Origin of the sequence: Kibdelosporangium aridum, from assembly GCF_900176515.1 — a bacterium.
Classification (GTDB): Bacteria; Actinomycetota; Actinomycetes; order Mycobacteriales; family Pseudonocardiaceae; genus Kibdelosporangium; species Kibdelosporangium aridum.
Window position 1 is genome coordinate 173,014 of record NZ_FWXV01000008.1, and the last position, 57,671, is coordinate 230,684.

The 57,671-nt window shown below is 66.4% G+C and carries 39 protein-coding genes (2 of these 39 only partly in view); 20 read left to right on the forward strand and 19 right to left on the reverse strand.

The window, feature by feature from the left end:
- A protein-coding gene (locus B9C43_RS36765; protein WP_084431411.1) for a hypothetical protein crosses the window boundary here: on the reverse strand, positions 1-1,164 show its 5' portion. Its footprint begins 36 nt before the window's first position; the window shows 1,164 of its 1,200 coding nt (coding positions 1-1,164); the start codon lies at positions 1,162-1,164; the stop codon falls past the left edge of the window.
- Between the two features lie 133 nt (positions 1,165-1,297).
- Here B9C43_RS36765 and B9C43_RS36770 point away from each other — a divergent pair, with 133 nt between their 5' ends.
- Complete coding sequence (locus B9C43_RS36770; protein ID WP_160096935.1) at positions 1,298-5,002, forward strand: nSTAND1 domain-containing NTPase; 3,705 nt, start codon at positions 1,298-1,300, stop codon at positions 5,000-5,002.
- Positions 5,003-5,014: 12 nt separating this feature from the next.
- On the opposite strand, the gene B9C43_RS36775 is transcribed toward B9C43_RS36770, so the two are convergent.
- Positions 5,015-6,271 (reverse strand): cation:proton antiporter domain-containing protein, encoded by a 1,257-nt coding sequence (locus B9C43_RS36775; RefSeq protein ID WP_084431415.1) that lies wholly within the window; start codon positions 6,269-6,271, stop codon positions 5,015-5,017.
- Between the two features lie 126 nt (positions 6,272-6,397).
- A complete protein-coding gene (locus B9C43_RS36780; RefSeq protein ID WP_084431417.1) occupies positions 6,398-6,727 on the reverse strand; it encodes a hypothetical protein in 330 nt (109 codons plus the stop codon).
- Between the two features lie 205 nt (positions 6,728-6,932).
- Here B9C43_RS36780 and B9C43_RS36785 point away from each other — a divergent pair, with 205 nt between their 5' ends.
- Both B9C43_RS36785 and B9C43_RS36790 read left to right on the forward strand, forming a co-directional pair.
- Positions 6,933-7,583, forward strand: coding sequence for a response regulator (locus B9C43_RS36785; protein WP_200825863.1), 651 nt, complete (start codon positions 6,933-6,935; stop codon positions 7,581-7,583).
- Positions 7,583-8,671 (forward strand): sensor histidine kinase, encoded by a 1,089-nt coding sequence (locus tag B9C43_RS36790; protein WP_084431421.1) that lies wholly within the window; start codon positions 7,583-7,585, stop codon positions 8,669-8,671. The genes B9C43_RS36785 and B9C43_RS36790 overlap by 1 nt, the downstream gene beginning before the upstream one ends.
- 7 nt (positions 8,672-8,678) lie before the next feature.
- On the opposite strand, the gene B9C43_RS36795 is transcribed toward B9C43_RS36790, so the two are convergent.
- Entirely contained in the window at positions 8,679-9,788 is a 1,110-nt protein-coding gene (locus B9C43_RS36795) for a sensor histidine kinase (RefSeq protein WP_235039067.1), read from the reverse strand.
- Positions 9,789-10,036: 248 nt separating this feature from the next.
- Here B9C43_RS36795 and B9C43_RS36800 point away from each other — a divergent pair, with 248 nt between their 5' ends.
- The gene (locus B9C43_RS36800; protein ID WP_160096937.1) at positions 10,037-11,530 is read left to right on the forward strand and encodes an MFS transporter; all 1,494 of its coding nucleotides are present in this window, start codon (positions 10,037-10,039) and stop codon (positions 11,528-11,530) included.
- Positions 11,531-11,594: 64 nt separating this feature from the next.
- Complete coding sequence (locus B9C43_RS36805) at positions 11,595-12,158, forward strand: DJ-1/PfpI family protein (protein WP_084431425.1); 564 nt, start codon at positions 11,595-11,597, stop codon at positions 12,156-12,158.
- Between the two features lie 105 nt (positions 12,159-12,263).
- Here B9C43_RS36805 and B9C43_RS36810 read toward each other — a convergent pair whose 3' ends face one another.
- Complete coding sequence (locus B9C43_RS36810) at positions 12,264-13,331, reverse strand: LacI family DNA-binding transcriptional regulator (protein ID WP_033388980.1); 1,068 nt, start codon at positions 13,329-13,331, stop codon at positions 12,264-12,266.
- Positions 13,332-13,599: 268 nt separating this feature from the next.
- On the opposite strand from B9C43_RS36810, the gene B9C43_RS36815 reads away from it, so the two are divergent.
- From B9C43_RS36815 to B9C43_RS36830, 4 genes are read left to right on the forward strand one after another with little or no spacing between them, the layout of a single operon-like run.
- Positions 13,600-14,829, forward strand: a complete 1,230-nt coding sequence (locus tag B9C43_RS36815) for an ABC transporter substrate-binding protein (protein WP_200825864.1) — start codon at positions 13,600-13,602, stop codon at positions 14,827-14,829.
- Complete coding sequence (locus B9C43_RS36820; RefSeq protein WP_084431427.1) at positions 14,829-15,776, forward strand: carbohydrate ABC transporter permease; 948 nt, start codon at positions 14,829-14,831, stop codon at positions 15,774-15,776. Before B9C43_RS36815 ends, B9C43_RS36820 begins: the two co-directional genes overlap by 1 nt.
- On the forward strand, positions 15,773-16,597 hold the full coding sequence (locus B9C43_RS36825) for a carbohydrate ABC transporter permease (RefSeq protein WP_033388979.1): 825 nt from the start codon (positions 15,773-15,775) through the stop codon (positions 16,595-16,597). Before B9C43_RS36820 ends, B9C43_RS36825 begins: the two co-directional genes overlap by 4 nt.
- 9 nt (positions 16,598-16,606) lie before the next feature.
- Positions 16,607-17,755 (forward strand): glycoside hydrolase family 68 protein, encoded by a 1,149-nt coding sequence (locus B9C43_RS36830; protein WP_084431429.1) that lies wholly within the window; start codon positions 16,607-16,609, stop codon positions 17,753-17,755.
- 5 nt (positions 17,756-17,760) lie between these two features.
- On the opposite strand, the gene B9C43_RS36835 is transcribed toward B9C43_RS36830, so the two are convergent.
- Positions 17,761-18,528, reverse strand: coding sequence for a FadR/GntR family transcriptional regulator (locus B9C43_RS36835; RefSeq protein ID WP_235039068.1), 768 nt, complete (start codon positions 18,526-18,528; stop codon positions 17,761-17,763).
- Between the two features lie 287 nt (positions 18,529-18,815).
- Here B9C43_RS36835 and B9C43_RS36840 point away from each other — a divergent pair, with 287 nt between their 5' ends.
- The 6 genes from B9C43_RS36840 (at position 18,816) to B9C43_RS36865 (ending at position 30,037) form a co-directional block, all read left to right on the forward strand.
- Complete coding sequence (locus B9C43_RS36840; protein WP_084431431.1) at positions 18,816-20,165, forward strand: ABC transporter substrate-binding protein; 1,350 nt, start codon at positions 18,816-18,818, stop codon at positions 20,163-20,165.
- A 264-nt stretch (positions 20,166-20,429) separates the two neighbouring features.
- Positions 20,430-21,302: a carbohydrate ABC transporter permease gene (locus B9C43_RS36845; RefSeq protein WP_033388977.1), complete on the forward strand. Its 873-nt coding sequence runs from the start codon at positions 20,430-20,432 to the stop codon at positions 21,300-21,302.
- Positions 21,292-22,203 (forward strand): carbohydrate ABC transporter permease, encoded by a 912-nt coding sequence (locus B9C43_RS36850; protein WP_051896869.1) that lies wholly within the window; start codon positions 21,292-21,294, stop codon positions 22,201-22,203. Before B9C43_RS36845 ends, B9C43_RS36850 begins: the two co-directional genes overlap by 11 nt.
- Positions 22,204-22,234: 31 nt before the next feature.
- Positions 22,235-24,142: a DUF8034 domain-containing protein gene (locus B9C43_RS36855; RefSeq protein WP_084431433.1), complete on the forward strand. Its 1,908-nt coding sequence runs from the start codon at positions 22,235-22,237 to the stop codon at positions 24,140-24,142.
- A 30-nt stretch (positions 24,143-24,172) separates the two neighbouring features.
- Complete coding sequence (locus tag B9C43_RS36860; protein WP_084431435.1) at positions 24,173-26,539, forward strand: ricin-type beta-trefoil lectin domain protein; 2,367 nt, start codon at positions 24,173-24,175, stop codon at positions 26,537-26,539.
- A 39-nt stretch (positions 26,540-26,578) separates the two neighbouring features.
- Positions 26,579-30,037: a ThuA domain-containing protein gene (locus tag B9C43_RS36865; RefSeq protein ID WP_084431437.1), complete on the forward strand. Its 3,459-nt coding sequence runs from the start codon at positions 26,579-26,581 to the stop codon at positions 30,035-30,037.
- A 72-nt stretch (positions 30,038-30,109) separates the two neighbouring features.
- Here the strand turns inward: B9C43_RS36865 and B9C43_RS36870 are convergent, their stop codons facing one another.
- Positions 30,110-30,739 (reverse strand): TetR/AcrR family transcriptional regulator, encoded by a 630-nt coding sequence (locus B9C43_RS36870; protein WP_084431439.1) that lies wholly within the window; start codon positions 30,737-30,739, stop codon positions 30,110-30,112.
- A gap of 76 nt (positions 30,740-30,815) precedes the next feature.
- Between B9C43_RS36870 and B9C43_RS36875 the strand changes: the two genes are divergently transcribed.
- From B9C43_RS36875 to B9C43_RS36890, 4 genes are read left to right on the forward strand one after another with little or no spacing between them, the layout of a single operon-like run.
- On the forward strand, positions 30,816-32,018 hold the full coding sequence (locus tag B9C43_RS36875) for an MFS transporter (RefSeq protein ID WP_084431441.1): 1,203 nt from the start codon (positions 30,816-30,818) through the stop codon (positions 32,016-32,018).
- Complete coding sequence (locus B9C43_RS36880; protein WP_084431443.1) at positions 32,015-35,095, forward strand: DHA2 family efflux MFS transporter permease subunit; 3,081 nt, start codon at positions 32,015-32,017, stop codon at positions 35,093-35,095. Before B9C43_RS36875 ends, B9C43_RS36880 begins: the two co-directional genes overlap by 4 nt.
- Positions 35,092-36,819: an ABC transporter ATP-binding protein gene (locus B9C43_RS36885; protein WP_084431445.1), complete on the forward strand. Its 1,728-nt coding sequence runs from the start codon at positions 35,092-35,094 to the stop codon at positions 36,817-36,819. The genes B9C43_RS36880 and B9C43_RS36885 overlap by 4 nt, the downstream gene beginning before the upstream one ends.
- Positions 36,820-36,857: 38 nt before the next feature.
- Positions 36,858-38,120: a cytochrome P450 gene (locus B9C43_RS36890; RefSeq protein ID WP_084431447.1), complete on the forward strand. Its 1,263-nt coding sequence runs from the start codon at positions 36,858-36,860 to the stop codon at positions 38,118-38,120.
- A 38-nt stretch (positions 38,121-38,158) separates the two neighbouring features.
- Here B9C43_RS36890 and B9C43_RS36895 read toward each other — a convergent pair whose 3' ends face one another.
- The 12 genes from B9C43_RS36895 to B9C43_RS36945 all read right to left on the reverse strand — a co-directional run bounded on the left by B9C43_RS36895 (position 38,159) and on the right by B9C43_RS36945 (position 56,748).
- Entirely contained in the window at positions 38,159-39,454 is a 1,296-nt protein-coding gene (locus B9C43_RS36895; protein WP_084431449.1) for a ricin-type beta-trefoil lectin domain protein, read from the reverse strand.
- Between the two features lie 9 nt (positions 39,455-39,463).
- Positions 39,464-40,324 carry a ricin-type beta-trefoil lectin domain protein gene (locus tag B9C43_RS36900; protein ID WP_327224141.1) on the reverse strand — a complete coding sequence of 287 codons (861 nt, stop codon included), beginning with the start codon at positions 40,322-40,324 and terminating at the stop codon, positions 39,464-39,466.
- Positions 40,321-40,764 (reverse strand): alpha/beta hydrolase family protein, encoded by a 444-nt coding sequence (locus B9C43_RS59965; RefSeq protein ID WP_327224142.1) that lies wholly within the window; start codon positions 40,762-40,764, stop codon positions 40,321-40,323. The genes B9C43_RS36900 and B9C43_RS59965 overlap by 4 nt, the downstream gene beginning before the upstream one ends.
- Before the next feature lie 20 nt (positions 40,765-40,784).
- Positions 40,785-42,488 (reverse strand): ThuA domain-containing protein, encoded by a 1,704-nt coding sequence (locus B9C43_RS36905; protein ID WP_084431451.1) that lies wholly within the window; start codon positions 42,486-42,488, stop codon positions 40,785-40,787.
- A gap of 25 nt (positions 42,489-42,513) precedes the next feature.
- Positions 42,514-45,336 (reverse strand): PQQ-dependent sugar dehydrogenase, encoded by a 2,823-nt coding sequence (locus B9C43_RS36910; RefSeq protein WP_084431452.1) that lies wholly within the window; start codon positions 45,334-45,336, stop codon positions 42,514-42,516.
- Between the two features lie 33 nt (positions 45,337-45,369).
- Complete coding sequence (locus B9C43_RS36915; protein ID WP_084431454.1) at positions 45,370-47,343, reverse strand: alpha-L-fucosidase; 1,974 nt, start codon at positions 47,341-47,343, stop codon at positions 45,370-45,372.
- Positions 47,344-47,359: 16 nt separating this feature from the next.
- Positions 47,360-49,009, reverse strand: a complete 1,650-nt coding sequence (locus B9C43_RS36920) for a glycoside hydrolase family 27 protein (RefSeq protein ID WP_084431906.1) — start codon at positions 49,007-49,009, stop codon at positions 47,360-47,362.
- 104 nt (positions 49,010-49,113) lie between these two features.
- Positions 49,114-50,640, reverse strand: a complete 1,527-nt coding sequence (locus B9C43_RS36925; protein WP_084431456.1) for a non-reducing end alpha-L-arabinofuranosidase family hydrolase — start codon at positions 50,638-50,640, stop codon at positions 49,114-49,116.
- Positions 50,641-50,668: 28 nt separating this feature from the next.
- Complete coding sequence (locus tag B9C43_RS36930) at positions 50,669-52,129, reverse strand: arabinofuranosidase catalytic domain-containing protein (RefSeq protein ID WP_200825892.1); 1,461 nt, start codon at positions 52,127-52,129, stop codon at positions 50,669-50,671.
- Between the two features lie 17 nt (positions 52,130-52,146).
- Complete coding sequence (locus B9C43_RS36935; RefSeq protein WP_084431458.1) at positions 52,147-53,595, reverse strand: glycoside hydrolase family 10 protein; 1,449 nt, start codon at positions 53,593-53,595, stop codon at positions 52,147-52,149.
- A 94-nt stretch (positions 53,596-53,689) separates the two neighbouring features.
- Entirely contained in the window at positions 53,690-55,513 is a 1,824-nt protein-coding gene (locus B9C43_RS36940) for an RICIN domain-containing protein (RefSeq protein WP_084431460.1), read from the reverse strand.
- A gap of 224 nt (positions 55,514-55,737) precedes the next feature.
- Positions 55,738-56,748, reverse strand: a complete 1,011-nt coding sequence (locus tag B9C43_RS36945) for a LacI family DNA-binding transcriptional regulator (protein ID WP_033388943.1) — start codon at positions 56,746-56,748, stop codon at positions 55,738-55,740.
- Positions 56,749-56,874: 126 nt separating this feature from the next.
- Here B9C43_RS36945 and B9C43_RS36950 point away from each other — a divergent pair, with 126 nt between their 5' ends.
- Positions 56,875-57,671 carry the 5' portion of a sugar ABC transporter substrate-binding protein gene (locus B9C43_RS36950; protein WP_084431463.1) on the forward strand. Its footprint extends 433 nt past the window's final position, so 797 of the gene's 1,230 nt are visible here — the first part of the coding sequence; it begins with the start codon at positions 56,875-56,877; its stop codon lies off the right edge, out of view.

Here is a 57,671-nt window from a genome sequence, read left to right on the forward strand (position 1 = left end):
CAAGGTGCCGACGCCATTCGTCAGATAGGGCGCGATGTCCAGGGGAGCCGAGCTGGACCAGTCGGTGCCTGCGCTGGCGACGTCCTGGGCCCAGACCTCGTGATCGGACACGAGCGCCTGCTTGACGTGATACTCGAGCGGGCTGTTCATATCGCGGTCGTCGGTGTGCCAGAACACCATCCGGCATGACGTCGAACCAGGATTCAGCCGGACCGCCGTATTGGCTTCGGCAAACCATCCTTGCTGAGTCGGTTGGTCACCCCGCACTGTCAGCACGAGCGCTCCCCGGCCGGAGCCGCGGGATATCGGGAAGTCCCCGTTCTGCGGGATGCCGGGTGTCAGCGGCAACGCGTACTGGATGACACCTGCGATTTTGCCGTCCAACGCGTACCGCATTCCGATCGTCGTCACTTTGCGGACGTATTCGACATCCGGGGTGATGACCGTGTTGGACAACGTGTGTGCGTAGACCATCAGGATCAGCTTGCGGTTTTTCAGTGCCAGCAGCGCCGAGACATCGTTGAGCTGGCCGTACAGGCTGCTCGTCCACAGGGTGTTGCGGTGCGGGTCGTCGCGGAACGGCAGGATCAGGCTGTCCATGACGGCCGCGTAGTTGTCGACAAAGGTCTGGTTGATCCGGCTGAAGTACGCCACCGGGTAGAACTCCAGCGCCGGGTGGACCGCGCGCGCCGCTGCCCGGATTTCGCCGGTGTATGCCGGTGTGAAGAACGACAGGTTGCTGGTGAAGTCGTCCATCGCCCACGCCTTCAGCACGGGATATTGCTTCGCCAGGGCAGCGATTGCCCGGCCCCAGGCCGCGTAGTCCTTCTTGTACGGCAGATAGCCCTCGCACGTCGTGCCGCCGGGGCATTCCGACGGCGGGACCAGGTAGACCCAGACGTTGATCCCGGCCGGCTGGGCGACCGGCAGGAACGCGTGCAGGTCGTCCCAGCTGGTGTTCTTGAGGATCAAGAACGCGTACGTGTCGGCGTTCATCGCCTTCAACCGGTTGACCGTGGCGGTCGCGTCGACGTGGCCATCAGGCCGCAGGACCGGGTTGGCGTAGCTCGCGCGCAGCCCCTGAGGTGGCGCTGCGGCGGTCGGAACGGTGAACGTCGTGAACAGAGTGAGAACCAATGCGATGACGCCCATCGCTGTGCGCATACGTGTTTCCCCCTATGGAGTCACCCAGATGGAGCTCACCGGGAATGCCGCAGGCCAGTAGAGAGGGATGGGGGGTGGCCGGCAAGCGTCGCCGGAATGCCCGTACAAGTCCGCACAAGGTTGGGGAGCCAGGGTGGGCGACGAAGCAGGCCGGGGGATGCGCGACGAGTTCGCACGCGAGTTGGACGCGTTGCGGCGCCGGGCGGGACTGACGATTCGGCAAGTGGCGAAGGAGGTCGACGCGCCCTACGGCACTGTCGGCGGTTATTTCAGCGGACGGCATTCGCCGAGCACGTCGCAGCTGGCCTTGTTCACGAAGGTTCTCGAGGTCTGCGGTGTCCGCGATCCCGATGAGATCCGGCGGTGGGTTGACGCGTTGGAACGCGTGCGGCGTCCGCTTGGGCGTCGGCCGGCGAGCAAGGTCGTGCCGTATCGCGGGCTGGAGAGTTTCCAGGTCGAGCACGGTGAGTGGTTCTTTGGCCGGGAGGCGCTCACCGAGACGTTGATGCGGCGAGTTGCCGAACGGCCAGGTCTGTTGATGGTGGTCGGGGCGTCCGGTTCCGGGAAGTCCTCGTTGTTGCGCGCAGGCCTCGGATCGGCGTTTCAGCAGCGGATGCGGTTGACGACCCCGGGCGCCCGCCCGCTGGAGCGGCTCGCCGACCTGGCTGGCGCCGAAGTTGCCGTGGTGGACCAGTTCGAGGAGGTTTTCACGCTCTGCTCGGACGAGGCCGAACGCGATGCCTTCGTCGCAGCGCTCGGTGCCTTGACTGTGCCGGTTGTGGTGGGGATGCGGGCCGATTTCTACGCGTCGGCTCTCCGGCACGACCTCCTCGCGTCGGCGCTGCAGCACGCGCACCTGGTTGTGCGGCCGATGAACGAAGCTGAGCTGCAACGGGCCATTGTCGAGCCAGCTCGTAAGGCGAACGTCGAACTGGAGGACGGGCTCGTCGAACTGATGCTGCACGAGCTCGGGCCGACCACCCATCGAGACGGAGCCGCACACGACCCAGGCGCGTTGCCACTGCTGTCGCACGCGTTGCTGGCGACATGGGAACGCGGTCGTCGCGGGACGATGACCGTGGCCGACTACCGTTCCAGCGGTGGTATTGCCGGGGCAGTGGCGCAGACGGCTGAGTCTGTCTACGGAGAACTGTCGCCCGCTGAGCGGGAGGCGGCTCGCCGGGTGTTCCTGCGGCTGGTGCACGTGGGTGAGGACACCGTCGACACCCGCCGCCGGGTTCGCCGGGCGGAGCTGCTGGAGCACGAGGTGCTCGACCGGTTCGTCGAACACCGGCTGATCACAGTGGACGCTGACATGGCCGAGATCAGCCACGAGGCGCTGATCCCGGCATGGCCGCGGCTGCGGCAGTGGATCGATGCCGACCGCGCGGGCCTGCGCCTGCACCGCCAGCTCACCGAATCGGCGCAGGCATGGCACGAAGGCGACCGGGACCCGGACACGCTCTACCGCGGCGCCCGGCTCGCGGCGGTTCGGGACTGGAGCCAGGACCACGAGGCCGCGCTCAATCCGCTGGAACGGGAATTCCTGAACAGTAGCGTCGCGCAGGAACTAGCCGAGCAGACCAGGTCGCGCCGCCGCGCACGCCGCCTGCACCAACTGCTCGCTGTCCTCGCCGTTCTGACGTTGCTGACCGGCACGATGACCGTTGTGGCGCTGGAGCAGCGGTCGAGGGCCAACGAGGAAAGGGACCGGGCGATCTCCCGCCAGATCGCCATCACCGCCAACCGGCTGCGTGACGGCGACCCGGCACTCGCCGCACAGCTGTCCTTGGCCGCGTACCGGATCGCGCCGACCACAGACGCCCGGTCCAGCCTGATCGCCTCGTCCGGGGCGCCAATGGTGACCAGGATGGTCCGCCCCGGTGGAACTCGCCAGGTCATCGCGGTGAGCAAGGACGGCAAGCTGTTCGCGTCGGCCGGAGCGTCCGACGTGGCCGACTCCGACACCACCGTTCTGTTGTGGGACTTGAGCAATCCGCAGAACCCCCGCCGGGTCGGTGAACCGCTGACCGGGCACACGAAAGCGGTGTACGCGGTGGCGTTCAGCCCGGATGGCCGCACTCTGGCCACCGGAGGCAGCGACAACACCATCCGGCTGTGGAACGTCACCGATCCGGCGCACCCCACTCCGCTCGGCGAGCCGCTCACCGGCCCGGAAAAACGCGTGTTGAGCATCGAGTTCAGTCCTGATGGGACAGTTCTGGCGGTCGGCAGCGCCGACAAGACTGTGCGGCTGTGGAACGTTGCAGCGACTCCAGCGACGCCTGTCGGGCAACCGATCATCGGCTCGGCTGGCGACGTGCAGGTGGTCTCGTTCCGCCCGGACGGGCTTGTTCTCGCCGCCGCTGACACCGCAGGCGCGGCGCATCTCTGGGACATCAGCGATCCGCGACAGCCCTTGGCGAAAAGCGCGCCACTGAAGATTCCAAGCAGGGTCAACGTGGTCGCCTTCACCCCGGACGGCGCGACACTCGCCGTGGGCAGCAACGACCGCATGGTGCGCTTCTGGACCGTTCCTGACTCGGGACCTCCCGTACCCATCGGTGAGCCGTTGAATGCCGCCCTCAACTCGATCTACGCCATGGCGTTCAGTTCCGACGGCAATCTCATCGCCGTGGGCAACGCCTCCAGCACCACACAACTGTGGGACTGGAAAGCCCGGCGCATGATCACCTCATTGCCTCACCCCGAACCTGTGACGGGAGTGGCGTGGCGGCACGACGATCGCTTGCTCGTCACCAACAGCGTCGACGGCATCGCCCGCGTCTGGACCGTCCCAGGACCGTCGGTTCCGGCCACCGAACGCCGGATCACCACCATCGCCTACCACCCCGGCGGGCAACTGGTGGCGTCCGCGGGCAGCGACGTGCAACTCGCGTACGTACCTGAACGCAATCGGCCAAGCACCATCGGGCCTGCCTTGCTCCCGCAGGCAGACCAGATCGGTGGCACGGTCGCGATCAGCCCGGACGGCCGGACTCTCGCCGCCGACACCCGCGAAAACAAGGCCGTGGTCCTGTGGGACATCAGCGATCCTCGCCAGCCGGTCCGGCTCGGCTCGCCCTTGACCGGGCCCACGCTGGCGATCGGGAGTCTCGCGATCAGCCCTGACTCCCGCCTGCTGGCCGCGGCCAGCGAAGACGGCCACGCACACCTGTGGGACATAGCCGATCCGCGTCGGCCCGTCCCGGTGGCCAAGCTCAACGTCGAACGGACGAACCTGGTACTCGCGGTCGCCTTCAGCCCGGACGGCCAGACGCTCGCGGCTGCCACGGCCAACGGCAAAGTCGGGTTCTGGAACCTCAAGGATTCTCGCAACCCCGTCATGATCGGCCAGCCGCTGGCCGCCGCGCGCGACATCATCTATGCGATCGCGTTCACCTCCGACGGACGGATCTTCGCCACCGGCAGTTCCGACGGCGTCGTGCGCCTCTGGGACATCACCGACCGCGAGCGGTCCGCACCGGCAGGCCCGGAGATCACCGGACTGGACGGCCACATCCAGACGCTGGCATTCAGTCCCGGCAACACGATTCTGGCCGGCGGCAATCGCGGGCAGATCCAGATCTGGGACGTCACCGATCCCGCCAAACCGTACACTGTGGCCAGTCTGGACCGGTCCCGGCAAACGACATGGAGCCTGGCCTTCAGCCCGGACGGCCGCACATTGGCCGCCGCCAACGGAGACCTCAGGTTCTGGGACATCGACCCGGAACGCGTCGCCAGCCAGATCTGCTCGACCACAGGCGACATCATCACCGAAGCCGAGTGGCAGAAGCACCTGCCCGATGTCGCCTACCAGCCAGCCTGCCGATGACCCGTGGCGGGATCAGCTTCCCTTTTGGGGCACGAGGAGCGTCATCGGCTTGGCACCCATGCCGTGCAGCACCACGCTTCCCAGGACGCACGTCACCGTGATGACCAGGATCGTGTCGGCAGCGGTTCCTTCCGGCAGCCGGTTGAAGGCCAGGAGACCGAACACGATCGACGTCGTGCCGCGTGGTCCCAACGCCCCGACCAGAAGGCGCTCACGCCCCGACATCCTGGACCCGACGAGGGACAGTGCCACGGGCACCATGCGGATCACCGTGAGCACCGCAAGGCAGAAGAGCGCCACCTGCCACGAAATTCCGAGTGAGTACACAAGGACAGCCGCGATTCCGACGACGAACCACATGGTCATGGTCAGCAGCGTGGTGACGTCCTCCAACAGGATGAAGTCCTTGTTCACAGCGTCTGCCCTGATTTCCGCGCGGTCAGCTCGGCCGTCGTGGACTCTGCGTGCCTTGCGCAGCCGGTGCACGTAGCGGAAGGCGACGCCTGCGACGAACGACGCGACGAACCCATTGCCGTCGATGGCGACGGTCGCCGTGAAGGTCAGCAACGGTGCCAACAGCACCGCGACACGCCCGGACTGACCGGTCAGCCATCCCGCCTGGTGTGCACGATCCATCAACCACCCGAGCAAGGTGCCGAGCACGACACCGACGACGATGGCCTTGACAGCGAAGGGAACCACCGTCGCCAGTGCGTCGAGCGGAGTCCGTTGCTGGGTTTGGTCACCAGCCAGGATCAACGCGAAGAGGAACAAGGGGGAGATGATGCCGTCGTTGTAGCCGCTTTCCACGTTCAGCACGCTGCGTACTCGCATCGACAGCGACCGATCGCGCACCAGCCGCTCCGCGGGAGCGAAGTCGGTCGGCACGGTGACACCCGCGATCAGCAGCAGCACCGCCCACGGCAGGCCGGGGAACAACAGCCAGCCCAGGAGCGCGGCCAGCCCGAGGCTCACCGGCAGGGCGATGAGCAGCACCCTGGCCGCCAGGCCGGGGTAACCACCCCACAACCGTCCTCCGCGCAACTCGGTGGCGTCGACGAACAGCAGCACCGCGAGGATGATCTCCGCCGCGTGCTGCACCGCTTCGGTGTTCAGTACAGGCGCGATGGAGTTCTCGTTGAGCAGGCCGACCACGACACCGGCCAGCACCATCACGACCGGCGCGCCGAGGTTCCACCGGTCCAGCCGGGCCGCTGCCAGCGACCGGACAACCATGGCGACCGCGGCGGCGAGCAGCAACGAGTTCATGGGCTCATCCTCGCGCAAACAGTCCTAAAAGGAGAAACTGACCCGACGTCACGAGTCAGCGAACAACTGGCCGGCCGTCTACTGGGGAGTGTGTGGACGCACGTCGCAAGCCAGATCCACACCGGACTATCGGTCTGTCCACATGCGCGTCTCGGCGGCGGTGTACATCGCGCCGCAGTTGCCTGTGATGGTGCGAACGCTGGCCAGCGCGCGGTCGAACCGCATCTGCTCGGGCATGGCCAGCAATTCGTCCGCATCGTCGCCGGCTGCCCATGTCACCACGGTCTGCCCAGCGCCTTCTGCCGACGATCCGATCCAGATCAGCGGCGGGTTGCACGTGAAGTCCCAGAGTTGCCGTGGACCGTGGTACACGGCCGTGGCGAACGTCATGACGACTCCCACCACGGGAACTCCGACCGCCAGTGGTGGGACGCAATCGAGCAAGTCGTCAGTCATGGCCACCAGAGTCGTGCCCGCGAGGGCGGCAGGCCATCCGTGTGATGTCCACATGGCCCCCGCCGGTCGGCGGGGTACGCGCCAGCCAGTCGGCCGGAACGTGTCCGCCCGCGGTCGTCCGTCCCCGTTGACGTGCGCCGACAGCGTGCCGGATGGGCCTATCCTCGGCTATACCGGGACAAGGGTGGCCAGCGAGGAGTCGAGCGTGATCCGGGTAGTGGTGGTGGACGACGAAGCGCTGGTCCGCTCGGGGTTCGAGCTGATCCTGCGAGCCGCGGGAGACATCGACGTGGTCGCCACCGCGACCGGTGCCCAGGCGGTCCGCGAGATCACCGCGTGCAAGCCTGACGTCGTGCTGCTGGACATCCGGATGCCGGACGTCGACGGGCTCACCATCCTGCGTCAGGTGCGGGCGATGTCCGATCCGCCCGTTGTGGCCATGCTGACCACGTTCGACTCCGACGAGTACATCGCGGCCGCGCTCCGGTCCGGTGCGGCCGGGTTCCTGCTCAAGGACACCGACCCGGAACAGCTCGCCCAGTTGGTCCGTACCCTGGCCAGCGGCGGAGTGGTGTTGTCGCCGAAGGTCACCCGCGCGGTCGTGGACGGCTATCTGGACGCAGGCGCCGGTTCGGCGGCCGCTGACCGCGTCGCGCAGCTGACCGACCGGGAACGGGATGTGCTCATGCTCATCGCCGAGGGACTGTCCAATGCCGACATCGGCGCGCGGGTGCACCTCAGTGTGGGCACGATCAAGGACCACGTCAGCGCCATTCTCACCAAGCTCAGGGTGGGCAGCCGGGTACAGGCCGCGCTGCTCGCGCAACGGGCCGGGCTGCTGCGGCACAGCGACTGATGGCCAGGCGGGACCGGGTGATCGACGCGGCACTTGTCGGTGCGGCCGCGCTGGATGTGTGGCTGACCACGGAGGTCTTCGCCGCAGAAGACCTTGACCTGCTGACGATCGCGTTCGAAGTGCTCGCAGTGCTCGGTCTGACCGTCCGGCGGCGTCTGCCTTATGTGTCCTTCCTGGTGGCCTTGCCTTCGTGGTTTTTGTCGGCGGCTATGGTCGCCATGTTGATCGCGCTCTACACCGTCGCCAGGAACACTCGTGACCGGCGGGTACTGGCGGCCTGCGCTGTCGCGGTTTTTCTCGGCTACGACTTTCCCTGGTCGCCGTACGATTTGTCGGCGGTCCCGGATAAGGCGTTGCTGCGCAACGTCGTCTACGCTGCGATGACCGCGGCCGCACCGGTGTTCCTCGGCCAGCTCATGGCGCGTATGAGGGAGATTGAGGATGCACGCTGCCACGAACGCCGTCTTGTCGCCGAGACAACCCTTGCCAGGGAACGTGCCCAGCTGGCGCGGGAGATGCACGACGTGGTGTCCCACCAGGTCAGCCTGATCGCCGTGCGAGCCGGTGCGCTGCAGGTCAGCACGACTGATCCGGACACAAAGGACGCCGCAAGCACCATCCGCAGGCTCAGCACCGACACCCTCGACGAACTGCGCCACATGGTGACCCTGCTGCGAGCCTCCGGCAGCCTCGCCACCGAACTCACCCCGCAACCCACTCTGGCCGAACTCGAGCGGCTCATCGCGCACAGTGGTATCGAGGTCCGGCTCGATGGCAGCGTCCCCACCGGGATCGGCGCGCACGCCCAGCGGGCGATCTATCGCACGGTGCAGGAAGCGTTGACCAACGTCCGCAAACACGCGCCCGGCGCGGTAGCCGCCGTCCACATTGAACAAGACAACAATGATCTGACCGTCACGATCACCAACACGCGGCCCACCCGGCCGACTGTGTCGTTGCCCAGCGCGCGGCACGGCCTGCTCGGAATACGAGAACGCGCCGAACTGCTCGGCGGCACAGTGGAAGCAGCTCCCACGATCGACGGTGGATTCCGGGTCCGGCTGGCCCTGTCGACCGACCGCCAGTGACCATCCTCTATGGACTGCCAGTCGTGGGCAGGCGCAGTCGCACGTGGAATCCACCGTCGGGTGTCGGTCCGCTGGTGAGGGTGCCGTTCAGCAGTTCGGCCCGCTCATGCAGACCGATCAGGCCGTGCTGCGCACTCGGGAGCGACAGCGTGGGCCGGGTCGGCGGGCCGTTGGTCACCGTAACCCCCAACTCGTCCTCGTTGTGCCACAGTCGCACGACCGCAGTGGCTCCTGGGGCGTGCTTGCGGACGTTGGTCAGAGCTTCCTGCACCGTGCGGTAAATCGCTCGTTGTGTGGCGGCGTCAGCGTCGGTGGGCATGGTGCCCTCGACGGTGGTGTCGATGCCACTGTTCGCTATGAGCGTGGGAAGCGCGGTCAGCGTCGGTTGCGGCGCAAGGTCTGTGGCCACGCTGCCCGACGCCCGCAGCAGCGCGACCATGTGCCGAAGCTCGTCCAGCGTACCGACACTGAGCCGGCGGATGGTGGCGGCGACTTCCTTGGTCTCCGGATCGGGCGGGCTGACCTGGAGCACCCCGGCATGCACCGCGATCAGACTGACCTGATGGGACACCACGTCGTGCATCTCCCGCGCCAGCTGGGCGCGTTCCTTGGCCAGCACGGTCTGTGCGATCAGTTCGCGTTCGTGTTCGCGGGCTTCGTTGATCTCCGCCAGCCGCAGCGACAAGTCGCGCCTGGCTTGGACCAGCTGACCGAGGAATGCCGGTGCGGCACCCATCATCAGCGCATAGATCACGTCGACCATGATGGACGGACCGGAGATCAGGTCGACCTTGTCCGGCCAGGGCACCGCGTACCCGATCGCCACGGCGGTGGAGCACCACGCGAGCGCCCGTCGGTCCCGGGTGTGGCGTGCGACGCCATACAGCGTGATCAAGACCGCGACGACCGCATACGACAGGGCCAGCATCGGCAGGGTCAACACGAACGCGACGTACGGATGACGTCGCCGCAACGGCAGCGCGAGCACGGCAACAGCGACCGCGACCGTGGACAACGACCACTCAGGCTCGGTTCCCAGCCATGCGTCGAGCACGGCCAGCCCGAACAGCAGGACCTCCGCTGTCCACCGGAGCTTGTCACCCATCCGCTCGTTCACCGGCTCAGTATGATCGCCCAACGGCGGTCGGCCCGCCACCTGGCTGGAACACTCCCGACGAGCGGCGGCTGGAAACCAGCCGCGGTGCTGATGACTTCGGTGTCGCCGCGAGAGAACGATTGGCTGTGCCCAGCCAGTCCGCGACCAGCTCGTGCCATCCGAAACGCGATGATTGCCGACCAAAGGATGATCCAAGAACAGCCACAAGGATGAAGCGGGCACACCCCGGCCTTGCCCACAGTGGAACCATGCACCACGGACGACCAGCGGTCGCTGATCCTCTGGTTGACCGGCGCTGGGTCGTGCTGTCCATCCTGTGCGCCAGCCTGCTGCTGGTCTCGGTGGACGCCACGGTGCTGCACATGGCGTTGCCCGCGCTGGCAGCGGACTTGCGGCCGACGGCCACCGGTCAGCTGTGGATCATCGCGGCGTATTCGTTGGTGGCCGCGCCCTTGCTGCTGGCCTTCGGGACCCTGGGCGATCGACATGGTCGCCGCCGGATCCTGGTGCTCGGGTATGTGGTGTTCGGTTTGGCGTCGCTCGCCTGCGCGTGGGCGCCGAACGTGCCGGTGATGATCGCCGCGCGTGCGGCGCTCGGCGTGGGTGGCGCGATGATCATGCCAGCCACTTTGTCCTTGCTGCGCCAGGCTTTCCCGGATCGTGCCGAGCGCAGGACGGCGATCGGCGTCTGGAGCGGGATCGCCGGTTCCGGTGCGGTGCTCGGGCCACTGCTGGGCGGCTTCCTGGTGGAGACGTTCTCATGGCACGCCGCGTTTCTCATCAACGTCCCGGTGATGGTCGCGGTGATTCCGTTGACGTACTGGCTGATCCCGGAGTCCGCGGATCCGCCGGACGGACCTTGGGACGTGCTCGGCGCGGCCCTGGCAGCGGTCGGTGTGGCCGGGGTCGCGTTCGCAGTCAAGCAAAGTCCGCACGGCGGATCGATGTTCGTGCTGGGCCCCTTGGCCGGGCTGCTCGGGTGCCTGCTGCTGGTGGCGTTCGTGCGACGGCAACGGAAACTGCGTGTTCCGTTGCTTGAGGTGGGGTTGTTCCGCAATCCCGCATTCAGTGTCGCGGTCGGCAGTGTCCTGCTTGTTCTGATGTCATTGGTCGGCCTGGGCTTGCTGTTCGCGCAGTACCTGCAACTCGTGCTGGCGCTGGAACCGATGCAAGCCGCTCTGCGACTGCTGTTCGTGATGGCCGCGGCGATCATCGGCAGTCTCGTGGCAGGTCCGCTGCTACAGCGTTTCGGCAACCGCCTGATGACCGTCACCGGCTTCGCGGTCGGTGCGATGGCGCTGGCAGCCGCGGCCGTCGGCCTGACCGTCGGTGAAGGCAGCACTTTGATCGCTCTCGACCCGTCCTCGCGCGGCACCCAAGCCTTGCAGCAGGACCTGGCGGGTTCACCAGGCGCGCGGACGGTGTGTGTCACCGGCGATGGTTGCCTGCTTCCTCTGGCCGACGGCATGGCCGACACGTTGTTCTACGGATACAGCCTTGAAGAGATGCCCGACCCGGTGGCCGCGATCCGTGAGGCGTACCGGGTTCTGCGACCGGGCGGGGAACTCGTGCTGTTCCTCTGGCGGCCTGTGATGAACCGCCGTCGTCGTCGGCCGCTCATCGCATTGCTGGACACGCTTTTCGTGCGCGATCGTGCTGCGGTCGGTCCGCAGAACCTCCGCCTGGTCTATCGAAAGTCCACAGTGGACAAGTTTCGGAGAACGGCCATGATTGGCGCTTGATGGGAGCAAACCCTAGCCGTGTGTCGCGCTTGATGGGACTATCAAGGAAGGGAAAGGAGTGAGTATGGCACGAGTGTTGGTCCTGACAGCCGACGCCGCTGAAGAACTCGACTCGATGTACCCGGTATTCCGTTTGCGGGAAGGTGGCCATGAGGCAGTAGTGGCTGCTCCTTCGACGCGGGCGGTGAAGTTGGTGGTCCACGACTTCGAGCCGGGCTGGGACGCGTACACCGAGAAGCCCGGCCATCAGTTACCTGTGGACTTGGCTTTCGGCCAGGTGGATCCCGAAGACTATGACGCGCTGGTCATCCCGGGTGGCCGTGCACCGGAGTACATCCGCCTTGATCCGGACGTGGATCGGATTGTCAGGCATTTCTTCGACAACGGGCTGCCGGTCGGCACGATCTGCCACGGCCCGCAAGTGCCGGCGGCGCTGGGGCTTCTGCGCGGTCGTACGACGGCCGCGTACCCGCCCTTGAAGTTTGACATGGAACAGGCCGGCGCCACGTTCGTGGACGCGCCTGACGTAGTGGACGGCGCGATGGTGTCCTGCCGCGGGTGGCCGGATCTGCCGGAGTGGTCGCGAGCGTTCATGCAGGTTTTGGAGAGGTCGAGCGTTCCGGTCTGACCGGCGCCAGCTCTGTCTACAGTGGATTGACTTCGTGCCCGGTGTGCGGACAGACCGCCACCGGGCACGTCGGGCAGAATGGCCGCGATCGCGTTGGGGCAGTGCTCAAGCGCCAGGTGACGCGACCGAATCGCGCACTCGCACCGGCATGGCCACCCGGTACGTCTCACCTTGCGGGGCAGTGGTTCCGACAGTTTCGACGTCTCGGTTGATCTCGGCGAGAAGTACTTCGACGGCCTTTCGTCCCAGTTCGTAGTGGGGGAGTGCGACGGTGGTGAGTTTGGGGCGGATCCACTGGGCGATCGGGTGGTCGTCGAAGGAGACGATCGAGACGTCGGCCGGGATCTTGCACCCGAAGTCGTCGAGTGCTTGGTACGCGCCGATTGCGATCCTGTCGTTGAGGCAGATCAGCGCGCGCGGCTGAGCGTGTTCCAGCAGTTCGCGAGTGGCCTCGTAGCCGTACTCCGGCTGCCAGTCGGCGCAGACGCGGCCACTGGCGATCCTCACCTTCGCCTGGCCGAGAACCTCGCGGATACCGGTGACCCGTTCGACCGCGGCGAGGGACTCCGGGGGGACGTCGCGGATCCTGGGACCAGCGCCGATGAGGTGGATGCCGTCGCGGTGGCCTGCGTCGAGCAGTATCCGTGCGGCGGTGCGACCGGCCTCGACTTCGTCGGGCACGACCGACGGCAGTGCCGAGGCCCGCTTGGGGACTGCGTTGAGCAGTACGGCAGGGCCGGCGGTCAGTCCGGCAGGCACTTTGACCGCCCGGGTGAACATCGACGCGAAGACGATGCCGTCGACCTGACGGTCGTGCATGGCCTGCAGAAGACCCTGTTCGAGCTCCGCGTCGCCTTCGGTCTCACCGATGAACAGCATCATGCCCTGTTCACGGGCGGCCTCAAGCGCTCCTTTGATCATGTCCCCGGCGAGGCGGGATGTGGCGACGGTGTCCGAGACGAAACCGATCGTCCGGGACGTGCCTGTGCGCAGGCCGACGGAGACGATGTTGGGCCGGTACTGCAGTTCGTCCGCCGCCTGGAGAACCCGCTGCTCGACGCTCTGCGAGATCCGTAGCTCCCGCCCCCGTCCGGACAGCACGAGCGAAGCCGTGGTGGGGGAGACGCCTGCCTGCTTGGCGACTTCGGCGAGCGTGACCCGTCGTGGGCTCAACGGCGGAGACCTCCTCCAGGTGCGCTTGACAGCCGTCGGCGCCGAGCGTAACACTAGCCACCACCCAGCTAAAGCGATTTAGCAGATCGGTACTGGCGCAGATGCGCTACCGGTCCGTCCCCATGAGACCAACCGAGGAGACGCAATGCCGCGTCACATCAGCCGCCGAAGGGCCGCGATCGGACTCGTCATGCTGGCGGGGACGTTGGCAGCAGGCTGTAGCGGTCCTGGAAGTGACAGTCCACAGTCGACGAACACGGGTCCGGCCGTGACCGCGAAGCCCACCTGTGGCACGGAAGCGGTCACGCTGCGCGGGTACTTCGAGACCGGCTTTCCCACGGCGAAGGCGCTCGCTGACGAGTTCACCAAGCAGTTCCCGAACGTCCGATGGGACATCCGGGAGGACCAGTTCGCGGTGATCACGCAGAACGCGCCGCGGGTGCTGGCGGACGACCCGCCGGACCTGATGCGCCTGCCGCAGCTCTCCGACTTGGTCAAGAACAACCTGCTGAAGAACCTCGACGGCTACGCGAAGGTGTTCGGCTGGGACTCCTGGCCCGCCTCGCAACTCGAGCAGCTGCGCGTGGGTCCGGGCGGCCGTCCGCGCGGTGAGGGCACCTTGTACGCCATGGGCCTGAACTTCAGCATGACCGGTGTCTTCTACAACAAGACGCTCGCCGAGCGCATCGGAATGACCTCCCCGCCTACCACGCTCGCGCAGTTCGACGAGGCCCTCGCGAAGGCGAAACAGGTTGGTGTCACGCCGATCGTCCAGTTCAATGGCGGCGCTACCGGCGGATTCGCGTTCCCGCTGCAGAACCTGATGGCGGCGTTCGGTGAGCCGAAGGCGATCAACGACTGGATCTTCCAGAAGCCGGACGCCTCGATCGACACCCCGGCCAACCGCAAGGCGGCACAGCACCTCGCGGGCTGGATCCGGGCTGGTTACTTCGACCGCGACGCCAACGCCATGGACTACACGAAGATGATGAGCAAGTTCATGGCCGGCGACGGCCTGTTCATGTTCAACGGGGACTGGGAGTCCGGCAACCTCGACAAGTCGATGCCCGGCAAGGCGGGCTTCTTCCCGCTGCCGCCGGAAAGGGGCGACAAGATCGCCACGATGTCGGCGCCGTTGACGTACGGGATCGCCGCGAACGCCAAGCACGCTGACTGTGCCGCGGTGTTCCTCGACTGGGTGGCGAGCAACCCGGACGCACGCCGGATCGCCGTGGAAGTCGGTGGCTCACACCCGATGGGCCCGGCCGACGCCCCGATGCCGCAGGTCCAGCAGGGCTCGGTCACCGCCGAAACACTCGCCGTCGGGGCCCGGATCGCCAAGGACAACGGCGCGATGGACTTCATCGCCAACGCCACCGGCTCGATCTACGCCAAGAGCTGGACTCCGCAGCTGCAGAAGCTGTTCGCGGGCGAACAGACCCCGGAAGGGGTGCTGCAATCCGTGCAGACCGACTACGCCAGCCAGGTCAGGAACTGATGTCGGTGGCACGCACGGCGCTGGATCCGGTCATCGACTCAGTTGACGACCAGCCGAGGGCCGCGAAGGGCACGCGGCGGCGCGGCGGGCAGTGGATCGCCTGGCTGTTCGCCGCTCCCGCGCTGGCGGCCTACACGGTTTTCGTCCTGGTGCCGATGGCCCGCACCGTTCAGTACTCGTTCTACGAGTGGGACGGTATCGGCGCCTCACCGTGGGTCGGGTTCGACAACTACGTGCGTGTCTTCACCGATCCTGAGCTGTCCGGCACGATCGTGAACGCGTTCGAGCTGATCGTGTTCTTCAGCGGGATCCCGGTGGTGATGGGCCTGGCCATCGCGTCGACCATCCGGCGCATCGCCACCAGCAGGCTCGCGGTCGTCGCCAGGACCGTGCTGTTCATCCCGCAGGTGATCCCGCTCGTGGCCGCCGGTATCGCATGGAGCTGGCTGATGTCCTCGAGCGGCTTGGTCAACCAGTTGTTGTCATCCGTCGGTCTGGACGGTGTGACACGAGCATGGCTCGGCGACTTCGCCACCGCACTACCCGCCGTCGGCGTGATCGGTGCGTGGGTGCTGTTGGGCCTGTGCACGCTGTTGTTCTTGGCCGGGATGAGCAAGATCGACCCGGCGTTGTACGAAGCCGCACGGATCGACGGTGCCGGGCCACTGCGCGAGTTCTTCTCGATCACCGTGCCGAGTCTTCGGCAGGAGATCGGCGTCTGCGTAACGGTCACCGTCATCGCGGCGCTGGCCAGTTTCGACATCGTCTACATCGTCACGCAGGGCGGTCCAGGCAACACGACGATGGTGCCCGGACTGGAGATCTATTACCAAGCGTTCGTCGAGCGGCAAGTGGGCGTGGCCTCGGCGCTCGCGGTGGTTCTCGTGGTGTTGGTGCTCGTGTGTGTCCTGCCCATCCAGCGGCTCACCCGAGAGGAGTCGTCGTGATCGTCGCGCGTCGAGAGGCGTGGACAGGGCGGCTGTTTCTCATCGTGCTGATGGTGGTGACAGTCGTGCCGTTCGTCAGTTTGTTCGTCACCGCGCTGCATCCGTCCGGTACCTATCCAGCCGGTCTCGACTGGCCGAGCGAACCGCGCTGGAGCAACTTCGTGACCGCGTTCCAGGCCGCGCACATGGATGAACTGCTCATGTCGAGTGCGTTCATCGTTCTCGGCGTCGTGCCGATCTCGTTGCTGCTGGCGACGTTGGCCGGCTTCGCCATCGGCCACCTCAGGATGGCCGGGCGCCGCCTGGTGTTCCTGCTGTTCGTGCTCGGCCTGACACTCCCGTTCGAGGGCATCATCACGCCGCTGTACTACCAGATCAGGGACATGGGCCTGCTCAACACCAGATGGGCGATCATCCTGCCGCTCATCGGGTTGTTCATGCCCTTCGGGGTCTTCTGGATGCGGGCGCATTTCATCAGCGTGCCCGGCGAGATCTCCGAGGCCGCGCGGATCGACGGCGCCAACACCTGGCAGCAGTTCTGGCGCATCCACGTGCCGCTGGCCGCACCGGCGATCTCCTCACTGGCGATCCTGCTGTTCCTGTGGACCTGGAACCAGTTCCTGCTCGCGATCGTGCTGGTCGACGACCCGGCCAAGCGGACCATGGCCGGAGCGCTCGGTGCGTTCCAAGGCCAGTGGGGAACCGACATCCCCCTGCTGTGCGCCGGTTCGCTGCTGGTACTGGCACCCACCCTGGTCATCTTCCTGATCTTCCAGCGCCGTTTCGTCTCCGCCCTGCTGCAGGGCTCGCTGAAGGGCTGAACCCACCCCATGTGCGACACCCCTGCGCGGTGGACCCGCGCCCATCTCGACCGGCTCGTCGAGAACGCCGCGACCACCGCGCCACTCATCGGGCCGGTGGCACCGCCTCGAGTGTTGCCCCACCACGACATCTGGGACACGTGGCCGGTGCAGGAAGAGGACGGCTCACCCACGGTCGTCCTCGGCGCCGAGCTGTGGATGGCACTGTCCGCGCCCGCCATCGGCCACCCCGAGGAACGTCACGACCACGCGCGTCTTCGGCTCCTGGCGCGGACCGCCGACCAGTGGTGCGACCTCGGCAACGTGTTCGAGGACGGCACCTCACCCGGCAGCCGGGAGTGGTCGGGGTCGGCTGTCCGCCGACCCGACGGCACGGTGTCGATCTTCTACACCGCCGCGGGTGTGCGCGGTGCGGCCCGGCCGACGTTCCACCAGCGAGTCGTCGAGGCCCGCGCAAGGCTCGACGTGGCCGACGGGACCGTCCGATTTGGACGTGACATCGAGCATCGGGTGGTTCTGCATGCGGACGGCCACACGTACCTGCCCGCGGACGACGTCGAAGGAGGCCCGGGCCGGATCAAGGCGTTCCGTGACCCCGGTTGGTTCCGCGATCCCGCGGACGGACGCGACTACCTCCTCGTCGCCGCCTCCGTCCCATGGCAAGACCGCTTCATGGGAGCCATCGCCCTCGCCCAGGCGACTTCCGACGGCTGGACCCTGCTGCCGCCCCTGGTGACTGCGGAGGGGATCAATCGCGAGATCGAACGACCACACATCGTCGTGCACGCGGGCCGATACTACTTGTTCTTCTGCACCAACCGTCAGGGGTTCCACCCGGCGGGCCGGCCGCCCACTGGGCTGTACGGTTTCGTCGCGCCGACACTGAAAGGACCGTACGAGCCGCTCAACGGTTCCGGTCTGGTCATCCAGAACCCGCCCAGCCGGCCCGACCAGGCCTATGCCTGGCTCGTGCTTCCCGACCTGCGCGTCGACAGTTTCGTCAACTACCTGTCCGACGGGGACGACGACTTCCAGGAGATGGAACCGGGAAGAGCGAGAGCCTTGTTCGGCGGGACAGCCGCCCCGACGTTGGCACTCGTCCTGCATGAGAACCGCACTGCCCTGGCGCGCGAGTACGTCCAGCGGCAAGTGGGGTAGAGAAGTCAACCGAAGACGCGGCGCTGGATCTCGCGGCGGTAGTCCTCGAGCGTGTTGTCCAGGTGGACGGCGGTCGCATGGGCGGCCGCATCCGGGTCGCCGTCTCGGATCGCCCGGAAGATCGCGGCGTGCTCCTCGATGGCTTCCTTGGCGTGGCCACCGACTGTGCCGTGCAGGCCGATGGTGCTGGACTGGTGTTGCAGGCGGCGGGCCTCGCGCACGGATGCGACCAGGAAGTCGTTGTGTGACGCCTTGGCGATCCCGAGGTGGAAATCGTCGTCGCCGCGGTCGAACAGCGCGGTCTCCCCGTTCACGTGACCGTGCCTGCACATCTCGGCCGCGGCTTCGATCGCGCGTAGTTCGGTAGGAGTCGCGCGCGTCGCGGCGAGCCGGCTGGCCGCGGTCTCCTGGACCCGGCGGAACTCGAACAGCATGTAGACGTGGTCGAGGTCAGTGGGCAGGAAGAACCCGCCCCACCGGGTCGAGCCCAGCATCCCGTCGTCGTCCGCGACGTAGAGCCCACGGCCTTTCTGGGCCTTGACCCTGCCGATCGCCGACAGGATCTTGACCGCTTCGCGCACCACGGTCCGGCTAGAACCCAGCTGGCTGGCCAATTCGTTCTCGGTGGGCATCCGGTCGCCCGGCCGCAGCCGCAACTCGGCGATGAGCTGGAGGATCTGCTCGGCCACCAGTTCGTATCCCGGCCTGTACGAACCGGCGTCCTGCTCTCGCACGGACGTGTCGGTGCTGGTCGGAACGGATGCACTGTCCACCTGCATACCTCCTGTCGCTGGACCACCGAGAAAGAGTGTGACTCATCCTCGGGCGCCAAGACGACGGTACATCTGCGGTCTCTTGGAAACGACGGCAATCCGGTGCGTGTGGCTGAGAAGATCGGGGGATTAGTCAGGCTTATCTCTTGACCTGCACCCCTGGCGGCGGTTGTTATGTGTGATCTAAGCGGTCGCTCGACAGTGATGAAGCCCGAAGACCGCCACGAAGCGGTAGATGCGCCACGGGATGAGTCAGACACATACGCCACGACGTAGTGGAGTAGCTCATGGCAGTGCAGCTCGACGGCGGAACGAACCCACGCAAGAGCCGCAAGTGGATCGCTTTGCTGGCAGGTGTCGCGCTTGTCCTGTCAGCGTGCGGCGGCGGTGGTGGGACTGTGACCGCCCAGAACGAGTTCAAGCCGGTGGAGCAGACCGGCGGCAAGCTGACGGTGTGGGTGGATTCGACGCGCTTGGCCGCAGCCCAGCTGTATCAGAAACAGAACCCTTCCGTGCAGATGGACATCGTCACGTACGACGGCGACGCCAACGGTTCGAACTACCTGCAGACGAAGGTGAGCCTGTTCAACCGGACCGGCAGCGGCTGGCCGGACGTGGTCTTCAGCTCGCAGAACAACGCGACCACGTGGGCCGTCCCGGCGAAGTTCACCGCCCCGCTGAACAAAGGGCTGATCCAGCAGTCCCTTCTCGACGGCTGGGCGCCAGGAGCCAATGACCCGTGCATGGTGGACGGCACCCTCTACTGCCTGCGCAACGATCTGTCCCAGACCGTGCTTTGGTACAACGCGTCCCTGATGAAGCAATGGGGCTACGAGGTCCCCACAACCTGGGAGCAGTACGAGGCCCTCGGCCAGAAGGTCGCCGCCGAACACCCCGGCTACCTGGTCGGCTCCGCCGGCGACACGTTCACACCGGAGATCTACCTGTGGGCCGGCAAGTGCGGCGCCAACCAGATCACCGGGCCCAAGGCGGTCACCGTGAACACCACCAGCGCGAACTGCACCCGGATGGCGTCACTGCTTGACACGCTGATCAAGAACCGCACGCTGGCCATCAGCAGCGTGTTCAGCTCGGACTTCGGCAAGAACCACGCCGACAAGATCCTGATGATGCCCGGCCCGGCGTGGTACGGCGGCTCGGTGTTCCGCGAGACGCTGAAGGTCCCGCCCGGCCAGATCGCTGTCGCCCCGATGCCGCAGTGGTCCGGTGAAACCAGTCCATCGGTCGGCAACGTCGGCGGCGGCACCTGGCTGTTGTCCGCGCACAGCGCCAACTTGAAGGCTGCCACCGACTTCCTGGCCTGGGTGACCACATCGGACGACTACCAAGGCAAGCTAGCCCCTGGCTATCCGGCATACGGGCCCGCGGCCAAGACGTGGCTGGCGAACCAAAGCTCCTCCGGGTACTACGCCAACGACATCGCCGGGCCGCTGCAGGCCGCAGCGGGCCAGGTGTGGCCAGGGTGGGGCTACGGCCAGTTCAGCCAGGAGGCGATCTGGGCATCGACGGTCACCCCAGGCCTGAACGCGGGCAAGTCCATCGTGTCGATGCTCCCGGAGTGGCAGAACGCGATCGTGAACCACGCGCGATCCGACGGTTACCAAGTCAGCCAATGAACTCGCCGGGTGGAGGCGGGGATCGGAGTGTGCCGAAGGATTTCCGCTGTCCGGACGGAGGTTGTGCCGGGGCGGGGTTGTCGGGCAGCCGTCCGCCGCAGGGGTTGGTGGTTTTGGTTGTCGTCGGATGAGCCAACGAGCGTCGCTGGCCGATTGGTAGCGGGGTTCTGGTGAAGGGAGGTTGTGCCGGATGCCGGGTTGGTGGGTTGTCGCGCACCCAGCCGCCGTCAGGCCGGCGCTTCTGGCTGTCGCCGGAGTAAGCCGATGAACTCGCCGTCGACAAGGAGCCGCGCCGGTTACGGTTTCGTCGCCCCTTACGTCGTGCTGCTGATCGCGTTCGGTGTCGTGCCGACCGGATACGCGTTCTACTTCGCCTTCACCGATTCGACCGACACTTTCGTCGGCCTGGCGAACTTCGCGACGGCCGCGAGCGATTTCCGGTTCGTCTCGGCCGTCGGTCACGTGGCGCTGTACCTGGTCTGCTGGTTGGTCACGCTGGTGGTGTTCGTGGTCGGGCTCGCGCTTCTGCTGCACCGCGTGACTTCTCGTGCCGTCGGCAGGTCCTTGCGCTTCCTCTACTACATTCCCGGTGCCCTTGCCGGAGCGGCCAGCGTGCTGGTCTGGCTGTTCATGCTCGACCCGGCCGTCAGCCCAGTCGGGTTTCTGTTGCGTGCGTTTGGTTTCGAGACGTTCGGCCAAGTGGTCGCACCGGAGCGTCTGCCGATCCTGTTCACCCTGATTGCCTTCTGGACAGGCGCGGGCGGTTGGATCGTGGTGATGTACGGGGCGTTGAACAACATCTCCCCAGAGCTCATCGAAGCGGCGCGGATCGACGGTGCGGGAGCATGGCAGACCGCGCGACGCATCCAGCTTCCGTTGCTGCGCAAATGGATCGTCTACATGGTGATCCTCGCGTTCGCTGGCGGGACCCAGCTGTTCGTCGAGCCGCAACTGCTGTCACAGGCGAGCGTCGGGGTCGCTGGTCGTGACTATTCGCTCAACCAGCTGTCGTACGACTTCGCCTTCCAGAACAACAACGTCAACGCCGCCGCCGCCATCTCGGTCGAGTTGTTGGTTGTCGGGCTCGTCGCGGCGGGCCTGTTCGTCGTGCGATCGGGGTTCTTCGATGCCGACTGACACCCTGGTCCGAGCGCCGGAAGCGGTGATCGCCCCGCCGCGCCGCAGACTGCCGAACCCACTGCCCACAGTGGTCCTTGGATTCTTCCTGCTGTTCTTCGCGCTCCCTGTGCTCTGGCTCGCTTTGGCCGCTACCAAGACCGACGACCAGCTCGTGCACGGCCATCCGCTGTCGTTCGGGTCGTGGCAGGCACTGCGCGCCAACTGGGAGGCGCTGACCGCGTTCCAGAGCGACGCGATCTTCCTGTGGCTCGGCAACTCCGCGTTGTACTCGTTCGTCGCGCTCATCATCACCTTGTGCGTGGCGATTCCCGCCGGATACGCGCTCGCGATGACCGAGTTCCGCGGCAGGCACACCTTGCTGGTGGTCACTCTCGTCGTGATGCTCATGCCCAATGCGACGTTGGTTGTGCCGCTTTTCCTTGAGCTCAACGCGCTCGGCCTGATCGGCTCGATGTGGTCGGTCATCCTGCCGTACTCGTTCTACCCGTTCGGGGTGTACCTGGCGTACATCTTCTTCAGCACAGCGGTCCCCAGGGAACTGCTGGACGCCGCCCGGCTCGACGGCTGCTCGGAGTTCGGTGTGTTCCGCCGCGTCGCCCTGCCTTTGGCCGCACCCGTCGTCGCATTGGTCGGGTTCTTCAGCTTCGTGACCAACTGGACCAACTACTTCCTTCCCTACGTCTTGTTGCCCACGAGCGACCAGTTCCCGGTCCAGGTCGGACTGGGCGAGTTGCTCAACAACGTGCCCCAGTTCAACCCGACCGTCGGCGAGCTGGCGGTCCAGCGCCCGCAGCTGGCGCTGGCGACGCTGCTGGCGATCACCCCGGTACTCGTCGTCTTCCTTTTCTCCCAACGATTCCTCGTCGCCGGAATGCTCGCTGGCGCGACCAAGGAGTGACCGTCGCGCCCCAGGAACGGAGAACTCGCGGATGCACCCCGTCATCACCGCATCGGTGCCCTTGCTCGAGCCGCCGAACTGGGCGATCTCCCAGCGCGAACTGTTCGACCTGCTCGAATACGCCTGGCGCCGGTTCGAACACGACTTCACCGGTCCGGACGGGCAACTGGCCTACCGTGCCCAGCTCACCTCGCGCGACGGCGTGGACGACTTCTACGAGACGTTCTTCAACTGGCCGCAGCTCTACCTGCTCGGCGGCAGCGACGACCTGCTCGCCGCGTCCGAATGGCATTGGGAAGCTGTCACCCGCCAGCTCACCGACCTGGGCATGCTGCACGACGAGTACGAGCGTGGCTACGACTGGTTCCACCAAGGCGAAAGCCTGCAGTTGTTCTACTTCCTGTGCATGGCCGCACCCGACCGTTGGGCCGAGCGCGCGCAGCGTTTCGCCGAGCTCTACGTCGACCCAGCGCACGGCAACTACGACCCCGCCCACCGCATCATCCGGCGGCCGCACAACGGCAGTGATCGCTTGCGGGAAGGGCTGTTCGACGGCAGGTCTTATCCCTGGTTGCCCGAGGAAGCTCGCATGTACGGCTTCCCGCTGGACTGGGTGCTGCCACCCGGCACAGACAACACAGCCGACCCTGACCCACGGCTGGCCAACGAGATGCATCGACGCATGGCCGTCGGAGACACCGCGGTCAACCTTGCCGCGTCCGGCCTAGTCCTCAACGCGTTGCTGCTGTCCGGAAAGCAGCGCTATCGGGACTGGATCGCCAACTATGTCGGCGCGTGGCGGAAGCGGGCCGCTGCGAACGGCGGCATCATCCCCGACAACGTCGCCCCCGATGGCACTGTGGGTGGGCTGCTGGAAGGCCGCTGGTACGGCGGGCACTACGGATGGTCCTGGCCGCATGGCTGGTACAGCGTCGGACAGGCGGCGACGATCGCCGCGTTGGCCGCCGTCGCGGCGACTGGCGATGAGTCCTTTCTCGACCTGGTACGGCCTGCCCTGGACGAGGTCATCACACACGGCAAGGTCATGGCGTACACCGAGGCGGACTCGAGCCTCCAGTCCCGGTGGGTGGCGCAGTTGGGCGACGACGTGCACACGCCCACCCTGCACGTGCCTTTCCGGTACGCCGACCGGGGATGGTTCGACTACAACCCGATGCTGATGGCGATCCCCACCGCACTGTGGCACCACTCCGCCGAACCTGCCGACTGGGAACGCATCGAGCGACTGCGCTCAGGCAATGGCCACGACTGGCGGGCCGTGCGTGCGTTCCGCAGCAAAGAAGAGGCCGGGCACGAAGAGCCTTGGCTGGCCTTCCTCGCCGGGGACAACCCGACGTATCCGGAACGGATCCTGGCTGCCGCGCAGGCTCAGGTCCGGCATCGGCTGTCGCGTATGGAGCGTTACCGCGGCGGCCACGTGTCCGAGGCCGACATTCACCTGTGGCAGCAATGCAATCCGGTGGTCACCGAAGCCCTGGTTCAGCTCACCTGGGGTGGTCCGCAAGTGATCTACAACGGTGGCTTGCAGCAAGCGCGGGTGCGTTACTACGACGCCCAGGCCAAACGGCCCGGCCTGCCGCCGTCGGTGGCGGCACTCGTATCCCGCATCGACCCGGAGGCGACCACGGTCGACCTGATCAATCTCGACCCGGAAGCCGCGCGTTCTGTTGTCGTACAGGCAGGGGCGTTCGCTGAGCACACCATTCGCTCCGTACGCCACACCGTCTGCGAGGACACGTCCTGGATCGGCGACCTCTACGACTACGGACACCGCCAGCCGGCCGTGACGTCAGCAGCCACGGATGTCAACGGGCCGTGGCTGCGAGTGGAACTGCCGCGCTCCACCCGTGTCCGTCTGACATTGGACCTCACCCTGCGCGACCGGGCGGCGTCCTACCGCACGCCCTTCGAGACTTGACGATCCCTGCACTCCGAAAGGTGAAAGACAATGCCGCCCTGCACCAGATCGGTGGTGGCCGCGCTCGTCGCGGCAACCACCACTCTCATCGCTGCTCCTGCCCATGCCGCCGACATCTCGGTCGCGCGGATCGTCGTCGCCCCCAGCGGAAACGACCTCGACTCGGGTGCCGCCGACCGTCCTGTCGCGACGCTCGCCAAGGCACAGGAAATCGCCCGGACCCTGTCTGCCAAGACCGATGTGGTCGTGCAGCTCGCGGGCGGAGTCCACCGGCTTTCCGAACCACTGAAGTTCACCAGCGCCGACTCCGGGCGCAACGGCCACACCGTGACCTGGCAGGGCATGCCTGGCGCGACGGTGTCCGGCGGTCAGCCGGTGACCGGCTGGACGTTGCACGATTCCGCCGCCAACATCTGGGTCGCCCCGGTACCCCAGGGCGTTGATTCCCGTCAGCTCTACGTGGACGGAACGCTCGCGCCACGCGCCTCGATCAGCATCTCGCGCAACGATGTGCAGATCACCACGAGCGGCATGACCATCACCAACCCCGCGCTCAACTACCTCGCCACGCTGCCGCAGCAGAACCGGATCGAGCTGGAGAGCCTGAACTCGTTCACCGACCGGTACTCGCCCGTGCAGAGCATCAGTGGCACCACCATCACCATGCAGCAGCCCGCGTGGAACAACAACAACTGGGGCTACGACACACTCGCACGTCCCTTCGCCGGTGGCGGCTTGACCCTGCACAACTCCTACTCGTTCTTGAAGAACGCCGGACAGTGGTACCTGGATCCGCAAGCCGGACGGCTCTATTACAAGACAGCCGCCGGACAGTCGCCCGTCGGACGTGAGATCGTGTTGCCGCGGCTGACCTCACTGGTGCAGATGAGCGGCAGTTACGCCGACCCGGTCCGCAACATCACCATGCGCGACATGGTCTTTGAGCACACCACGTGGCTGCAGCCGGGAACGTCGATCGGGTACGCCAACCAGCAGAGCGGCACGTTCATCCCGGCCGCCTACCAGATGCCCGGGGACTTCCTGACCTCGTGCCAGTCGGGCTGCCAGCTGTTCGAAGCCGCGCGCAACGGCTGGGGGCAGATGCCTGCCGCCGTGCAGGTCTCGGCGGCCACCGGCATCACCTTCACCAACAACACCTTCCGCCACCTCGGCCAGGTGGGTCTTGGCATCGGCAACGACGCGAACGCCAACCAGTCGGGGATCGGCCTGGGCGCGTCCACCATCACGGTGTCCCAGAACACCTTCACCAACCTTTCCGGTGGCGGGATCGTCGTGGGAGGAGTGCGGCCGGACGCGCACCACCCCACCAACCCGGCGATGGTCAACAAGGACGTCACGATCAAGAACAACCTGGTGACCGATGTCGCCAAGGACTACAAGGACATGGCGGGCATCCTGTCCACGTACGTCACGCACGCCGTCATCGAGCACAACGAGGTGTCGAACCTCGCCTACGACGGCATCGACGTCGGCTGGGGCTGGGGCGCCAACGATCCCGGCGGCAGCCAGGACTACCGCAACCGTGGCCTGTACAACTACCAGCCGGTGTACACGACGCCGACGACCTTGCGCGACACCATCGTCAGGTACAACGTGGTGCACGGCACCAAGAAGTCCCTGCACGACGGCGGAAGCCTCTACAACCTGTCCGCCAACCCCGGTGGTTCGATCGACCACAACCTCATTTACAACAACCGGAGCACCGTCGGCCTGTATCTGGACGAAGGCTCGCGCTATGTGAACGTGTCGAACAACGTGGTCATCGACAGCGGCGTCTGGGCTTTCACCAACGCCAGCTCCACCAACAACACCAGCGGTAGCGTCTTCGACACCAACTGGTACAACACCGGCGCGACCAGGGTGGCCACCGGGCCTCCGCACAACAACGTCCTCAGGGGAAACGTCCAGGTCACCGGGGCGTGGCCGGTCGGCGCGCAGCAGGTCATGGCTCAGGCCGGGATCGAATCCGCACTGCGCCCCAGCACAGGTGAAGTTCTCGCGTTGGCCGCGGGCAAATGCTTGGACGTTCCCAACAACAGCACCACACCGGGGACACAGGTGCAGATCTGGGGATGCGTCGGCGGGCTGAACCAGTCCTGGACACGTACCGCGTCAGGTCAGCTGACCGTTTACAGCGGCGGCAACCTCAGGTGCATGACCGCCCTGAACAACCAGACCGCCCCAGGTACCCAGGTCGTGATCGCGCAGTGCACCGGCGGCGCCAACCAGCAGTGGAAGTTCAACACCAATGGCACCATCACCGGCGCGCAATCCGGGATATGTTTGGACATCAACGGAGCCGCCACCGCCAACGGCACCAAGATCATCCTGTGGACCTGCCATGGCGGCAGCAACCAGCAGTGGACCCTTTCCTGACACGTCGCTCGTCTTCACCCTGCCCCAGAGGAGTGGCACATGAGACACAGACTCGCGCGTCTGTTAGCGATCATCAGCAGCGCGTTGGTGGTGATCGGGCTGGCTTCGCCGCCCGCCACCGCGCACCCGGAAGGACTGCACGTCCTGCTGTTCAGCAAGACCACGGGCTACCGGCACGACTCGATCCCCGCGGGGATCGCGATGTTCGACCAGTTGGCCGCACAGAACCAGTGGGAGGTCACCAAGAGCGAGAACTCGACGGTCTTCAACGACGCCACGCTCGCCACGTTCGACGTGGTCGTGATGTTGCAGACCTCGGGAATGGTCTGGGAGAACGACGCACAGCGCGCCGCAGTGCAGAAGTACATGCGCGGCGGTGGTGGCATCGTCGCGATCCACAACGCGACGGACATGAACATCGAGCAGCAGTTCCCGTGGTGGGACCAGATGTTGGGCATGACGATGACGCAGCACTCGGCGATCGTGTCCGGCACCGCCAAGGTCGCCGACCGCAAACACCCGTCCGGACAAGGACTTCCGGACCGGTGGACGCGCACGGAGGAGTGGTACAACTTCAACCGCTCCGCACGCGGTGACGTGCACGTGCTGGCCACCGCCGACGAGACCACGTATGACGCCGGTCCGAACAAGATGGGGCACGACCACCCGATCTCGTGGTGCCGCAACTTCGAAGGCGGCCGGCTGTGGGCCACCGCCATGGGCCACCAGGCGTCCAGTTACTCCGAGCCGCTGTTGCGCGAGCACATCAAGGGCGGCGTGGAATCGGCGGGCGGCAAGGTCGCAGCGGACTGTGGCCCCACGGTGTGGAGCAGCTTCGAGAAGGTCACGCTGGACGACAACACCGTCGCTCCGGCCGCGCTGGATGTCGCCAAGGACGGCCGGGTGTTCTACGCCGAGTACGGCGGCAAGGTGAAGATCCACAAGCCGGACACCCGCACCACCGTCACAGCGGCCACGCTCAACGTCTACACCGGCGGCGAGGACGGCCTGACCGGACTCGCGCTCGACCCGAACTTCGCCACCACCAAGTGGATCTACCTGATGTACTCGCCCGCAGGCGGCAGCGAGCACATCGCACGGGTCTCCCGGTTCACTGTGAACGGCGACACGCTGAATCTGGCCAGCGAGCAGGTGATCATGAAGGTGCCGTCGTCACGTCAGGCACCGGAGCCCGGCCACACCGGTGGCTACATCACGTTCGGCCCTAACGGCAACCTTTACATCGGTACCGGTGACGACATCGAGCCGTTCCGTTCCGACGGCTACGCGCCGATCGACGAGCGGCCAGGCTGGTCGAACAACGATGTCCAGGGCACCGCGGCCAACACCAACGACCTGCGGGGCAAGATCCTGCGCATCCACCCCGAGCCCAACGGGACCTACACGATCCCATCAGGCAACATGTTCGCGCCGGGCACGGCCAGGACGAAGCCCGAGATCTACGCGATGGGCTTCCGCAACCCGTTCCGGTTCTCGGTGCACCCGACCACGGGCGTGATCTACGCGGCCGACTACGGCGCGGACGCGGCCAACGACAACGCGAACCGTGGTCCGGCGGCGACCGTGGAGTGGAACATCATCAGCTCGCCGGGCTTCTACGGCTGGCCGTACTGCGTAGGCGACAACATCGCCTACAACGACTACAACTTCGCCACCGGGCAGTCGGGCGCGAAGTTCAACTGCGACAACCCTGTGAACAACTCGCCGAACAACACCGGGCTGACCCAGCTGCCGGCCGCGCGCAAGGCCGACGTCTGGTACGGCAACGGCGCGAACGGGTCCAAGTTCCCGGAGCTGGGCACTGGTGGCGAGGCGCCGCACGCGTTCCCGATCTACCAGTACGACGCGGCCAACCCGTCGCAGACGAAGTTCCCGGCCTACTTCGACCAAACGCCGTTCTTCGGCGAGTGGTCACGCAACAAGATGTTCGAGTTCCGGCTCGGCCAGGACGGGAAGTTGCTGAAAATCAACAACTTTCTGTCGAACTTGAGCTACAAGTCCCCGATGGACGCCAAGTTCGGTCCGGACGGGGCGATGTACCTGCTGGAATGGGGAACGGGGTTCGGCCGGGACAACCCGGATTCCGGGCTCTACCGCATCGACTACACGGCCGGCGGCGACCGCAATCCGATCGCCACGGCAACAGCCACCCCGTCCTCGGGTTCCTCGCCGCTGTCGGTGCGGTTCTCCAGTGCCGGCTCGGGGGACCCGGAAGGTGGCCCGGTGACCTACCGGTGGGAGTTCGGTGACGGCGGCACGTCCACCGAGGCCAACCCCACCCACGTCTACAGCGCGAGAGGTCAGTTCAACGCAAAGCTCACGGTCACCGACACGGGCGGCAAGACGGGTGTGGCGAACGTGATCGTGACGTCGGGCAACACCACGCCGACAGTCAACCTCAGCATCCCGGACGGCGGTATGTTCGACTGGGGCCAAGCGATCCCGTACACGGTGACGGTCACCGACCCTGAGGACGGCACCATCGACTGTACGAAGGTGACCACGACACCTGCGCTGGGACATGACCAGCACTCGCACGATCTCTCCCCGATCCCGGGCTGCTCGGGCACCCTCAATCCGCAGACCGACAGCGCGCACGCCTCGGTGAACGTGGTCTACGTCGCGGACGCCAAGTACACCGACAAGGGCGCGACCGGGGTTCCCGCGTTGACCGGCAGCCGGAAAGTCGTGCTGCAGCCCAAGCAGAAGCAGGCCGAGTTCTTCACCGGCTCGTCCGGTGTGCGGGTCGTCTCGCAGTCCGGCGCGCAGTCCGGTGCGCGGGTCGGTGACATCAGCAACAACGACTGGATCTCGTTCAAGCCGTACAACTTCACGGGCATCAACCAGGTGTCCGTCCGGCTGTCTTCGCCAAGCGGTGGTGGCACGGTCGAACTGCGTGCCGGTTCGCCCACCGGGGCGCTGATCGCCTCGGTTCCGGTCCAGAGCACCGGCGGCTGGGACAACTACGCCAGCATGCCCGCGGTGAACGTCACCAACCCCGGTGGCACCACGGAGTTGTACATGGTGTTCAAGACGAGCGGGAGCAACTCCTACGACATCGACTCGATGACGTTCACCGGACCTGGCGTTGGCACGCCGGGCAACCCCGGCACGGGTGGACCGATCGTCGGGGTCGGCGGCAAGTGCGTCGACGTGAACGGCAGCTCCACCGCCGATGGTGCGAAGGTTCAGCTGTGGACCTGTAGCGGTGGCGCGAACCAGGCGTGGACTCGCACTGGCCAGACGTTGCAGAGCCTGGGCAAGTGCATGAATGTCAATGGCACCGCCGACGGCACGGTCGTGCAGACGTGGACCTGCAACGGGAGTTCGGCGCAGAACTGGTCCGTGCAGTCCGACGGCACCGTACGCAACGGCACCAAGTGCCTGGATGCCACCGGCGGCAGCTCGGCCGACGGCACCCAGCTGATCATCTGGACGTGCAACGGCGGCACTAACCAGAGGTGGACGCTGTCCTAAAGGGAAACAAAACCGCGGCCCCGGTGCGCACACCGGGGCCGCGGTTTTGTTTCCACACGCGGTGAGCACCGATCATGTTCGACCGACGTAGCGGCGGCACATGTTGAGACTTTCCGCGATCACGGTCTCGACGAGGTCTGTTTCCGCCTCGCCATGCTCCACAAGGTAGTGCGCGGTGCCGTGCATGGCGCTGTACAACAGGACCGCAGCGGTACGGGGTGCGGTGAGGGCGAAGTCACCGGTGGCGGTGCCGGCTTCGAGGATGTCCACCAGCGTGGCGGCGTGCGGGTTGATCGTGGGGTCGGCTTCGTGCCTGTGCCGGGAGTCCTCGCCGCGTCCGGCGCGGGGGTGGTGGAACAGGGCGTCGTGCAGCTGCGCGTGTGCGAGGTAGCCGCGAAGGCTGGATTCCATCCAGAGCAATAGCCTGCCCATCCAGTCGCCGGCCCGGAGCTGGTCGAGTTCGGCCTGCTGGAGGGCGGTGAGATCGCCGACGAACCGGTCCTGTAGCGCCCCGATGAGTTGTTCCTTGGAGCGGAAGTACAGGTAGAACGTGCCTTTGGCGACGTCGGCACGGGCCGCCACCTCGTCGACGGTCAGCCCGGCGACGCCCTTGTCGAGGACGATCGCCAGCGCCGCGTCCAGCAGATCGCCGCGACGTCGCTCCGGTGCCTCCGTGCGCTGCCTCACCCGTGATCCGGCCACCTGCCCATTGTGTCACCGCTTGCCATCGAGAATCGTTTTCATTAATGTGACTGACTGTCAGTCAGTCGAGAGGGGCATGATGGGGGAAGTCAGGCGGACGGGTGTCGTCCGCCGGTATGCGGTGATCGCGGCGCTCTACCTGGTGGCCGACATCGGCTATTCGTTCTTCTTCGGGGCGTTGCACACGATCTTGTTGCGCGGCGGGGTGCACCTCGAGCAGCTCGCGTTGATCAACCTGCTGGGCCTGCTCTACGTCGGGCGGTTTCTGCTCGGTCCGCTCGTGGACCGGATCGGCACCTACCGCGGCTGGCTGATGGCCACCCAGCTGGTGCTGGTGCTGGTGTGGTTCGCGATGGCGTCGGTCGATCCGGTGGGCGACCTGCCGTCCGTGCTGGCACTCATGGCCGTCGGGCTGGCGGTGTCCGCGTTTCACGACACAGCGATGAACGGGCTGGCAGTGCGGTTGATGGCGCCGGGGGAGCGCGCGATGGGCAACGGCATCCAGGCCGGGATGGCCAGTGTGTCGATCGTGCTCGGCGCCGGTGGTGCTCTGCTGCTGTACTCCCACGCGGGCTGGAGCGTGACGGTCAGTGTGCTGGGGGCACTGTTCCTCGTGCCGTTCGGAGTACTGCTGTTCGTGACGGAACCGCCCGGCGAACGCCCGCGCAGGCGAGGAACCCCGCTGGTGACGTTGTTCCAGCACCGGCGGGTGCGCGTGTGGACGTTGGTCGTCGTACCACTGTTCGCCCTCGGTGTGTACGTGGCCACTGCGGTACAGGCGCCGATGATGCTGGCCGCGAACTGGTCCCTTGACCGGATCGCGGTGGTTCAGGGCACGGTGGCCGGGCTGGTCGGATTGGTGGCCGGGCTGGGTGCCGGTGCCATGGTCACCCGGCTCGGCCGGCGCCGGTCGGTCATCGCCGTTGGTGGATTCCAGGCGTTCGCGTTGGCCATGCTCGTGCCGTTGTCGCAGGGCGGGTCCGTACTCGCACTGGACATCGCGGCGGTGCTGGCGGTGACCATCGGCTACGCGGGGATGGCCGTCTGCGTGTGGACGGTGTCGATGGACCTGGCCCGTCGCGAATCGGCGGCCACTGACCTCACCCTGCAGACATCCGTGCTCGGCGTACTGAGGCTCGTGGTGAGCTCGGCTGGGTTGGCCGTGGCCGGAGCCGTCGGATTTCCATATCTGATCGGCGTTTCGATTCTGCTCGCGGCGGCGGGCACCTATGTCGCTGCGCGCTGGCTGCGTGGCCACACAACACTGGAGCTCGTATGACTATCCCGCGTCCACCCAGGCAAGCTGCTGCGCTTGCAGCCGTGTTCGCCGGTACCTTCATCGCTTTGCTGGACACGACGATCGTCGCCGTCGCATTACCGACGCTGCAGGAGGAATTGCACGCGACCACGGCGGGAGTCCAGTGGATCGTCAACGCTTTCACGGTATGCCTGGCCGCCTTCATGTTGTCCGGGGGCGCACTCGGCGACCGCTACGGCCGTAAGCGCTGTTATCTCACCGGACTGGGCCTCTTCCTCGCCGGATCGGTGCTGTGCGCGGTAGCCGGGAACTTGGCCATGATGATCACTGGGCGAGCAGTGCAGGGAATCGCCGCGGCGCTCGTCGTGCCCGGTGCCCTTTCCCTGCTGTCGCAGGCAGAACCCGACCCCGGACGGCGAGCCCGGCTGCTCGGCTACTGGGGAATGGTCGCCAGCGTCGCCGTGCTGGCTGGGCCGATCCTCGGCGGGCTGCTCGTCCACACCTTCGGCTGGCCGGCGATTTTCCTGGTCAACCTGCCGATCGGCCTGACAGCCGGATGGCTGGGCGTCCGCCATATCCCCGAATCCCGCGATCCAGGGCATGCCGGACTCGATCCCGCCGGACAGCTCCTGGGCATCGCGGCGCTCGGTCTGCTGTCGTACGCGATCATCGGCGTTGACAGCCATGGGTTGACCAGTCCGGTCACCCTCACGGTCTTCGCGGTGGCCATCGTCGCGATCGCCGCGTACATCTGGGTCGAGCGGCGGGTGGCGCGCCCGATGCTGCCGATCGGCCTGTTCCGCGACTCCCGCTTCGCCATCCTGAATACGGCATCGGTGCTCCTCGGGTTCGGCGCGAACGGTGCGTTCGTCCTGCTTTCCCTGTTCCTGCAACAGGTTCAGCACCATTCACCGCTGGTGACCGGGCTGCTGATGACGCCGATGACCTTGGCCATCATCCCGGCTGCCAAACTGGCGGGCGGTCTCACCGCCAAGTACGGTCCGCGGCTGCCCATGCTGATCGGCTATGGCATTACGGGGGCGAGCCTGCTCGGGCTGATGACGCTCGCTCCCGACCTGCCCTATCCGGTGCTCGCGATTCTGTTGCTGGTCAACGGGCTCGGGCAGGGACTGGCCATCACGCCCGCCGTGGCCGGTGTGCTGGCACTGGTGCCCAGGCAGCGTTCCGGAATCGCCTCGGCCACCGTCAGCACCGCACGCTCGGTGGGAACCGCGCTGGGAATCGCTTTGCTTGGTGCCGTGCTGGCCGCTCACCTGCCTGACGAGTACACCAGCGGAATGCGCGTCGCCATGCTTGTCGCCGGCGTCAGCGTGCTGCTTGCCGCCGTGCTTGTCGCATTGATGCCCCGCACGACAAGGGATGAGAGCGTCCTGAGTTTCGCTGTCCGGACGGTACGTCCGTGGTCGGCGGCTGCTGTCGCGATAGGGATCGGCGTGGTGGTGACGCGCCTGGTCCAGGCATACGCCCTGGCAGTCCTGATCACCGCGCCGCTGACAGGTCGTTCATGGGACACGGCGTTGTGGGGATTGTGGCTGGCTGTGGGAATGGTCCTGGTTCGCGCGGCCCTGTTGTGGGTCGGCGAATCCGTCGCCCAGACAGCCGGGCATCGGGTCACTGCCGGTATGCGGCGGCTGCTGCTGGACCACTTGCTGGTGCTCGGGTCGTCCTATGTGGCAACACGGCCGAGTGGAAAGGTCGCGGCGACGCTGACCGACGGCGCCGCGGCGTTGGAAATCGCCGTGGCACGCGGACGGCCGAGCCGATTCCTCTCCTGGATCGGACCGCTGCTCGCGGCGCTGGCGATCGGGATCGTCGATCCACTCGGTGGCGCCTTGATCACGGTCGCGCTCGTGATCGCGCAGACCGCTGGTCCACTGTGGAATTGGATCGGCCGCAAGAGCCATGCCCAGGTCTTCACAGGCCTGGCGGCGATGGACGCCGGGTTCGTCGAAGCCGTTCAGGGAATGTTCACGGCCAAAGCGTTCGGGGCGACGGGCCGAGTACGGCACCGGCTCGCCGCCCCGGCTGAACGGGTGCGGCTGGTGAGCATGCGCGTGCTGAACACACTGTTCACCCAGATGCTGGTGTCGCGGTGGGCAATCGCCGCGGCAGGCGCGGTTGTGGCGATACGAGCGGGGTTACTCGCCGCCGACGGCCAGATCTCGGTGGTGGCGGCTCTGGCCGTCATGCTGATCGTGTGGGTCGCGTTCACACCGATCGAAGAGGCGGCCAAGTACCGGCACGCGAGCATGAGTGCCCCGATAGCAGCGTCCAAACTGGACGCGTTCCTGGCCGAGCGCCCGTCGGTGCCGGATCCTGAGAACGGCGAAACGCTGACCGCGCCGCCGTCACGGGTTGCGCTTGAGGACGTGTCGTTCCGCTACCCTGGCCGGGACGAGGACGCTCTTTCCGGCGTGAGCCTGGAACTTCGGCCTGGGCGGGTAGTCGGACTGGTCGGCCCGTCCGGTTCGGGCAAGAGCACCCTGGTATCGCTGCTGCTGCGGCTGGCCGATCCCGCGTCCGGCCGGATCAGCGTGGACGGCCACGACCTCCGGGACCTGTCACGCAGCCATTGGTGGCAGCAGGTGGCGGTGGTCAGCCAGGACACGCACGTGTTTCCTGGAACTCTGCGCGAGAACATCGCATTGGGCCGTCCAGACGCGTCGCTCGACGAGATCAAGGCTGCCGCTGCCGCGGCCGGTCTGGCGGCCGACATCAGCGCGATGCCGGACGGCTACGAGAGCACGGTCTCGGAGCGCGGCACCAGCCTGTCCGGCGGCCAGCGGCAACGGGTCGCGATCGCCAGGGCCTTGCTGGCGAACCCCGCCGTGCTGATTCTCGACGAGGCGACCGCCGCGCTCGACGGCAGAACCGAGCAAACAGTGCAGACAGCCATCGCCCGCTACGCGCGCGACCGGGCCGTTCTGGTCGTGGCGCACAGGATGGCGACAGTTCGTGACGCCGACGAGATCGTGGTCCTCGACCACGGCAAGGTTGTCGAACGCGGCAGCCATGAGGCGTTGCTGTCCAACGCCGGTACCTATCACCGTCTTGTCCACTCTGGAGCGGCTCAGTGACCACGCGAATCGAACGGCCGCTGTGGCGGTTGTTGCCGTACATGGCTTCCCGGCCGGTGGTGTTCGGGCTCGTCATCGTTTCCGGCTTGCTCTACTACGCCACCATCGTCGTCCTGCCTGCATTGACCGCCTATCTTTTCGGCACTCTCGTGACCGAGCGCGCCGGAGCGGAAGGCGCACTCGTGACAGCGATCGTCGTCGCCGTAGCTGTCGTCGGCCTTGCTCAGTGGTGGCAGGCAAGCATCGGCCACGACTGGGCGTACCGGCTGCTCAAAGTACTGCGGCTACGCATCGTCGACGGTATCGCTCGTGCCACTCCAGGCCGCCTGCTTGGCAGGCGTACCGGGGAGCTGGCCGAGATAGCCAAGAATGATGTCTCGGCCACGGAATTGTTCTTCGCGCATACCGCGGGCGACTATGTCGGCGCGATCGTGGTCTCGGTCGGGGCCTTGTCAGCCGTGGCGGTGCTCAGCCCGCTGTGCGCGCTGGTACTGGCTGTGCTGATGGTCCTGGTCGCGGTGGTGCCCGCAGGGCTGGCACGCCGGGCTGGTCAGCAGGGCCAGGCTGTGCGTGCTGCCAGCGGAGCGGTGGCCGCCGAGACTATGGACGTCATTCAGGGCATCCGGGAACTGGCGCTGGCCGGCCGCGACCGGGACTACGCCGACCGTGTCCTGGCCCGCGGCGACGCTCTGGACGCACAGCACCGTCGATACGCACGCCGCGCCGGTGCCGAACTGGTCACCACGGAACTGTTGCTGGGCCTCGGATTGCTTGTGCTGGCCACCGTCGCCAGCGCCAGCGAGGTGTCCGCGCAGTGGTTGCCGGTGGTGATTGTGCTTGGTACATCTGCCTTGGCGCCGATCGCCATCGTGTCGGCCACCGCCCGTACCCTCGGCGACGTGCGGGCCGCAGCAGCCCGGGTGCTGGCCGTCATCGACTACCCGGCTCACGTTGCCGAGCCTGCCTCACCGAGCCAGGCCGGCCGGCTGATCCCCGACGTCGAGTTCACCGATGTCCGCTTCGGCTACTCCAGTGAAGTGCTCAGCGGAGTGTCGTTCCGCATCGAACAGGGTGAGACTGTCGCTCTGGTAGGGCGTTCCGGCGCGGGCAAGACGACGTGCGCCCATTTGCTGCTGCGCTTCTGGGACGTCAACGACGGCGCTGTGCGTATCGGCGGTGTCGACGTACGCGATCTGGCCACCGAAGACCTACGCCGTACCGTTTCTCTTGTACCGCAGGACGTTTTCCTGTTCGACGAGTCGATCGCGGGCAACATCCGGCTCGGCCGCCCGGACGCGACCGACGCCGAAGTCGTCGAAGTCGCACAGCTGGCAGGCGCGCACGAGTTCATCCAGGCATTGCCGGAGGGCTATGACACCAACTGCGGTGAGCGCGGCGCTTCGCTGTCCGGAGGGCAACGCCAGCGCATTGCCATCGCGCGGGCGTTGCTGACTCGAGCACCCGTTCTCGTCATGGACGAAGCGGTGTCTAGTTTGGACACTGAAAGCGAACGCGCGCTGCACGAGAGCCTGGAAGCCACCCGCGGGTCGCGCACAACGCTGGTGATCGCCCACCGGCTGTCCACCATTCGGCGCGCCGACAGGGTCGTGGTGCTCGACGGCGGCACCGTCGTGGCCCAGGGAACGCACGAGGAACTCGCGGCCGCCGATGCCGGCTATCGGGATCTGCTGGCTCGCCAGCACATCGACGACCGCGAATGGTGATCTCGTCCCGACCAGGTTGTGAATCGAAAGGACCACGTATGGACACGATGCAGGCTCTTGGTGCGTTGCTTGACCCCGCCAGCAGGCCCGATCCGTATCCGTTGTACGCACGACTCCGGGACGCCGGGCCTACGTGGGTGGAGTCGGTGTCTGCTCTGGTGGTCGCCCGCTATGCGGATTGTGACGCGCTGCTGCGTGATCCGAGGTTGAGTGCGGAGCGAGGGCGCGACCAGCTCAAGCACATGGCGCGGGTGTTGCCCGCGGATGCTCCGTCGTCCGTGCTTCAGCCATGGTTCTTGTCATTGGACCCGCCGGACCACACCCGCCTGCGGCGTCTGGTGTCGAAAGCCTTCACCGCGCGATCTGTCGCGCGGATGGAGTCGTCCATTGCCGTGCTCACCGACGAACTGCTCGACGCGGCGGCCGACCGGACGCACATGGATGTGGTGGCAGATCTGGCATACCCGCTGCCGATGACCGTGATCTGCCGTTTGCTGGGCGTTCCCATGGCCGACGAGCCGTTGTTCCGCGACTGGTCAGCGCGGCTCACCCGGCTGATCGACGGATTCGACGCGAGAATGACGAGCGACGACACCATGCCCGACTGGCTGCACGCGAGTGTGGAAATGCACCGCTACGTGAGCGGCTTGGTCGACGCACGGCGAAGTGACCCGGGTGATGATTTGATTTCCGAGTTGCTGGCCATCCGGCACGAAGGCGACACACTCACCCATGACGAACTGATCTCGACCGTGGTGCTGCTGTTGGTGGCCGGGCACGAGACGACCGTGAACCTCATCGCCAACAGTGTGCTGGCGTTGCTGCGTTGTCCCGATCGGCTCAGCGCGTTGCGGGACGATCCCACGACCGCGCCCGCGTTGGTCGAGGAGACACTTCGCTTCGACCCACCGGTGCAGTTGACCGCTCGCGTTGTCAGTGAGGACGCCGAGATCTGTGGCGTGCCGCTGAGCCGGGGATCCTTCGTCTATCTGATGCTGGCTGCCGCGCACCGTGACCCCAGCCAGTTCGACCGTCCCGATGTGTTCGACCCGGACCGTACGGATCTCACCCACTTGGCGTTCGGCCTCGGCCCACATTTCTGCCTTGGCGCTCCACTCGCGCGACTGGAGGCGAGGATCGCGCTGACCCGCTTCGCCCAGCGGGTGGTCGACCCCGCCGCGAGCCAGGACCCGCCGCCCTACCGCGAGCACCTGAACCTGCGCGGTCCGCGAGCCGTCCCGCTGACCCATTCCGGAATCCGGCCGGGCGGCCGGGTGATCGCTGGGCAGGTTGGGGTGTAGGCGGCGGCGACGTGGCAGCCGCCTACACCCTGCCCGGGCTAGGCCTTGGCCCACCGTTGGTTGCTGCCGCTGGTGCAGCTTGCCACGTTCACCGCCGAGTTGTTGGCGGTGCCGTTGACGTCGAGGCACAGTCCGGTCTGGACATTGGTGACCGTGCCGTTGTCGTTGACATTCCACTGTTGGTTGGCGCCACCGTTGCAGTCCCAGATCCGGGTCCGGGTGCCGGAGCCCGCGTTCGCGGGGGCCTCCAGGCACTTGCCCATCACCTGCAGGGCCTGGCCGGCCCGGGTGAACTGCTGGTTGGCGTTGGCGTGGCAGTCCCAGACGATCATCTGGGTACCGTTGGCGGAGTTCGCGCCGGTGACGTCCAGGCACCGGCCGGCGGACTCGCTGCGCAGCCGGTACGTGGGCGTCGGTGCGGGGGTCTCCCCGGTGAAGAACTTCCACACCTCGTTCTTGACCCAGCTCCGGGCGCCGCTCTCGCAACCGGCGCACCCGTCGACGGGGCCTTGCTGGTGGCCGCCGTCGAAGGCGGCCCAGACGACCGGATACCCGGCACGGCATCCCGAGTAGGTCGTGGTGATGTGGGTACGGCTGCCTGACGCGGGTTCAGGCGGATTCTGCGCAGTGCAGCCGTTGTTCCTGACGAACCTGTCCCGCAGTCCACGTCCGGCACCGATGTTGTCGCCAATGCCGTGGATACCCATGTACGCGAACGGTTGGGTGCCGCCGCTGCATCCGCTGATCGGCCCGGGAGCGGCGATGGCGGCGACCGCCCGGAAGGTCGTCGCACGGGCGCATGCGAGTGCATAGCTCATGGCGCCGCCGTAGCTGAAGCCGAGCGAGAACCGCTGTGTCGTGTCGACGCACAGGTCGTTCTCGATGCGACGGATCATGTCGTCGGTGAAGGTGACGTCTTCGCCGCCGGAGTTGGCCCAGCCGTTGCTGATGCCTTGGGGTGCGACGAAGATCGCCGTATTGTTCGCCAGCCGCCGGAGTCCGTAGTGGGCGTAGACGTCGCCATCGCTTCCGCCCGAGGCGACTTGCTCCGCGGTGCCGCCCCACCAGTGGAATCCGAAGATCAGCCGGTGCTGGGTGGTGTTGTTGTAGTTGTCAGGAACGCTCAGGATGAAGCTGCGGTTCTTGCCACTGCTTTGAATCGTGTGCGTACCGCTGCGCAGTGTCGGTGTCTTGCCGCATCCGGGGGACGCGGCGAGGGTGCCGGTGTCCGCGGGTGCGGGGGCGGGCCGGGCGTCGGCCGCACCCGCACCGGCGAGAACCAGTGCGACCGCGGCGACCGGCGCCCACCACCGGCCCAGATGATGTCGTTTCATAGGTGCTCCCTAGGCCTTGGCCCAGCGTTGGCCTGCGGCATTGTTGCAGGTCGCCACGGTGACACCCGAGTTGTTGGCGGTGCCGGTGACGTCAAGGCACAGTCCGGTTTGGACATTGGTGATCGTGCCGCTGCTGGTGATGTTCCACTGTTGGTTGGTGCCGCCATGGCAGTCCCAGATCTGCACCCGGGTGCCTGATGTGGCGTTGTTGGGCGCGTCCAGGCACTTGCCCAGCACCTGCAGGGCCTGCCCGCTCTGCGCGAACTGCTGGTTGGGGTTGGTGTGGCAGTCCCAGATGATCAACTGGGTGCCGTTCGCCGAATTCGCGCCGGTGACGTCCATGCACCGGCCGGACGACTCGCCGCGCAGGCGGAACGTCGTCGGGTTCTGCGGGGGCGTCGTGTCCCCGGTGAAGAACTTCCATACCTCCGGCGCAGTCCACGTCCGCCAGCCTTCACCACCGCCGTCGATGGGGCCGGGCGTGTGTCCGCCGTCGAAGGCGGCCCAGACGACCGGATACCCACTGCGGCACCCTGAATACGTCGTGGTGATGTGGGTACGGCTGCCTGCCGCGGGTTCGCGCGGGCTCTGCTGGGTGCAGCCGTTGTTCCGGACGAACGTGTCACGCAACGACCGTCCCATGGAGATGTTGAGCACGTTGTCGCTGATACCGTGGATTCCCATGTACGCGATCGGCTGTGTGCCGCCGCTGCACCCGCTCAGCTGCGCGCCGGAGTAGACCGCGACCGCGCGGAACATGTTCGCCCGGCTGCAGGCGAGTGAGTAGCTCATGCCGCCGCCGTAGCTGAAGCCCAGGGCGAAGCGCTGTGCCGTGTCGACACACAGACCGTCGTCGATCCGCCTGATCATGTCGTCGACGAGGTGACGTCCTGGCCGCCGGGGTTGGCCCAGCCGTTGCCGTTGCCCTGGGGCGCGACGAAGATCGCGCCGTTGCCGGACAGCCGCCGCTGGCCGTAGTAGGACCAGTTATAGCCGTCGGATCCGCCCGAGTCGACGTCGTTGGCGGTGCCGCCCCGCCAGTGGAACCCGAAGAACACCCGGTACTGGGTGTTGTTGTTGTAGTTGTCGGGCAGCCTCAGGATGAAGGTGCGGTTCTGGCCGCCGCTCTGAATCGTGTGCGTGCCACTGGTCAGTGTCGGGGCCTTGCCGCATCCGGGGGACGCGGCGAGAGTGCTGGTGTCCGCAGGCGCGGGGGCAGGCCGGGCGTCGGCCACACCGACAGTGCCGAAAACCAGTGCGGTGGCGGCGATCGCTGTCCACCACCGGCCGAGGTGGTGCTTTTCTTTCATGGTTGTACTCCTGTCTGGGTTCAGGGCAGGGTCCAGCGCTGGTTGGTGCCGCCGTGGCAGGTCCAGATGATCAGCTGGGTGCCGTTGGCGGTACTGGCTCCGTTGGCGTCAAGGCACTTGCCCGACTGGGAGTTGACCAAGGAGCCGTTCGCTCCGGGTGCCCAGTTCTGCACGCCACTGCCGTTGCAGGTTGACAGTTGCACCTGGGCACCGTTCGCGGTGCTGCCGCCTGCGACGTTCATGCACTTGTTGAACGCGCGCAGGGTGTTGCCGTTGACTGTCCATTGTTGTTTGCTGCTGTTGTCACAGGTCCAGAGCTGGATCTTGGTGCCGTCGGCGGTGCTGCCGCCGTTGACGTCCGCGCACTTGCCGCCGGGACCGGTGATCGGCCCGGTCCGCGGGACGGTGCCGCCCAGCTCTTTGATCCGGATGTTGCGGAACGAAACGTCGTCACCTGTGCCGTGGTTCTGGATGCCGATGTGGCCGGACGCCAACGAGCGCACCGGGTCGGTGTTGGTGAAGTCGTTGACCTTGACGCCGTTCAGGAACACCTGCAGCCGTTCACCCTCGACGAGCAGCTCGAAGGTGTTCCACTCACCCGGCGGGTTGAGCGCGGCGTCGCGGGCGGCGATGTCGGCGGCCTTGAACCCGTAGATCGCGCCGGTGGTCTTGTCGGCCGTGTCGGTGGCGTCGATCTGCACTTCATGCCCTTGGTTGAGGGCCGTGTTCGGGTCACTGCCCGCCGGGAAGCCGACGATCACACCGGAGTTGTCGTCGCCGGGCATCCGCCAGTCCAGTTTGAGCGAGTAGGAGCGGAACTCCTTGGCGCTGTACCAGAGCATGCCCATCCCGCCAGTGGACGTGAGGGTGGCGTCGCTGTTGGTGAAGCTGCCCGGTCCGGCTTGGGACCAGCCGGTGGTGGATCCGTTGTACAGCGTGGTGTAGCCGGTCTCCGGGCGGCAGTCCGCCTTGGTCCTGTTGGCCGCGTAGCGGATGCCGCCGAGAACCATGGACCGGAAGCCGCTCTCGGTGTAGCTGGACTGGGTGTGACCGCTTCCGGTGTAGAACGACCGTCCACTCTGTACTGTCTTGCACCAGGTGTGCGGATGGTCGGCGCCCATCGAGCCGCCGGAGTAGGTCGATTCGTCCAAAGTGGCCAGAACGCGGGCACTGGACCGGACGTTGGTCCGGTAGTTGTACCACTCGTCGGTGCGTACCCAGGCGGGGCTGAGGTGCTGGGTGGCCTGGTGCGCCCGGTTCTCCACCCGTACGGTCGCCTGCTGGATCGCGGGATGGGAGGCGAAGTAGGCGCCGACCAGCTCGCCGTAGAACGGCCAGTCGTACTCGGTGTCGGACGCCGAGTGGATGCCGACGTACCCGCCTCCGCCCCGGATGTACGACTCGAACGCACCCTGCTGGGTGGCATTCAGCACGTCACCTGTGGTGTTGAGGAACACCACGGTCTCGTACTGGGCCAGGTTGGTGGTGTTGAACTGGTTGGCGTCCTCGGTGGCGGTCACCGTGAAGCTGTTGGCCGAGCCCAGCTCCCGGATCATCTGGATGCCAGCCGGGATCGAGTCGTGCCGGAAGCCCGCGGTCTTGGAGAACACCAACACGTCGTAAGGTGTGTCGGCGGAACTGGCTGGTGGACTGGAATTGACCGCGAGAACGACGAACGCGGCGGCGGTCACGCCTAACGCGCGTCTGGTGAACGAGTGCTTCATCTCCTAGCCTCCGTGCAGGGGCGGGTCAGGGCAGGGTCCAGCGTTGGTTGGTGCCGCCGTGGCAGGTCCAGATGATCAGCTGGGTGCCGTCGGCCGTACTGGCGCCGTTGGCGTCCAGGCACTTGTTCGACTGGGTGTTGACCAGGGAACCGTTGGTGCCAGTGGACCAGTTCTGCGCGCCGCTGCCGTTGCAGGTGGACAGTTGGATCTGGGCACCGTCGGCGGTGCTTCCACCTGCGACGGTCATGCACTTGTTCAAGGCACGCAACGTGGTCCCGTTGACTGTCCACTGTTGATTGGTCCCGCCGCTGCAGGTCCACAGCTGGATCTTGGTTCCGTCCGCCGTGCTGCCGCCGTTGACGTCGACGCATTTGCCGCCAGGACCAGTGATCCGCCCGGTGCGGCTGCCGGTCGACGTGCCGAACGTGAACGCGTCCACATCGAACAGCGTGCCGCTGCCGCCCGCGAACGTCAGGTACAGCGTGCTGGTTCCGGCCGGGACGCCTGCCAGCGTGGTGGACACCTCAGTGAACGTGTCCCAGCCACCAGTGACCGGAACTGTGACTGTCCCGAGCACGGTTCCAGTCGGCGAACCGGTCCGCACGGACAGCGTGCCGCCCGAGCCGCCGGACGAAACCCGTGCGGCGAACCGGGTCTCGCCTGAGAGCGCGTAGGGCTGGAACGCGATCCAGTCACCGTTCTGGATGTCACCGACCGTCTTGCCACCCTCTGCCGGCGCCTTGTCGAACAGGCTGGTGCCGGACTGGCTGGCGTAATGCTCGGCCTGCCGGTGCCGGGGCTGCAGGACGTGCTGCGTGTGGGTGGTCAGCGCCGGCTGGCCGTTCGCGCCTTGGTCGGTGTATTCGGCGTCGAACACCGCGTACAGATTCGCTGCCGTGTCGTGCTCACCGTCCGCCGGGATCGGCAGCGTTCCCGAGCATCCGTTCCGTGAGGTGATCAGGTGACCGTGGCTGTCATGGCCCAGGTAGTAGCTCAGCTTCACCCGGCTGCAGTCGATCGTGCTGTCCTCTGGGTCGGACACCGTGATGGTGTACGGCATGCTGTCGCCGAAATTGAACAGGGTGCCACTGATGGGGGTGGTCAATGTGACCGTGGGAGCAGTGTTGCCGACCGTGATCGTCACGTTCGCGGTGGCGGTGAGCCCGGCTGGATCCTTCACCGTGAGCGTGACCGTGCGCTGGCCGTTGCTGGTGTACGTGTGGCTCGGGTTGGCCGAGGTGGATGTGGCGCCGTCGCCGAAGTTCCACGAATAGGTCAGCGCGCCGCCTTCTGGATCCGAGGAGCCTGCCGACGAGAAGTCGACCGTCAGGGGAGCGACGCCGGACGTGCGGTTGGCGCTGGCCCGCGCGGTCGGCGCGCCGTTGGCATTCCCCTTGTACTCGATGCGGTAGAGCGCAGAGCTGGCATCACCGCTGCCCCAACCAGTGCCGTAGTCGAGCACGTACAAGGCGCCGTCCGGGCCGAAGGTCGAGTCCATGACCTGCGTGCCGCGCCACGGGAAGTCGTTGATCTGCCCGGCCGAGCCGTCCGAGTTCACGTCGATGACCTTGATCCACCGCCGGCCGAACTCGGTGGCGAAGACGTGCCCGTCCAGCGCTGCCGGGAACTTCACCGTCGACGGGTTGGCGGCGTCATACCGATATACCGGCGCGCTCATCGGGGACTCGGAACCACAGCCGAACGCCGCCAAAGAGCAGTTGTCGTACTTGATCCATGCCGCACGCGCGGCGGGCAGGGTGGTCAATCCGGTGTTGCGTGGGGAGTTGTTGACCGGTGCGGCGCAGTTGAACCGGGAGCCGGACGGTCCGGACGGGAACGTGTAGTCCACGTACGTTTCCGCGGTGTTGTTGGACCCGACGCAGTAAGGCCAGCCGTAGTTGCCCGCCGAGGTGATCCGGTTGAACTCGACGAGGCCCGCGGGACCACGGGTATTGCTGGCGGTGCCCGCGTCGGGCCCGTAGTCACCGAGATAGACGACGCCGGTGGCCTTGTCCACGTTCATCCGGAACGGGTTGCGGAAACCCATCGCGTAGATCTCCGGACGGGTCCGCGCGGTGCCAGGCGGGAACAGGTTGCCTGCCGGGATCGAGTACGAACCGTCGGCGTTCACCTTGATCCGCAGCACCTTGCCGCGAAGGTCGTTGGTATTGCCTGCGCTGCGCTGCGCGTCGAACGCCGGGTTGCGATTGGTGCGCTCGTCGATAGGGGTATAGCCGTCCGAGGCGAACGGGTTCGAGTCGTCCCCTGTGGACAGATACAGGTTGCCGGCAGCGTCGAAGTCGATGTCCCCGCCGACGTGGCAGCAGATGCCCCGGCTGGTCGGCACGTCAAGCACGGTCACCTGGCTGGCCGTGTTGAGCGTGAAGTCGGCGTTGAGGGTGAACCGCGACAGCCGGTTCACACCGTTCCACGCGGAGAAGTCGGTTCCGTTCTCCGGGGCGTCACCGCCAGGAGTGGACAGCGGGGGAGAGTAGTACAGGTAGATGAACCGGTTGCTGGCGAAGTTCGGGTCCACCGCGATGCCTTGCAGTCCCTCTTCGTCATGCGAGTAGACCTGCAGCGTGCCGATCACGTTGGTGGCCCCGGCCGCCGTGGTTCGCCGCAGGGTCCCGTTGCGGGAGGTGTGCAGCACCGAGCGGTCCGGCAGGACGGCCAGCGACATCGGTTCGCCCATCTCGGCCACCCCACGGGCCAGCTCGATCTGCTGGAAGTCGGCGGGGTTGACCGCGTGGGCGGCGGCAGGCGGCGCGGAGCCGATCATGGTTGCCGCCGTACCGGCGACTACCAGCAGTGCGGCGGAGATCGCCGCTCTGAGGCGGATTCTCATGGCAGGGTCACCTCGAAGTTGACGACCGCACGGTCAGATTGCGGCGATGGTCCAGTGGTTGTTGGGACTGTTGTTCGGCGACCACATGGCCACGCTGGAGCCGGCGGTGGAGTCGCCAAGGCTGTCCAGTGCGGTGCCCGTGCCGCGGTTGATGATCTGGTAGCGGCCGCTGCCGACGCTGGTCAGCCGCCACTGTTGGTTGTTGCCGCCGTTCCAGGCCGCCTGCTGGCACGTGGCGCCATTGGCGTTGTTGCCCCAGCTGTCGGCGACCATGCCGTTGGTGCGGTTGACGATGCGGTACCAGCCATCGCCGAGGCCCACCAGTTGCCACTGCAGGTTGGTGCTGCTGTCCCAGCTCCACTGCTTGAGCCGTGATCCTGAGGAGACGTTGCCGCCGCTGTCGAGAGCAAGACCGGTGGCGCCGTTGGTGATCCTCGCCCAGCCAGTCGGGACGGGTGCGGTACCCAGCGCCGGGATCTGGCCGGAGAACGTCAGCTTGACCACGTAGGCCGGGGCTGAGAAAGGAGCCGACGGCATCGAGATGTGCAGTCCGGAGCTGTTCTGGTTGCGGGTGGGCAGGTTGATGTACGACCCGGCTGTGGATCCGAGCAGTTGCACCGAAGCCAGGGTGCTCAGGTTGATCCGGCCCGAGTTCAGCGTGGTGATGCTCAACGTGCTGCCCGGCCAGCCCATCACGGTGGCGTACAACACCGTGTTGTCCTTGCTCCGGGTGAACCGGATGTCCCGGTTGGTTCCTTCCCGTGGCTGGACGAAGGAACCACCGCCCATCTGCGTCGGGCCTTCCCCGTAGGCCGTCCACGCCCGGGTGGCGTAGATCGACTCGCCGAACCGCTTGAGGTAGTCACCGATGCCAAGCAGGATCGTCCGCTGTCCACCGGGGATGGTGCCGTCCGCCATCGGGGCGATGTTCAGCAACATGTTGCCGTTCTTGCTGACCCGGTCGATCAGCGCGTGCAGCATGGCGTTCAGCGAGTAGTAGCCGATGCCGACGGTGTAACACCAGCTGGAGCTGGAGATGCTGTCGTCGGTCAGCCAGAACGGGTGCTGGATGTCCGCGGGACCACCGCGCTCGAAATCGAAGACCGACCCGCGGTTGTTCAGGCCGTCCTTGTACGTGGTGACCACGTCCTTGTTCCAGGCGACCGCCTGGTTGAAGTAGTACGCGAGGAAGTTCAGCCGCTGCGACTCGTCGACCTGGGGAAGGTTGAAGTCCTGCCAGACGATGTCGGGCTGGTAGCCGTCGATGACCTCCTTGAGCTTGTCGAACCACAATTGGTTCTCCGCAGGCCTGCCGAGTTGGCCGTACAACTTGCGGAGGCTCGGATCCGACTGCGTCGGCACACGGTCGTAGTAACCAGTGAAGTTGTACGCGTGGTGCAACGACACGATGAACTTCATGCCCTTGGCCCGGATGGCGTCGGCGTGCAATCGCACCAAGTCCAGTTTGGGGCCGGTACGCACCGAGTTCCATTCGTTCACGGTGCTGTTCCACATCGAGTAGCCGTCGTGGTGCTCGGCGACCGGGCCGGCGAACCTGGCACCGGCGTCGGCGAACAGCTGTGCCCACTCGCCCGGGTCGAAGTTGCCGCCCGCCGAGCGCAGCTTCGGCGCGAACTGCACCCAGTTCCCGGCCTTGTCACGAGCGCCGTTGATGAAGTTGTGATACGGCCACGCCGACGGATCTCCATATGTGGCAATGTGATGGCGGTTCTCGTTGGATCCGCCGATGTACATGTTGCGTGGGTACCATTCGTTGGCGAACGCCGGGACGCTGAACACTCCCCAGTGGAAGTAGATGCCGAACTTGGCGTCCTGGAACCATTCCGGTGCGGGCGGATGCTGATCGACCGACGGCCACGTCGGCGTGTAGCTGGCCGGCCCCTGCGTGGCCCACACCATTCTGACCCGCACCAGTCCGGCGATAGCGGTGAGTCCACTGATGGCAAGCAGTCTGCGACGGGTGAACTGCCTTAAGGGCAAGGACATAGCGCGACCCCCTGGCTCAGATCCGAGTCCACTTCTGGTTGGCTTGGTTGTTGCAGGTCCAGAGGATCAGCCGGGACCCGTTGGCAGTCGCGGCCTGGTTGACGTCCAGGCACAGTCCGGAGTGGATGTTGGTGATGGATCCGTCTGGGTTCAGCGTCCACTTCTGGTTGTTCTGCCCGTTGCACGACCAGATCACCACCCGGGTGCCGTTGCTGGTTCCCGAGTTCTCCGCGTCGAGGCACTTGTCACCGAACACCCGGATTTCGCCGCCTGGCCACGTCGTCCACGACTGGCTCGCGGGGGTGTGGCAGTCCCAGATCACCACGCCCGCGCCGGAGGCGGTCGACGAGTTGGCCACGTCCAGGCAACGGCCTGAGCCGGTACCACGCAGCCGGGAGGTCGTGCTCGGTACGGGGCTGCCGCCGGTGACCCGGTACGCCACCACGCCGTGTGCCGGGACGCTGGCAGTGATCTGGCCGCTACTGCTGGATGCGGCACCGGTCCACAGGTCAGTCAGCGTGAACGACCCGCCGGACAAGCCGATTTGTGCCGCTGTGGTGCTGATGTTGGTGGTTGCGTTGCCACGGTTGAACAAGCCGACCGCGACCGAACCATCCGACATCGGCTTCGCGAACACCTCCGTGGCGCCGTCGTCGCGCACGCGGCGCCCGCCCGCGCCGAGCTTGTCCTGGTTCACCGCCAGCAGCCGCGAATTGCGCAGAATCGCGCTCACGTCGGCGGACATGCTACGGATGTCGTTGCCCGCCATGAGGGGAGCGGCCATCAGTGCCCAGAGCGAGAAGTGTGACCGGGACTCGGTCAGCGTCAGGCCGGGACGGCCGACCACCAGCATGTCCGGGTCGTTCCAGTGCCCAGGACCGGCCTGCGAGGCAAGGGGAGCGGTGACGTCGACGACGTTGCCGACACCCATCGGGTAGCTGTTGGTGTTGCCGTTCTGCCAGATGTCCAGCAGGTCCTCAGTGGTGCGCCACAGATCGGCGACCTCGCCCCAGTTGTACTTGTCGCCGGTGGCGGCGTGGTAGCTGTTGGGGTTGATGCTGTACACGATCGGCCGTCCGGTGGCGCGCAACGCGTCCCGCATGATCGTGAACCGCGCGACCTGCTGGTCCCGGGTGCCGTCCGGGGAGCACCAGTCGTACTTCAGGTAGTCCACGCCCCACGAGGCGAATATGTTGGCGTCCTGCACCTCGTGTCCCATGCTGCCCGTGGAACCCGGATGCGTGCCGCCGCGCTGGGCACAGGTGCGTTCGGTCGGCACCTGGTAGATCCCGAACTTCAGGCCGCGGCTGTGGATGTAGTCGCCCAGGGCCTTCATGCCGCTGGGGAACTTCGTCGGGTGGGCACGCAGGTTGCCCTGCGCGTCACGCTGTGGGTCGAACCAGCAGTCGTCGACCACCACGTACTGGTAGCCCGCGTCCCGCATCCCCGACGAGACCATCGTGTCCGCCGCCTGGCGGATCACCGTCTCGTTGACGCCGGCGCAGCCGAAGCTGTTCCAACTGTTCCACCCCAAGGGCGGGGTGAGGGCCGGGCTGCCAGGGGCTGCCCGAGCCACGTTCCGGTCAGGTACTGCCGTGACCAGTGCCAAGGCTGCGGCCGCGATCGCCACCAGAGCGCGCAACCGTGCACGTGATCGAGAAAGCATCATTGGCCCCTTCGGTTGTGAGCAGGGTTCACAGACCACCGTGGCCGCCCCGCGAGGGGTTCTCCTCGCGGGACGCCAGGCGAGTCCATTAGGGACATTTGCGGTCAGCATGAGTTCGTCTGGGTGAGCAGGCCCATCCGCCATGGCAACTTCAGGTAGTCGCCGCTGGCACTGGGATCCTGGCCCTGGTAGACGTACTGCAGCTGGCACGGGTTGATGGTCAGTGTCTGGTCGTTGCTGGCCCGGACCAGCTCGCCGTGACTGATGTCCTGTGTCCAGGCGCCGTTGGGGAACGTGACGTTGGCACGGCCGGCGAACGGCTCGTTCTCCGTTGCGGCCAAAGGCGTCCAGTTGCCGGTGAGGCTGGTCGAGGTGAAGGACCGGAAGTAGCGCCGTCCGGTGCCGCCGATCGCCTCCTGGATCAGCAGGTATTGGTTGGATCCGGCCACCTTGTACACATTGGTCGCTTCGAACAGGGCGAACTTGGAGTCCGACAGCACGATCTGGGTGTTGCCGAACCCGTTGGGGAAGTTGGCCATGCTGGTCTGCGCCCGGTAGATGTGCCCGTTGTCGTCGCTGAAGAACAGGTAGCAGTTCGCGGCGTCACAGATGACCCAGAAGTCGATCCAGGTCCCGTCACCCTTGTTCTGCCGCACGATCTCCGGCTCCTGGGCGATGAACGTGCGCGGCGCCGACCACGACCGCGGATCAGCCGGGTTGGTACTGGTCGAGTAGGTGGGCGGCGCGGTCTGGTAGACCAAGTACCACAGGTTCTGCGGCGCGAAGTGGAACAACTGCGGCGCGGCGCGGTATCCCGGTCCGATCGCCGATGCCGTGTCCAGGTAGGTGTGCGGCGCGGCCGCTGCCTGTGACCAGTCGCTGAAGTTGAAGTTCACCAGGCCCCAACCGGACGGCCCGGCTGTGGTGGCGTAGATCAGCCACTGGTTGTTGTGCCGCACCACCGAGAAGTCCTTGATGGAGTAGCGGTTGGGGTGCTGCGCGTCGGACTTCGGGCTGGCCAGCACACCACTGGAGGACCACCGGAAGGTGGACGGCAGCGGACCGCCGGGGTTGCCGCCGCTCATCGGAACCAGTTTCCACTGCTGGTTGGTCCCGCCCGCGTCGGAGTACTGCACGACCTTCCCGCCGTCCGCGGTGGAACTGCTCTGCACCTCCACGGCCTTGCCGCTGTTGCGGTTGATCAGCCGGACGTGGCCGTCGGACGAGTCGGCCAGCCGGAACTGCTGGTTCGTTCCGTTGTGATCGCTCCACTGCACGATGTTCGCGCTGTCCGCGGTCGAGAAGTTGTACACGTCCAGCACCTTGCTGGAATGCCGCGCCCGCAACCGGTAGTAGCCACCGCCGGAGTCCACGAACTGGAACTGCTGGTTGGTGCCGTCGTGCCGGGCCCATTGCTGAACGGCGGCGCCGTCACCGGTGCTCGCTCCGGACACGTCCAACGCCTTGCCGCTGTTGCGGTTGACCAAGACGTACCACGCGTTCGGGTCCACAGTGGCCGCCTGCGCCGTGGTCACGCCGACCCCGGACAACAGGCCTGTCACCAGGGCTGTGACCGTGGCGAGCGCCGTGACGAACGCTGGAGCTCGCCGGGATCTGCCCGTACCAAGCATGTACTTTCCCTTCGACTGGACGAGTGCGTCAGGTCAAGGTCCACTGCTGGTTGCTGCCGTTGTGGCAGGTCCACAGCTGGACCAGGGCCCCGTTGGCGGTGGACGCTCCGGACACGTCAAGGCACAGTCCGGACTGCACGCCGGTGATCGTGCCGTTGGCGTTGACGTTCCACTGCTGGTTCGGCTGGCCGTTGCACGACCAGATGACCACTTTGGTGCCGGCGCTGGTCTGCTGGCCGTAGGCGTCAAGGCACTTCTGCTCGCCGCCCGAGTAGACGGTCAACTGCCCGGACGCGCTACGGATCCAGGCCTGATTGGCGCCGCCGGTGCAGTCCCAGATCCGCGCCTGCGTACCTGCTGTGGATGACGGCACGTCGAGGCACTTGCCCGCGCCGACCGCCCGCACCGTGCCGCCAGGGTTGGTGGTGCCGGTGCTGTAGCCCGCCGCGACGATGTTGGCCTGCACAGCGTTCTCGGTTGCGTCGGACGGGTAGCCCGAGACCATGGCTCCTTCGTAGAAGGTTCCCGCGCTGAGATTGGCGCCGCCGCCGGGCTTGCAGCAGTCGCCGCCGCTGCCCAGGATGATGGCCCCTTGCTTCTTCATGGGGCTGTATCCCGGAGGAAGCGCGCCGTCCCACAGCGTGGTCAGGTTGCCCGCCTGCGCGTTGCTGCCCTTGAGCGCGAATCGTGTGGTGCCGTTGTTCTTCAGCATCGCTGTGACGTACTTGTTGGTGAACGCCCTCTGGTTGGGGTTCCATGACTGACTGCCGCCGGAATACAGACCCCATTCCAGATCCGCCTGTACCCAGGGGCCTGTTCCGGAGCACCCGCCGAACCAGCACTGGGTGCTGAAGTTGATCGCGTCCATCGCTCCGGCGGCGTCCGCGGTTCTGGTCGTTTCGCTGTTGCCGTAGTCGAAGCAGCAGCCGTTGTTGACGTGGGTGCCGCTGGTGACCATGTACATGCCTTCGGGCGCAGCACCCGTGGGTACGCCCGTCAGATGGCCGTCACGCCAGTAGCTGTTGCCAGGGTTTATGTAGAGCGAGTACGCCTTGTTGCCCCCGACCGTGAGTGACTCTGTGGTCGCGATCGCGGGTTTGCTTTGGCTCGAGCCCGGAACGACACTCGATCCCTGGTACCACAGGTCGTTCCCGCGCCCGGACTGGTCGTAGACCACCGTGATGACACAGGAGGTGTTGGCGCAGAACGTATCCTGCGCCGACGCGTCGGCGGTGCCGCCTGCGGCAAGGACACCGACGTTCCTCGTGGCGTTGTCCGACGAGCGCCTGACTTGGTAGAGGTTGCCGTTGTACGAGCCGTAAAGCGCTCGCACCGTGCTGTGCGCGGCTATGCAAGGCGTGCCGCCCGAAGCGTAGATGTCACATGGCTTCGGATCAGCCGCTTGTGCCGGAGCGGTACCGATCGCGAACACGGCGCCGGACAGCAGAGCCGTCACCGCGGCAACCGCCAGCGATCTTGGGCCGGGCATGTGCTTCTCCTCGTCGGCTAGGCGCGTTGGAGCTGGAAGCGCTGATTGGCGTTACCGGTCAACGTCCACTGCGAAATGCGTGCGCCGTCGGCGGTGGACACCTCCCAGACGTCCAATGCCAGGCCGCTTTGCCGGTTCACCAGACTGATCACGCTGCCGCCGTGGTCGACCACCTGCCACTGCTGACTCGTGGCGTTGGTATCCGGCTGTTGCGAGATGTCCGCACCGCTGCTGGTGCCGGACGCCTGGAGCACCAGGCCGCTGTGCCGCGCCCTGATCCGGTAGTAGCCCGCACCGGCGTCGAGGAAGTCGAACTGCTGGTTGGTGCCACTGGTCACCGACCACTGCCGCAGCGTGGCACCGGCGGAGGTGGACGAGTTGGCGATCTCGGCGGCCTTGCTGCTGTGCTGAGCCACCAGCCGGTAGTTGACACCGATCTGGATCGGGCTTCCGCTGCTCGTGCCGTTCAGCGCGGCGAGCACCGACTCGTAAGCCGGTTTCTTGTTGCCACTACGGTCGAACAGCAGCGGGTTCTCGCTCCCGCGCCAGGAGTCGCTGTCGCGGATGCCCCACGTCGTGATGCCGGTGCATCGCTGCACGTTCAAGCATGCCTTGACGGCGTTGGCGTACTGGGTCGAACCGGCCTGAGCGATGTCGAGCTCGGTGATCTGCACGTCGACGCCGAGCGCGGCCATGTTGGCGATGGTGGTCTGGAAGGTGCCGGGCGCGCCGCCGCTGCCGAAGTGCGCCTGCAGGCCGACGCAGTCGATCGGCACACCACGGGACTTGAAGTCGCGCACCAGGTTGTAGACACCCTGGGTCTTGGCCGAGTTCCAGTCCTCGATGCTGTAGTCGTTGTAGCAGAGCTTGGCGCCGGGATCGGCGGTGCGGGCGGTGCGGAACGCCTCCTCGATGAACCCGTTGCCGAGAACGTCGCGGAACACCGAGGGTCGCAGCTGACCGCTGCCGCCGTCGGCGAAGGCCTCGTTCACCACGTCCCACGAGTGGATCTGGCCGCGATACCGGCCCGCGACGGTGTTGATGTGGTTGTTCATCACGCTGCGCAACGTGTTCGCGTCCCGGATGGCCTTCACCCAGTCGGGCAGCTGCGAGTGCCAGACCAGCGTGTGGCCGCGAAGCTGTTTGCCCTGGCTGCGCGCGTGGTTGGCGATCCGGTCGGCCGAGCCGAAGGTGAAGTTGTTGCGGGACGGCTCGGTGTGGTCCCACTTCATCTCGTTCTCGGCCGTGATCGAGTTGAATTCCCGGTTGAGGATGGTCGTGTACTGCGAGTCGCCCAGTTTGCCCCCGGCCACGGCGGTGCCGAAGTAACGACCGGACTGGGCCGCTGCCGCGCCCAGGGTGGTGGCTGCCTCGGCCGTGCTGGGCACAAGCGTCACGGCGCTGGCGACGGCGACTGAAACGACCGCCGAGCGAAGCCATCGGGCGGTATGAGGGTGCAGGGTCATGATTCTCCTTCGTCGTTGAAGGCGCCTATCGATTCTGGGAGCGCTCCCAGACAAATGTAAAGAGGGTCGAGGGAACTCCGCGGGATGGATGGGGCTAGCGGCCCCAGAGACGCCAGGTCTGGTTGAGCTGGCTGGCTTGGCTGGTTGACTTGCACGTCCATTGGATGACCACCGCTTGCGCTGCGGTGGAGACTCCGTTGACGTCGACGCACTTGCCGCTGTGCCGGGCGACGAGTTGGTAGTCGTGTGGATCGTTGCCCGCGTAGGTCACCTTGCGCAGGGCGAACTGCTGGTTGGTTCCGCCGTTGCAGGTCCATTGCTGGACGGCGGCACCATCAGCGCTGGAGGCGCCGTTGACGTGCAGACACTTGCCTGACTGCTGGTTGACCACCGTGTAGGTGTCGGCGACTCCCGATACCGGCCGGAAGTCCCACTGCTGCTGGTCGCCGCCCTCGCAGAAGTACTGCTGTTGTTGGTTGCCGTCCGCGGTGCTCAGGTTGGTGTTGTCCAGGCACTGCTGGGAATGCTGGGCGACGGCGACGGACTGGAAGCCGGAGTCCGAAGGGGACAGAACCGTGACGGTGAAGGAGTCTTCGGCGTTGGAGTGCGGCAGGTTGACCGTTGTGGCGTTGCCGGACAGCGTGACCACGGAGTTCTGGATGGTGATCGGACCCGCGACCGCGCCGCCACCGTTGTGCGGAATGCGTTGGGCCACAACACGTACCTGGTTGTTCTGGACGATGCCGCTCGTGGCGTCCAGGCTTCGCAGGTTGACTGCGATGTTGCCGGTCGTACCGCGTCCGCCGACGAGAACCTTGGCCGCGCCGGTGGTCCGGGTGGCGAAAGCGTCGTAGGACCGACTGGGGGAGACGGAGGCGATCTGGCCGGACTGTGCGCCGTAGAACCGGTAGACCCACCACTCGCCTTTCGGCTGATGCTGTCCCGCCGAGTTGCGGACGAGGAGGTTGCCGAGGTCGTTGTGCAGGTTCCCGCCGCCGGCCCAGTTGGCCCGCAGGCCGTCGGCGCCTGCTCGTTCCAGCCGCGCGATGTACCAGGAGCCGCCACCCGGGCTCTGTTCGTTGGACGCCCCGTATTCGTTGATCTGGTAGGGACGCGGATGTGGGATGCCGCGTGGATCGAGTGTGGCGTTGGCCGTGGCCACGTTGGCAACAGGGTCGCCCGGCAGGGAGTGCCAGCTGATGATGTCGGGAATGACGTTGTTGGCACGGACGAAATCGAGGTACTGGGTCCACCACGTGTTGCCGGTCGACGGAACGCACGCGCAACTCGGGCCGACGATCAGGTGCGACGGAAAGGCGGCCCGGACACGCTGGTACGTGCGACGCCACAGCTCGAAGTACTGGGACTGCGGACGGTTCCAGAACAGCGTGATGTTGGGCTCGTTCCACAGGTCCCACTGCACGGGCGCACCGGTCGCGCGCACGTCGTCGATCAGGCGGCCGAGGAAGTTGTCGTAGTCGGTCCAGTTGCCGTTGTCGCCGGGGAAGCGCGAGATCGGATAGCCGTCGGCGCCCCACAAATCGTGGACGAGCAGGATGAACTCGCCGCCCAGCGACCGGGTGCGCAACAGCTGAGCGCGCGTGGAGTTCCACCGGCGGTCGTACCGGCCCGACACCCATCCGCCCGGGCTGTCGAGCTGGGCGCCACCGGCGCGCATGTACCGGAACTTCACGTCCCGGTAGAAGTGGTCGGCAGGTCCGGACGCGTTCTCGGTCATGCCGTAGATCCATCCGGAGGCCCGATAGGTCGGGGCGCCGGACGCGACGGAGAAGTCAACGCTGATGGACTCGTCCGCGGCTTGGGCCGTCACCGCAGATGTGGCGAAGACCGCGCCGATGGCGAGCAGAGTGCCGGCACGGCGGCGAAATCCGCGCCACTTGTGGGGTCTGGTGTTCATGTGGCTCCTTGGCTGCAGGGATGGAGTTCACGAGATCACCGGGCGGACCACGGCCTGTCCACGCGCGTGTAAGGGCAGCCGAGTCCGTTGAACCATGGGACATCCGAACCGGGTCGAACCGGTTCGATCAGCTGATAACCGTACGCGACGCGTTGTGCACAGCGCAATGCTTCAGTCTTATCCGCGTTACTTCCCTGAAATGGATCGGTCTTATCGACGTCCCGCTACTGCGGCCTCGCACCTGTGCTCGACCGCAGGGAGATGGCCGGTTGCAGCAGCGCGTGCCGAGGGCTGGCATCCGGGTCGGCGATCCGCTCGACCAGCAGGTCCACCGCGAGCCGGGCCATGTCCTCGGCCGGTACGTCGGCGGCTGTCAGCGGCGGGTGGAAGTCCTCGGCCAAGCGGTCGGCGATCACTCCGGTGATCGAGAAATCCCGTGGCACGTCCAGCCCTGCGCGGTGCAAGGCCCGCTGCAGACCCGGCAGCGCCACCTCGTTGATCGTCACCGCCGCGGTGACTTCCGGCCAGCGGGCACGGATCTGCTCGAAACAAGCCAAGCCCGCCGCGGGCTCGTCCGCGCAGCAGACCACGTGCGCGGACAGCCCTCGCTGGTCGGCCGCTTCCTGGAAACCGGTCGTTGAGCGCAAGGCGGGACCGTACCCGGCGGCCACCAACTCGGTGGACCGGTTGATCAGGACCACGTGCTGGTGACCGAGATCGGCCAGGTGGTGCACACCGCGCCGGACCAGTGTCGCGTAGTCCACGTCCACCCACCACGACGCGCGGGGATCTTCGACATGCCCGATCGTCACGTAGGGCAGCGCGCTCTGCTCCAGCCTGGCCACACGCGGGTCGTCCAGCAGGATCTCCATCAGGATCACGCCGTCCACCCGGCGGCCGGTGACGATTCGCTCGAACGACCGGTCGTGGTCTCCGCCGCTCGGCGACAACAGCACGTCGAGATCGTGGGTGGCGGCCGCTTCGACGACGGTGGCGACGAAATCGAGCTGCACATTGGTCAGTCGCCTGCCGGCGGGCGGTATCACCAGGCCAAGGGTGCGCGTGCGCCCTTCGGCGAGCGCTCGCGCGCTGGCGTTGGGCCGATAGCCCAGCTCGGCGATGACCTCGTTGATCCGCCGGGCGGTCGCCGCCGCCACTGGCCGCTTCCCGCTCAGCGCGTAGGACACCGTGCTGCGCGAAACACCGGCCCGCTTGGCGATCTCCCCAATATTCATGCGATCAGATCCAACCGGTTCGACTGGCCTTCACGATACGGCATCGGGGGTATTGCGTGATATCGCCCACATGGTTACGTTGACGCAACGTGCTTGGGTCGAACCGGTTCGACGATTGGAGCTTCGATGCAGGGCTCGCCGAACACCCCACGGCTGACCACGGCACTGGTCGCGGTCGGTCTGGCCCTGTCCGCTTGCTCCTCGCAGCCCGACGCCGGTACGAGCGCAACCGGCACGTTCTCGGTGTGGGATCCGTATCCCCAGTTCGACGGGGGATCGGAGTGGGTGAAGGTGATCGAGAAGTGCGGCGCTCAGGCGGGTGTCAAGGTGGAGCGGCAGGCCTATGACACGACCGACCTGACGAACAAGGTCCTACTGGCGGCGCAACAGGGAACGGCCCCGAACGTCCTGGTCGTGGACAACCCCGTGGTCTCCACGCTCGCCGAGGGCGGAGTTGTGAAGTCCAATCAGGACAGTGGGCTGGACGCGTCGAAGGCGGCGCCGAACCTGGTGGCCGCGGCCCAGACGGGCGGGCAGACCTACGGTGTGCCGATTGGCGCGAACACATTGGCGTTGTACTACAACAAGGCGGTGCTGAGTGCGGCGGGCGTCGACCCGGCGTCGATCTCGGACTGGGCCGCACTGGACGCGGCACTGGCCAAGGTCACCGCGGCGGGCAAGAAGGGCATCACGTTCGCCGCGATCGGCACCGAAGAGGGAACGTTCCAGTTCCTGCCGTGGTTCTGGGGCGCGGGCGCGCAGCTGACCGATCTGTCCTCGGCCGATTCCGTGGCAGCACTGGAGCTGTGGAAGTCGTGGCTGGACAAGAAGTACGCGCCGAACTCGGTCATCGGCAACACGCAGACCACCAGCTGGCAGGAGTTCGCAACCGGCGAGTACGCCTTCGCCGAGAACGGCACATG

What these genes read in the sequence shown, in the direction of transcription:
- B9C43_RS36790 (WP_084431421.1), top strand. Translation starts at nt 7,583, where the DNA reads ATGGCCAGGCGGGACCGGGTGATCGACGCGGCACTTGTCGGTGCGGCC.
- B9C43_RS59965 (WP_327224142.1), bottom strand. Translation starts at nt 40,764, where the DNA reads ATGAAAGAAAAGCACCACCTCGGCCGGTGGTGGACAGCGATCGCCGCC.
- B9C43_RS36865 (WP_084431437.1), top strand. Translation starts at nt 26,579, where the DNA reads ATGAGACACAGACTCGCGCGTCTGTTAGCGATCATCAGCAGCGCGTTG.
- B9C43_RS36920 (WP_084431906.1), bottom strand. Translation starts at nt 49,009, where the DNA reads ATGCTTTCTCGATCACGTGCACGGTTGCGCGCTCTGGTGGCGATCGCG.
- B9C43_RS36895 (WP_084431449.1), bottom strand. Translation starts at nt 39,454, where the DNA reads ATGAAACGACATCATCTGGGCCGGTGGTGGGCGCCGGTCGCCGCGGTC.
- B9C43_RS36945 (WP_033388943.1), bottom strand. Translation starts at nt 56,748, where the DNA reads ATGAATATTGGGGAGATCGCCAAGCGGGCCGGTGTTTCGCGCAGCACG.
- B9C43_RS36890 (WP_084431447.1), top strand. Translation starts at nt 36,858, where the DNA reads ATGGACACGATGCAGGCTCTTGGTGCGTTGCTTGACCCCGCCAGCAGG.
- B9C43_RS36915 (WP_084431454.1), bottom strand. Translation starts at nt 47,343, where the DNA reads ATGTCCTTGCCCTTAAGGCAGTTCACCCGTCGCAGACTGCTTGCCATC.
- B9C43_RS36775 (WP_084431415.1), bottom strand. Translation starts at nt 6,271, where the DNA reads ATGAACTCGTTGCTGCTCGCCGCCGCGGTCGCCATGGTTGTCCGGTCG.
- B9C43_RS36840 (WP_084431431.1), top strand. Translation starts at nt 18,816, where the DNA reads ATGGCAGTGCAGCTCGACGGCGGAACGAACCCACGCAAGAGCCGCAAG.
- B9C43_RS36930 (WP_200825892.1), bottom strand. Translation starts at nt 52,129, where the DNA reads ATGCCCGGCCCAAGATCGCTGGCGGTTGCCGCGGTGACGGCTCTGCTG.
- B9C43_RS36820 (WP_084431427.1), top strand. Translation starts at nt 14,829, where the DNA reads ATGTCGGTGGCACGCACGGCGCTGGATCCGGTCATCGACTCAGTTGAC.
- B9C43_RS36830 (WP_084431429.1), top strand. Translation starts at nt 16,607, where the DNA reads ATGTGCGACACCCCTGCGCGGTGGACCCGCGCCCATCTCGACCGGCTC.
- B9C43_RS36880 (WP_084431443.1), top strand. Translation starts at nt 32,015, where the DNA reads ATGACTATCCCGCGTCCACCCAGGCAAGCTGCTGCGCTTGCAGCCGTG.
- B9C43_RS36905 (WP_084431451.1), bottom strand. Translation starts at nt 42,488, where the DNA reads ATGAAGCACTCGTTCACCAGACGCGCGTTAGGCGTGACCGCCGCCGCG.
- B9C43_RS36940 (WP_084431460.1), bottom strand. Translation starts at nt 55,513, where the DNA reads ATGAACACCAGACCCCACAAGTGGCGCGGATTTCGCCGCCGTGCCGGC.
- B9C43_RS36805 (WP_084431425.1), top strand. Translation starts at nt 11,595, where the DNA reads ATGGCACGAGTGTTGGTCCTGACAGCCGACGCCGCTGAAGAACTCGAC.
- B9C43_RS36925 (WP_084431456.1), bottom strand. Translation starts at nt 50,640, where the DNA reads ATGCTTGGTACGGGCAGATCCCGGCGAGCTCCAGCGTTCGTCACGGCG.
- B9C43_RS36910 (WP_084431452.1), bottom strand. Translation starts at nt 45,336, where the DNA reads ATGAGAATCCGCCTCAGAGCGGCGATCTCCGCCGCACTGCTGGTAGTC.
- B9C43_RS36855 (WP_084431433.1), top strand. Translation starts at nt 22,235, where the DNA reads ATGCACCCCGTCATCACCGCATCGGTGCCCTTGCTCGAGCCGCCGAAC.
- B9C43_RS36800 (WP_160096937.1), top strand. Translation starts at nt 10,037, where the DNA reads ATGCACCACGGACGACCAGCGGTCGCTGATCCTCTGGTTGACCGGCGC.
- B9C43_RS36780 (WP_084431417.1), bottom strand. Translation starts at nt 6,727, where the DNA reads ATGACTGACGACTTGCTCGATTGCGTCCCACCACTGGCGGTCGGAGTT.
- B9C43_RS36850 (WP_051896869.1), top strand. Translation starts at nt 21,292, where the DNA reads ATGCCGACTGACACCCTGGTCCGAGCGCCGGAAGCGGTGATCGCCCCG.
- B9C43_RS36875 (WP_084431441.1), top strand. Translation starts at nt 30,816, where the DNA reads ATGATGGGGGAAGTCAGGCGGACGGGTGTCGTCCGCCGGTATGCGGTG.
- B9C43_RS36860 (WP_084431435.1), top strand. Translation starts at nt 24,173, where the DNA reads ATGCCGCCCTGCACCAGATCGGTGGTGGCCGCGCTCGTCGCGGCAACC.
- B9C43_RS36845 (WP_033388977.1), top strand. Translation starts at nt 20,430, where the DNA reads ATGAACTCGCCGTCGACAAGGAGCCGCGCCGGTTACGGTTTCGTCGCC.
- B9C43_RS36935 (WP_084431458.1), bottom strand. Translation starts at nt 53,595, where the DNA reads ATGACCCTGCACCCTCATACCGCCCGATGGCTTCGCTCGGCGGTCGTT.
- B9C43_RS36900 (WP_327224141.1), bottom strand. Translation starts at nt 40,324, where the DNA reads ATGATCAGGCGGATCGACGACGGTCTGTGTGTCGACACGGCACAGCGC.